This window comes from Stakelama sediminis, assembly GCF_014199335.1.
GTDB classification, from domain to species: domain Bacteria; phylum Pseudomonadota; class Alphaproteobacteria; order Sphingomonadales; family Sphingomonadaceae; genus Sphingomonas; species Sphingomonas sediminis.
This window is the reverse complement of the sequence record NZ_JACIJI010000001.1, coordinates 1181977-1239647: the sequence shown is the minus strand read 5'-3', so window position 1 is coordinate 1239647 and position 57671 is coordinate 1181977. Positions and strand designations below refer to the sequence as shown.

Here is a 57671-nt window from a genome sequence, read left to right as displayed (position 1 = left end):
AGTTCTTCCAGGGCGGTAAACCGGTCACGCGTGAAGCGGAATCGCTGGGTTCGGGCTTCATCATTTCCTCCGACGGCTATGTCGTTACCAACAACCATGTGATCGCGCCGGGCAGCAGCAATGCCGTGGTGCAGTCGATCACGGTAACGCTGAGCAACAACAAGGAATATAAGGCGAAGGTCGTCGGCCATGACGAATCCTCCGACCTTGCGGTGCTGAAGATCGAGGGCACCAATTTGCCTTATGTCACATTCGGCGATTCCAAGGCGGCGCGTGTCGGCGACTGGATCATCGCCATTGGTGAACCCTATGGTCTGGGCGGCACGGTGACGGCGGGTATCGTCTCGGCGGTGCATCGCGTCACCGGTCAGGGCGCCTATGATCGCTTCATCCAGACCGACGCCTCGATCAACCGCGGTAACTCCGGCGGCCCGATGTTCAACATGCAGGGCCAGGTGATCGGCATCAACTCGCAGATACTGTCGCCCACCGGCGGCAATGTCGGCATCGGCTTCGCGATCCCGGCGGATGAGGCCAAGCCGATCATCGAATCGCTGATGAAGGGCCAGAAGATCGAGCGCGGCTATCTGGGCGTCGGCATTCAGCCGGTGACCGACGATATCGCTTCCGCGCTCGGCATTCCGAAGAATCGCGGCGAGCTGATTTCCAGCGTCGAGCCCGACAGTGCGGCGGCGAAGGCCGGGATCAAACAGGGCGACGTCATCATGCAGGTGAACGGTCAGGATGTGACGCCCGACCAGACGCTCAGCTATCTCGTGGCCAATATCAAACCGGGCGAAACGGTTCCGTTCCAGTTGATCCGCGACGGCAAGACGATGACGGTCAAGGCCACGCTGGCGACGCGTCCGCCCGAATCGCAACTCCGTCAGTTCAGCACCGACCAGGACGATAACGGCATGCCGGATGGCAGCGACCAGAGCGCGAAAAACCCTGCCGAATCGTTGGGGGTCAGTGTCATGCCGCTGACGGCGCGTATTGCGCAGCAATTGGGTATACCTTCCAGCGTCCATGGCGTGGTTGTGCTCGGCACCGATCCGTCGAGCGATGCTGCGCAAAAGGGTCTGCAACGCGGCGACGTCATCGTGTCCGCCAATCGTCAACCCGTGACAACCCCCGAAGAACTGGGACGTGCCGTCAAGCAGGCAAAGGCTGCCGGTCGGGATCAGGTGCTGCTCTATGTCCAGCGCCGCAACATAGGGCGCTATGTCGCCATCGGCATCGAAAACAACAGCGACGAGGGGCAGTAACCTGCCTTTTTGCGGCGTATAAAAGCTGACGCGCCGCATATTTCGCGATACAGCTCCTGTCCGACGGGTTCGGGCAGGAGCTTTTTTATGAGCGGCGAAGACGGCGTTTTCATCGGACTGGGTGGCGGCAAGCGGCAGGAACTGGTGCTCAAACGCGCCAACCGCCACGGACTGATCGCGGGTGCCACCGGCACCGGCAAGACCGTGACGCTTCAGGGCATGGCAGAAAGCTTTTCCGATGCCGGGGTGCCGGTGTTCGTGGCGGATGTGAAGGGCGATCTGTCGGGCCTTGCCATGGCGGGGTCGGCGACCGCGAAAACGCACGAACCCTTTGCGAAGCGCGCTGCCGAGATCGGCTATACCGACTGGGCCTATCGCGAATGCCCGGTGCAGTTCTGGGATCTGTTCGGTGAGCAGGGGCATCCCGTACGTGCGACGATTTCCGAAATGGGACCGCTGCTGCTGTCGCGGCTGATGGACCTCAACGATACGCAGGAAGGGGTGATGACCATCGCCTTCCATGTTGCAGATGAACAAAAGCTGCTGCTGCTCGACCTCGACGATTTGCAGGCGATGCTCGTCTATTGCGCCGAACATGCCGACGAACTGTCGACCCGATACGGCAATGTGTCGAAGGCGAGCGTCGGTGCCATCCAGCGGTCGCTGCTCCAGCTTCGCAGCCAGGGCGGTGACCATTTCTTTGGGGAGCCCGCGCTCGATATCCACGACATGATCGCCACCGATGACAAGGGACGCGGCATCGTCAACGTGCTGGCCGCCGACAAGTTGATGGCCAGCCCGCGGCTCTATGGCACGTTCCTGCTGTGGCTGTTGTCCGAACTGTTCGAAACGCTGCCCGAAGTGGGCGATCCCGACAAGCCGAAGCTGGTATTCTTCTTTGACGAAGCGCACCTGTTGTTTGACGACGCGCCCAAGGCGCTGACCGACAAGATCGAACAGGTGGTGCGCCTGATTCGATCCAAAGGGGTTGGCGTCTATTTCGTCACCCAGAACCCGATCGACGTGCCCGACGATGTGTCGGGGCAACTCGGCAACCGCGTGCAGCATGCGCTGCGTGCCTTCACGCCGAAAGAGCAGAAGGCGATTCATGCCGCCGCGCAGACATTCCGCGCCAATCCCGGCGTCGATGTCGAAACCGTCATCACCGAGCTGAAGGTAGGTGAGGCGCTGGTGTCGCTGTTGCAGGCGGATGGTGCGCCGACGCCGGTCGAACGCACGCTGGTCAAACCGCCCGCAAGCCGGGTGGGGCCGGTGACGCCGGACGAACGCGAAACGCTGATCCGTACCGATGCGGTGGGGACCAAATACGATACCGCAATCGACCGGGAGTCGGCCGCCGAACTGCTCGATGCGAAGGCGAAGGAAGCCGCCGCTGCCGCTGTCGCCGCCAAGGCGAAGGACGATGCAGAAAAGGCCGAGGCCGAACGCGCCAAGGTCGAGGCCCGGCAGGCCAAGGAGGCCGAGCGTCAGCGCATTACAGAAGAGCGCAAGGCCGCCAATTCGCCCTGGTCGAAAGCGGCGCAGTCGGCGGTGCGTTCGGCCTCCTCCTCAATCGGGCGACAGGTGGCAAACGAACTGGGGCGGCAGATTTTCGGCACGTCGAGCCGCAGGCGCGGATCGCAGTCGCTGGGCGCGAAGCTGGTGCGCGGTGTGCTCGGCGGCCTGTTCAAAGGCTAAGGCCGGTCGGGACTGCCGCGTCGCTATGCTCCTCGCGGTGACGGCAAGGGGCGGATTCGCGCTTATCAGGCCGCGTGACAGCACCGGAAACGCATGGAAAGTGGCGGCGCGGGCGTTTCCCCGTCGCCCGCGCCGCCGGTCGTCAGCCTGCCATTCCGCCCGCAAGGGCAGCGAGCAGCAGCAGGGCAACGATATTCGTGATCTTGATCATGGGATTAACCGCGGGACCGGCCGTGTCCTTGTACGGATCGCCCACGGTGTCGCCGGTGACGGCGGCCTTGTGCGCTTCCGATCCCTTGCCGCCGTGATTGCCGTCCTCGATATATTTCTTGGCATTGTCCCATGCGCCGCCGCCCGATGTCATCGACAGCGCGACGAACAGGCCGGAGACGATCACGCCCAGCAGCATCGCGCCCAGCGAGGCGAAACCGTTCGCCTGACCCGCCACGGCGGTAATCAGGAAATAGACGATGATCGGCGACAATACCGGCAGCAGCGACGGCACGATCATTTCCTTGATCGCGGCGCGGGTGACGATATCGACCGTGCGGGCATAGTTGGGGCGCGTCGTACCCTTCATGATGCCGTCATCGTCGCGGAACTGGGTGCGGACATCCTCTACGACCGACCCCGCTGCCCGGCCGACTGCGGTCATGCCGAACGCCCCGAACAGATAGGGTAACAGCGCACCCAGCAGCAGGCCGACCACGACATAGGGGTTACTCAGCGAGAAATCGACGCGCAGGTCCGGGAAATATTTGCCCAGATCGGTCGTATAGGCGCCGAACAGCACCAGTGCCGCCAGCCCCGCCGAACCGATGGCATAGCCCTTGGTCACTGCCTTGGTGGTGTTGCCCACGGCGTCGAGCGCATCGGTGCGGTCGCGGACATCTTCGGGCAGGCCCGCCATCTCCGCGATGCCGCCTGCATTATCGGTGACGGGGCCATAGGCATCGAGCGCCACCACCATGCCGGTCAGCGCGATCAGCGCCGATGCGGCAAAGGCGATGCCGATGATCCCGGCAAGCTGGAACGCGGCGACGAATGCGATCAGGATGACGATGGTGGGAAGGGCGGTCGCTTCCAGACTGATCGCCAGCCCCTGAATGACGTTGGTGCCGTGGCCGGTGACGCTGGCGCGGGCAATGGATTTGACCGGGCGATAATTGGTGCCGGTATAATATTCGGTGATCCACACCAGCAGGCCGGTCAGCGCCAGCCCGATCATCATGCAGAAGAACAGATCCCAGCCGGTAAAGCTGTGCGCGGCAATGCCTGCGGTCGCTTCCGGCGTCAGTGCGGACGATCCGGCGTCGAGGAAACCGGCGCCGCCGATCACCGCGCCCATATCGCCCACCGCCCAGCGGGTGACGCCGTATATGGCGGGGACGGCAAGGATGACGGTGGTCCAGAATCCCTTATAGAGCGCGCCCATGATCGAGCCCTTGCCCAGCCGCACCATATAGGTGCCGAGGATCGAGGTGAGGATGCACACGCCCCCGACGATCAGCGGCAGCGCCATCAGCCGCATCAGGTCGGGCGCGGACGCCTGTACCAGCAGCGCGATCGAAACCATGGTCAGGCCGATGGTGACGACATAGGTTTCGAACAGGTCGGCGGCCATGCCCGCACAGTCACCGACATTGTCGCCGACATTGTCCGCGATCACCGCGGGGTTGCGCGGATCGTCCTCCGGAATGCCCGCCTCGACCTTGCCGACCAGATCGGCGCCGACATCGGCGGCCTTGGTAAAGATACCGCCGCCCAGCCGTGCGAAGATGGAAATGAGCGACGCGCCAAAGGCAAGCGCGGTCAGCGCCTCGATCACCTCACGCGAATTGGGGGCATGGCCGGCGGGTCCGGTCAGATACCAGAACACCCCGCAGATCGCGAGCAGCCCCAGCCCCGCCACCAGCATCCCGGTGATCGCGCCGGAGCGAAAGGCGAGCGTCAGGCCGCCCTGCATGCTGGTACGCGCGGCCTCTGCGGTGCGGACATTGGCGCGCACCGATATGTTCATGCCGACGAACCCGGCGGCGCCCGAAAGCACCGCGCCGATCAGGAAACAGATGGTCGAAAGCCAGCCCAGCGTGAAGGCAAGGATGATCGCGACGACGATGCCGACGATGGCGATGGTCATATACTGGCGGGAGAGATAGGCCTTTGCGCCTTCCTGAATCGCGGCGGCGATATCCTGCATCTTCGCATCGCCCGCCGGCTGGCGAAGCACCTGGCCGCTGGTGACAAAACCGTAAATGACGGCGATCAGTCCGCAGACGATCGCACAATAGACAATGGGCATCGTATCGACATCCTTCCCCTTTGGATGCGGTCCGTTCCCGATCGTTTACGCGCCGGAATACTCGACCGCGAAGCAACAGGTATATCGGCCAATCGAACGAGCGCAAGCGGCGCTATGCGGGCGGGCGTCAGCGGCGATGCTCGAAGCCGGTCCGATCGGGAAGCGGGATGGGAGCGCCGCCATCGGTCAGGAGCAGGCCGCTGCCGTGGTTGAAACTGCCAACGCGCGTGGCGGGGACGGACGGGCCGGTTCCGGGCGGCAGGGCGAAGAGCAGTTCATAGTCGTCGCCGGCCGTCACCGCCGCCATCCGGCTATCGCGGTTGTCCTTGCGATGGCCGATCAGAGCATCCGACAGCGGCACGGCATCCAGCGCAATGTCGACGGCCAGCCCGCTGGCGACGGCCATGCGCGATGCGTCGATCAACAGGCCGTCGGATACGTCCATCATCGCATGAACGATGGGCGCGAGTGCGCGGCCTTCGGCAAGCCGCGGGACCGGGCGGCGATAGCGGTCCAGTAATGTGTCCGGGCCGGCTTCGCCCTGTGCAATGGCAAGGCCCGCCCCCGCATCGCCGATCGTGCCGGTCACCCACAGGGCATCGCCCGCCTGCGCTCCGGAACGGGCAGGTGCGCTCTCCGCGCGACCGATGGCGGTCAGCGACAGGGTGCGCGCTCCCGTTGCCGCCACCGTGTCGCCACCCAGCAGGGGGCAGTCGAACCGCCGCATCGCACTGTCCAGCCCGGTCAGGAAGGCCGCGTCCCAGCCATTGTCGCCCAGCATATAGCCGAGCAGCACGCCGACCGGCTCCGCCCCTTTCGCGGCCAGGTCCGACAGGTTCACCGCCAGCAGCTTCCACGCCACATCGCCCGGCGGATCGTCGGGCAGGAAATGCACACCCTCGACAATCATGTCCTTGGTCAGCACCAGCGACCCTGCAGGCGCCAGCACCGCCGTATCATCGCCCAGATCCCGCGCCGCCGGATGCAGCGGCAGGCGCTTCAGCGCGGCAATGAACTCGGCTTCGGTCATGTCGGCGGGTTGTAAGCGCGGGCAATGCACACTGCCAAGCGGGTATCCGGTGAAAGCCATCTTAACCGGCATGCAACCATCTTCACCGGGAACCGGGCCTATGCGGATTCGCTTTGTTTGCGTGCGCCAAAGGCAAAGATTTCTGATGGGCGCATTGCCGGAACATACTACAGCGACAGGCGGGGGAGGGCGCGCGACAGCCCAAAGAGAAATAACGGAGTTGCAGCATGGCGAGAATCATTGTGGCCGAAGATGACACGGCGCTGGCCGAGCGATTGCAATCGGCGCTGATGACGGCGGGGCACGGCGTCGGAGTGCTCGACAATGGGGAGGATGCGCTCAAGGTAATTCGCTCCCGCCATCCAGATCTGGTCATTCTCGATTGTCAGATGCCGAAACTGTCGGGCATTCGCGTGCTGGAGGAAATGCGTAAATCGACCGACCTGTGGGATACGCCGGCGATGATGCTGGCCGAACGGCGCGGAGATAATGACGTTGCCCGCGCACTTTATGCGGGCGCTAACGATTTCGTGAAGAAGCCGGTGGATGCCGATGAGTTGGTGTTTCGCGCGGAGGGGCTGCTGGAGCATTCGGGGCGACGCACGAAACGGGCGCGGGAGGCACTACACGTAGCCTAGGGCTGAATGTCGATCCGTCCTAGTCGTCACTGTCCTGATCGGCGGCGTCGCCCTTGCCGCTCGCGCCTACGGGTACGGCCATCAACTGCGCCAGCTTGGCGCGGAATGCGCGCAGGTCACTGCCGGTCAGGCGTTCGGTCGACGACAGGCTGACCGAACGCGGGTTGATCGGGCGACCGTTCTTGCGCAGTTCGAAATGCAGATGCGGCCCGGTCGACAGTCCCGTCGAACCGACATAGCCGATCACATCGCCGCGCTTTACGCGTTCCCCGGCATGCACGGCGATCTTGCGCATATGGCCATAACCGGTGGAATAGCCGTCGCGATATTTCAGCCGGACGAAATTGCCATAGCCGCTGGCGCGTCCCGCAAAGACGATGGTGCCGTCGGTGGCGGCGTGGATGGGCGTACCGCGCGGGGCGGCGATATCGATACCGTCATGCATCCGCATCACATGCAGAAGCGGATGCATCCGCATCCCGAAGCCGGAGGTGATGCGGCCCTGTACGGGCATCATCATCATGCCCGTGGTCTTGCCGATGCCCTTGCTGGAATACCACCTATCCTTGCCGTCATCCTGCCAGCGCAGCAGGCGGACATCCTTTCCGTCATGATCCAGGCCCGCATAGAGCAACTGACCCAGTTGCACTTCGCCGGTGGCGGCGCGTTGCTGCTGAATGATGATGTCGAATGTGTCGTCGGAATCGACCTGCGTCATCGGCACCTTGGCGGCAATCGCCTTGATATAGGCGGCGACCGCACTGGCAGGCGCACCCGCCGCGCGTGCCGAACGATACAGGCTGGAACCGACCACGCCCTGAATCCGCAGCGGCGTATGGTCGATGGCGATCGGGGTGCGGGTGAGCGACAGGCCGCCTTCGCCGCGCGACACTTCCAGCGCCAGATCGAAACGGGCGCGGAAGGATAGTTTTTCAAGCGGACGCGGCTGCGACTTGTCGGCCCGGCGGCCCAGCGTCAGCGCGATCCGCGTCCCCGCTTTCAGGGCATCGTCGCCCAGCGCGTTGGTCACCAGTTGTGCGGCGGTATCGGCGTCGCCTTTACCCACGCCTGCGCGGCGCAGCACGCTTTCGAAATCGTCGCCTTTGCCGATCAGCGCATTGACGTCGATGATCGGGCGTTCGGGCGTATTGGCGAGAGGAGAAACCAGCCGGGTCGGCGCCATATGCGTGCCGGTGGTCGATCCCAGTGCCAGCGGAGAAAGCGTCTGGCTTCGCGCCGCTTCCCAGTCCGTGCCGTGCAGCGGAGCGGTGGTCATCGTGTCGATCGGGCGCATAATGCCGGGCGAAAGCATCAGCGTGACCGCACATAAACCGGTGCAGGTCGCAAGGCCGCGCCACCATTCGGCACTGCCGATCCGCGACCCGAGATCGGGCGTCAGGTCGAAATCGGGAAACCGGTCCTGAAGGCGGTCGGAAAAACTCTGAGGGCGCCGGGGCGCGAGTGCACGGCTGAAGGAAAGGGCACTGCTGCCCCCGCCCTGATCCAGTCCATGTTCGTTGCGCAAAAACACGGTGCGCCATCCCCCGCGAAACTGTGCCGATTGCCCGTCGGCCGACCGAATTCCTGTGCAACAAAAATGCTAAAGTCAAATTAACTTGGGTCTGGTGCCGCCATCGCTGCGATGAACCGTGCCAACCCTCGGACAAATGCTGCGACTCGCTGGAAAACTAAGGATTTTTACGGAACAAAATGCTCGCGCGCGCAATCTGCGGTTGCGCATTGCATTGGCAGACGCGATCTTGTCCGGTGACATGACTCGCTACGCTGACAGTCCGGTCACGGCGGTACTGGGGCCGACCAATACCGGCAAGACGCATCTCGCCGTCGAACGGCTGTGCGGCCATGCCAGCGGCATGATGGGCTTTCCCCTGCGGCTGCTGGCGCGGGAGGTTTATGACCGGGTGGTGGCCGCCAAGGGCGCCGAACAGGTCGGTCTGATTACCGGCGAGGAAAAGATCCTGCCGCCCAAAGCGCGCTGGCTGTTGTGCACGGCGGAGTCGATGCCGCTCGACCGGGATGCGGCGTTCGTTGCCATCGATGAGGCCCAGCTGGGTGCCGACCCCGAACGCGGGCATGTATTTACCGACCGGTTGCTGCGCGCGCGCGGACGCGACGAAACGATGATTCTCGGTTCGGATGCGCTGCGTCCGATGCTGTCGGCGCTGGTGCCGGAGGCGGAAGTGATCGGGCGCCCGCGTTTCTCGACGCTCAGCTATGCCGGAGCGAAGAAGCTGTCGCGCCTGCCGCGCCGGTCGGCGATCGTCGCCTTCTCCGCCGAGGAGGTTTATGCGGTTGCCGAAACACTGCGGCGGCTGCGCGGCGGCGCAGCGGTGGTGATGGGTGCGCTCAGCCCGCATACCCGCAACGCGCAGGTGGCGATGTTTCAGGCGGGCGAGGTCGATTATCTGGTCGCCACCGATGCGATCGGCATGGGGCTGAACCTCGATGTCACGCATGTCGCCTTTGCCGGTCTGTCGAAGTTCGACGGCAAGCGCAGGCGGCGACTGACCGTCGCCGAAATGGCGCAGATTGCGGGGCGCGCGGGGCGGCATCAGCGCGACGGCACCTTCGGCACGCTGGCGGCGGAGGGGCCGGGGGCGTTCACGCCCGAAGAAGTGCATGCGATCGAGGGGCATCACATGCCGCGCCTCGATTTTCTCTACTGGCGCGACGGGGCGCCGGATCTGTCGAGCGTCGATGCGCTGATCGCGGGGCTGGAAGCGAAGCCCGGTCCCGGCGTGTTGCGTGCGGCGCCGCAGGCGGTCGATCTCGCCGTGCTCAAGCGGCTGGCGGAGGAGGACTGGGTACGCGCGCGGGCGCGGACACCTGCGGGCGTGGCAAGGCTGTGGGCGGCCTGCGGCCTGCCCGATTTCCGCAAGCTGGGGGTCGACCCCCATGCGCGCTTCGTCGGGCGCCTGTTCGCCGACCTGACCGAAGGCAATGGCCATATTCCGGCCCACTGGTTCGCCGGCGAAATTGCAAAGCTCGACAATGTGCAGGGCGATGTGGAGACGGTTGCAGGGCGGATCGCGGCGGTGCGAAGCTGGGCCTATATCGCGCATCGCGCCGACTGGCTGGCCGAACCTGCGCACTGGGCGGAGCGCACCCGCGCGATCGAGGAGCGGCTGTCCGATGCGCTCCACCAGCGGCTGACCCAGCGTTTCGTCGACCGGCGTACCTCCGTCCTGCTGAAACAGATCGGCGCGGGCAGCGGCGACCTACCCGTCGAAATCGGGCCGGAAGGAGAGGTGACGGTCGAGGGGCACGCGCTGGGTACGCTGTCGGGGTTTCATTTCACCGTCGCCCCCGATGCGCGTGCAGGCGACAAGCGGATGCTGCTTGCCGCCGCCGAGAAGCGGCTGGGCGGAGAATTGGCACGACGGGCGAAACTGCTTGCTGAAGCGCCGGACAAGGCAATCACCCTGTCTGCCGACGGCGAAAACCTGATCTGGGAAGGCGGACCAGTGGCGCGGCTGGCGGCGGGGCGTGCACTGATACAGCCTGTGCTGACGCTTGCCCGACCGCTGGCGGCGCTTGATCCGGCGGAACGCGATGCAGTGCAGGCGCGGCTCGACCATTGGCTGGCAAGCGCCGTCGGCCGGCATTGTACGGCGCTCGTCCGACTGGAGGCGCTGACCCGCGATGCGCAGGCGGATGCCCCCTTGCGGGCGGTGGCGGCGATGCTGCTCGACCATGGCGGGATCGTGCCGCGCGACGTGCTGGGCGAATCGATCGACGCGCTGGAGGCCGCGCATCGCAAGCAGTTGCGGCGGGCGGGGATTACCATCGGCACGCTCGATCTGTTCGATCCGCGGCTGTTGAAGCCACAGGCGGCGCGCCTGCGTCATGCGCTGTTTGCAGCGCGCGGCGATCCGGTGGGGGCGGTGCCGCCGACCGGGGCGACGGTGCTGGCGCGCGGTGCGCCGGGTGCGAGCGTGGCGATGGGATTTCGGGGCATCGGTGGACAGGCCGTGCGCATCGACCTGATCGAACGCATTGCCCGCACCGCGCACGACCTGCGCAAGGGACGGCTGCCGTTCGCGCCGGACCCTGCGCTCGCCACCTCGATCGGGATGACGCCGGAAACGCTGGGCAAGCTGATGGCGCGGCTGGGCTTTCGCAGCGTCGAGGCACAGGAAGGCAGGCCGCACTGGGCCTGGCGCGGCCGACCGACACCGCGGCGGCGCAAGACAGTCGAGCGGCCCCAACCCGGCAATGCCTTTGCCGCGCTCGCCGATCTGGACCTCGACCATGGATGACCGGACGACGATGCGGATCGACCGCTATCTGTGGTGGGCGCGGATCGCCAAATCCCGTTCTGCGGCACAGGCGATGGCACATTCGGGACTGGTGCGGCTCGACGGGCGCCGGATCGAACGGTCGCACACCCCGGTACGAACCGGCTCGATCCTGGCTTTTGCGCGGCAGGGGCAGGTACGCGTGATTCGCATCCTTGCGCTGCCGCAACGGCGCGGACCACCGGCGGAGGCGATGCGACTCTACGAAGAACTGCATACCAAATCGCCAAACCCCGTTGACGTGTCGGGGGCTGCCGCATAGCAGGAGGCGTTCATTCGCTAGGAGCCATCTTTGTCATGACCTATGTCGTCACCGACGCCTGCATCCGTTGCAAATATATGGATTGCGTCGAAGTCTGCCCGGTCGACTGTTTCTATGAGGGCGAGAATATGCTCGTCATCAATCCCAGCGAATGCATCGATTGCGGCGTGTGCGAACCCGAATGCCCGGCCGAGGCGATTTTGCCCGATACCGAAAACGGGCTGGAAAAGTGGCTGGAACTCAACACCAAGTTTTCCGCGCAATGGCCCAATGTCACGACCAATGCCGGACAGACGCCCGACGATGCCGACGCGCATAAGGGTGAGGAAGGCAAGTTCGAGAAATATTTCTCGGCCGAACCCGGTAAGGGCGACTAAGCTCTAACGGCGTACCACTTATGAACGTTTGACTCGTGGCGGTTACACTGTCGCGATGCGAGACGCTGTGCGCAATTCATGCCAAAGCGCTGGCAATTTTATTACGAGCGTGTTAAACAGGTACGTGACGGAGGCGTTTTTGTCCTCCGCCCGGAGACTCATGACCCTTGCCCCCGGATTGGCGTGTCCGGGCCCGGTTAGCCGAGCCTGTTTGCATGTGCAATAGCCTGGGGCATCGTTTCACGGAAAGGCTTTCCCTCTATGGCTGCCAAGGCGCTGTCCTTCGACGTCGGCGATTATGTCGTTTACCCCAAGCACGGCGTAGGCCGTGTGATCGAGCTGCAAAAACAGGAAATCGCAGGAATGCAGCTCGAACTCTATGTCCTGCGGTTCGAGAAAGAGAAAATGACCCTGCGCGTTCCGACCAACAAGGCGGAAAGCGTCGGTATGCGCAAGCTGTCGTCGGACAAAACGCTGAAGGAGGCGCTCGACACGCTGAAGGGCAAGCCGAAGGTAAAGCGCACCATGTGGTCGCGCCGTGCGCAGGAATATGAAGCGAAGATCAATTCGGGCGACCTGGTGTCGATCGCCGAAGTGGTGCGCGACCTGTTCCGTGCGGACGACCAGCCCGAACAGAGCTATTCCGAACGCCAGATTTTCGAAGCTGCCGCGTCCCGCCTCGCGCGCGAACTCGCCGCGATGGAGGAAGTGGACGAACCGACCGCGCTGGAGAAGATCCTCGACATTCTGCGCGAAGCGGCACCCAAATATAACAAGGAAAAAGACGCGGCCTGATCCGCGGCATTTTCCCTGTCAGGACGAACGGGGCGGTCATTTCGATGGCCGCCCCATTTGTTTTGTCCGAGCTGTTGCGAATGATCCGCATTCAGTGTATTGCGCAAACAATACACGACAGGGGATGCGACGATGCAAAGGTTCGTGATTTCGACATGTGCATGTCTGATGCTGGCAGCCTGTGGCGGCGGCGCACGGCATAGTACCGGCAACGGGGCACATACGGCGTCTTCATCGCAAAGCCGCAGCTTTGCGGAACGCGATTTCACCGCAGTCAATCTCGGCGGCTCCGACGATGTGCAGGTCTCGACCGGCGGCGATTTCAGCGTGACCGCAAAGGGAACGGCAAAGGCGCTTGACGGCCTCGACCTGTCGGTCCGCAACGGCACGCTGTTCATCACGCGCAAGCCCAATCGCGGCTGGAACTGGACCAGTCATAATGCCACCATCTTCGTGACCATGCCTGCCATGCAGGGGGCTACCCTGTCCGGTTCGGGCGATTTCACCATCGACCGGGTTCAGGATAATTTTGCTGGAAAACTCTCCGGTTCGGGCGCGCTGACCATCGGCATGTTGCAGGGGGGCACGGCGGATCTGTCGGTCAGCGGATCGGGCACCTTGTCCGCTGCGGGTCAGGTGGACATGTTGCAGGCCTCGATCAGCGGGTCGGGCGATATCGATGCCGGTCAGTTGAAAGCCCAATCGGCCAGGGTTTCGGTTGGCGGCTCCGGTGACGTGACCGCGACGGTCAACGGCCCGGCGACCGTGTCGCTGAGTGGTTCCGGCGATGTCGATCTGGGGAAGGACGCGCAGTGTACGACGCATAAATCCGGGTCGGGGGAGGTTCACTGCGGTTAGGAAGGGTCGCCATTCAGCCCTGATGGCCTGCAAATGGCTGCTTTCCCCCCTTCCGGTGCTCACCTACTGAAAGTACGCTGCGCGCCGGGTCACGAAAATCCACCACACCAGGGGCCGGACAACGCTATCGCTTGCGTGGCGCGCGCGGGGGTGCGATGCATGGGAAATGATCCGTCTTTTCGCCGCGCTGCTGTTGCTGATGCCGCTGGCAGCCCATGCCGATTCACGCAACATCATGCTGACCGATTTCAGCAGCATCCGGGTGGATGGCCCGTTCCGCGTCACCGTCGCCACCGGCCTTAGTCAGGGCGCCGAAGTCAGCGGCGACCAGCGCGCGATCGACAGGGTCGATGTCCGGGTGCAGGGCACGACCCTGATTATCTCCGCCAGTCCGAACGCATGGGGCGGCTGGCCGGGCAAGCAACATACGCCCGCAACGATTGCGGTAAAGGCGCGCAGCATACGCGAAGCGGCGGTGCGCGGCGGCGGGGTGCTGACCATCGACAGCACCGACGCGCAGCATGTCAATCTGACCGTCACCGGATCGGGCAGCATGACGGTGGGCGCGGTGCATGCCGACAATCTTGCCGTGACGCTGGTCGGCAGCGGCAGTGTGCGCCTTGCCGGAGAGGCGTTGCAGGCGCGCTTCGCCAATAGCGGAACCGGTCGGATCGATGCCGACGGGCTGGACGTGCATGACCTGAAAGTCGTTTCGGAAGGGCCGGGAGAGAGCCGCTTTCACGCCGATCGCAGCGCCGATGTCACGGCGCTGGGACTGGGCAATATTACCGTAAGCGGCGGCGCGGCCTGCACCGTACGTGGTCCCGGCCCGGTGCAATGCGACCATACACAACCCTGAGAGCGATCAGCTCTCGGGTATTCTGCTGCTCCGTTCGGCGATCAGATGTTCGGGCTTCGGCATCAGAAACCGGACCTGCTGATTGGCGAAGTCGATATCGACGCGGCGGAACACGCGTAATGCGTCCATGCCCAGCAGCAGCGCGGGTTCGTCGGTTATGCCCATTGCCGCGAAGGGCGGTGAGGCTCCGAAGCCGATCGGCAGGTCGCGAAACCGCATAGTCCCGATCCGCAACCGGTCGACCTGCGCATATCGTATTTTCGCAGAATCCCCCAGAACGCTTATCATGCTGATTTCACGTTGCTGCCTGCGATGATCGCGGATCAGGTTCAACAGCGCCTGATTGCCGATACTGACCATCGACCCGGTGTCCAGGAACAGGCGGATGCGCCGACTGCCGAAATAAGCGTCGGTCAGGATCAGCCTGCCGCGCAACCGTTTTGCGCTGACCACGATTTCCCCGTCCTCGCGACGGGTCTGCATCTGCCGGCGCGACGATGGCCGGACGGTCATGCGATGATGTTCGAAATCGATCGAAACCGCATAGCCATCGAGGAAATCGAGGCCGAGCAGGCCCCATGCGCCGATATCCGAAGAATTGAGCACTGGCGCAGCGATATTGTATCGCTCCATAAAGGGCGTCACGCGCAGCGACGGTACGCGATAGGTCGGAACGCGTTGCACGCCGGTGCTGGCTCTCAGCAGCACCGAGCTTCGGCCGGACAGGCTGAGCCGTTCGGCAAGCTGGGTGGCGATGACCGACCGTTCGGCACCGGTATCGATCACAAATCCATAGGGGCCGGACCCGGCAACATAGACGGGCACCGTCATGCGCAGATAGCGGGTCAGAAAGGCCAGCCTGCGTGCGGTTTCAGGGTCCAGCGTCGGAACCGGCGCAGGTGCCGGGCGGATGGATTCCCACAAAGCGCGGGATATCTGCGGGCTCTGCGGCGCGGCAACCGGTGCCGGTCCCTGATGGTTTTGCGCAGCAGAGAGTAAGGGGGCGATCGCCAGCAGAAGGGCAAGTCGCGTCATGCAAGAATAATACACCAAAACTTGATTTCGTGCAATTTATGCAAGCCGCAGATGCAAATTTTCTTCGCAGTCAGGCGGCGAGGGGAAAACGCAGCAGCCGATCCTCCAGCGCGACCAGCGCCTGTGCGCCATCGCCCACGGCGCGCAGGATTTCGGGGTGATGCGCGTCCAGCCCGCCCGTCAGTGCCCCGAAAGCAGGCAGGATCAGCTTGGTCGGCGTCGCGACGAAACAGCGCCGGGCAACATGCCGACCGCGCAGGGTCAGCCGCAGCTTGGGGTGGAAATGGCCCGACGCCTCGGGACGCGGATCACCGGCACCGGCTTCGTGCCGCAGGAGGATGCCGTCGACCTCCGCCTCGGCCACCACCTTGCCCCCGCAATCGCCGGACAGGGCGATATCATGGTTCCCGGTGATCCAGGTCCAGCGGGTCCGCGCGGTAAGCGTGTTGAGCAATGCGCGCGCGTCCTGCGGCAGGCGCGCGGTACCGGCGCTGTCGTGAAAACTGTCGCCCAGACACCAGATTTCGTCTGCGCCGGTTGCCGCCACCGCATCGCGCAGCATCGTCAGCGTCGCCAGCGAGTCATAGGGCGGCAGCATCTGCCCGCCCTGCGCATACCAGCTTGCCTTTTCGAAATGCAGGTCGGCGACCAGCAATGCCCGGCGCGCGGGCCAGTAAAGCGCGCCGTCGGTACGCGCGCGAAACTCCTGTCCTGCGAACGAAAACGGAACCATGCGCCCGGCTATCGCGCCGCGCGGCGATCCGGTCAAGCGCCCTGCAACGCCTTTTGCCGCCGCCGCTGGACCGAACTGCCGATGCCCATCGCCTCGCGATATTTGGCGACGGTGCGCCGGGCGATATCGAATCCCTGATCGTTGAGCAGCTTGACCAGCGTATCGTCGGACAGGATTTTCTTCGGCGCCTCGCCCGCGATCAGCGTGCGGATCGCGTTCTTCACCGCTTCGGCCGATACCGCGTCGCCGCCATCCGCCGACTGAATGGCGGAGGTGAAGAAATATTTGAGTTCATACAGGCCGCGCGCACAGCTCAGATATTTGTTGCTGGTCACACGACTGACGGTCGATTCGTGCATGTCGATGGCGTCCGCCACCTGCCGCAGCGTCATCGGTTTCAGATGCGCGACGCCGTGGAGGAAAAAGGCCTCCTGCTGCTTCACGATCTCGCTCGCGACCCTGATGATCGTCCGCTGGCGCTGGTCGAGCGCCTTGATCAGCCAGTTGGCGCTGGCGAGGCAGTCGGCCAGCCAGCTTTTCGACGCCTTGTCCTGCGGTCCCGCGCTCAGTTCGACATAATAAGCGCGGTTGATCAGCACGCGCGGCAGGGTCGCGCTATTGATCTCGATGGCCCAGCCCTGCTTGCGCCGCGCGACGAACAGGTCGGGGACGACTGCCTGCACCGTCTCGCCGCCGAATTGCAGACCGGGTTTGGGGTTGTAGTCGCGCAACTCGCGGATCATGTCGGCCAGATCCTCGTCATCGACGCGGCAGATGCGTTTCAGCCGGGCAAGATCGCCGCGCGCGACCAGATCGAGATGGTTGAGCAGCGCGGCCATGCACGGATCGTAGCGGTCGGCCTCCTTGGCCTGCAGCGTCAGGCATTCGGCCAGATCGCGGGCACCTACGCCGGTGGGATCAAAGGTCTGGATCATGCCCAGTACCGCTTCGACGCGCGCCAGCGGAACGTTCAGCCGGGTGGCAATGTCGAGCAGCGGGACGGTGAGGTAGCCCGCCTCGTCAATCTGGTCGATCAGATGGGTGGCAATGAACTGATCAGCGCGGTCGATGGCGGTTCCGGCCTGTGCGATCAGATGGTCGGCCAGACTTGTGTCACTGGTCGCCATGCTTTCGAAATCGGGACCATCCTCGCCGAAACCGCCGCTGCCCGTTCCCGCAAGGCCGAGGCCGCCGTCCAGCCCGCCGATATTGTCGCTTGCACTGTCATGGTGAAAGGATTCGCTGGCCAGATCGACGTCCAGTTCGGCCTCGCCGGTGCCTGCGCCGTTTGCCAGTAATTCGTCCGATGGTGCGGGTTCGGATGCGGGCTGAAACTCGTCCGCATCGGGTGCGGTGTCGCGATCGGCGTCGGTACCGCCCTCGTCCGGGCGTGCCTCCAGCAGCGGATTTTTCTCCAGCTCTTCGGCCAGGAACGTCTCCACCTCCAGATTGGACAGCGCCAGCAGACGAATCGCCTGCTGAAGCTGCGGCGTCATCACCAGCGATTGCGTCTGCCTGAGGTCGAGGCGGGGGGCGAGGCTCATGGTGCTATAGCGAGAAGCCCTCACCCAGATAGAGGCGGCGGACATTTTCGTCGGCGACCAGTTCGGCGGGCGAGCCGGTGAACAGCACGCGCCCGTCATAGATGATGTACGCCCGGTCGACGATTTCCAGCGTCTCACGGACATTATGGTCGGTAATCAGCACACCGATATCGCGGTTTTTCAGCTCGGCGACCAGATCGCGAATGTCGGCGATGGAGATCGGGTCGATGCCCGCGAACGGTTCGTCGAGCAGCATGATCTTCGGGTCCGCCGCCAGCGCGCGGGCGATTTCGGCGCGCCGCCGCTCGCCGCCCGACAACGCCATGGCGGCTGATTCGCGCAACCGCGTCAGCCCGAATTCGTCGAGCAACTGGTCGAGCCTGCGTTCGCGCGCCGCCTTGTCCGGTTCGGCGAGTTCGAGCACGGCGAGGATGTTCTTTTCCACCGACAGCCCGCGAAAGATCGAGGTTTCCTGCGGCAGATAGCCCAGACCCAGAATCGCACGGCGATACATGGGCAGGCCGGTAATATCGTCGCCGTCGAGCATGATGCGCCCGGCATCGGGCTTCACCAGCCCCATTACCGAATAGAAGCAGGTGGTCTTGCCCGCGCCGTTGGGGCCGAGCAGGCCGATCACCTCCCCGCGCGCGACCGACAGCGATACGTCGGACAATACGCTGCGCTTGTCATAGGATTTGGCGATCGACACCACCGCCAGCCCGCGTTCCGGCGGGTTTTCCGCGATCGGCTCCATCTCGGCCAGGGTTGTCGGTGTGTCCATTATCACCCCATTGGTGCTCGCATCATTCGGTAAATCTGCGGTTACCGAATTTCAATTGGCAGGATTCGTGCATGATTATGCGCCCCGATGAAAGGGGGCTAACGCAAAGTTTCCGCGAAACAGCGGCTACGGGTTTCGTTTCGGCGCAGAAAACGTGCCCGTTACCCGGCCGTTCTGCTGACGTGTCGTGCCGCTGCCATTGCCGACCGCCGAACCGTCCATCGTGGCGAGGCCGCTATCGAGATTGATATGCGCGCGACCGCCGTTCAGCGTGTTGGAGCCCTGCTGCAACCGGACATTGCCCAACAGGGTCACGACGCGGCTGTTGAGGTCGTACACCGCATATTGCGCGCTTGCCCGCTGGCCGGGGCGGACGACGGTGACGCCCCCGGCCGCGTCGAGTCGCGAAATCTGGGGCGACCCGCCGATAATCTGGCCTGTATAATGCACGGTCATGCGTGCGGCATCGAGCGTCATGTTCGCTTGTTTGACGACGACGTCGCCGGACAGAATGGCCTGCTTCGCCTTGTCCTGCAATTCGATATGCGCGGCGGAAAAGTCAATCGGCGCACCGCTGTCATGCGCCGCTTGCGCGGCCATCGCGCCGGTCAGCGCCACGCCCGTAAGCGACAGGCCAAATGCGATCGGCAACAGGATGCGGGTGCGGGTCATGGTTGCCTATTTGCGCGCTTCGGCACAATGCGCAAGCGGGCATTGCCATTCAGGGTCACGGTATGGTCGGCCAGATTGGCCTGCATATGGTCCGCGCTGAAGGTGCCGAGCGGAGTCGTGCCCTGCACTGCGCCGCCGCTTTCCAGCTTGCGGGTCTTGAGATTGACCACCGCGTTGCGCGTGTCGAGCGAATAGCCGCCTGCGCCGCGAAACTCGACCGGTCCCTGAATCGCGATCTTGTCGCTGTCCATGTCATAGCTGCCGTGGTTGGCACGCAGCGTGGCCGGGCCGTCGGCAAGCGTGATTTTCGCCGCCAGGTCGCGCAGTTGCACGATCGGTACCGTCGAACTTTTTTGTATCGCAGAACCGGCCTGCAACTCGAACGGCTGACCCTTGGCGTCTTCGCCGCGATAGCTTGCCTTGCTGATCCGCAGGCGTTCCTTCGCCACGGCGACCCGGTTCTTGTCGAGGACGAAACTGACATCGCCGACGCGGGTCAGCGGGGCAGTGACCAGAAAGGCGGCGAGCACGCCGGTCGCCACCGGCAGTGCCATCTGCGCAATCGCCACCACCCGGTCGTGCCTGCCGCCGGGGGCAGCCCATTGCTGGCGCCGGGACCGGACCTGACGGGCGATCTCAGACATGGCGAACCGGTTTCGGCAGGTCAGGCATGGGCAAAAATGTCCGTTTCCGGCCAGCCCGCCAGATCCAGCGCCGCACGATGGGGAAGGAAGTCGAAACAGGCCTGGGCCAGTTCGGTGCGCCCTTCGCGTGCCAGTCGCTTGTCGAGTTCGGCTTTCATGCCGTGCAGAAACCGCACATCGGACGCGGCATATTCGCGCTGCGCGTCGGAAAGTTCGGGGCCGCCCCAGTCGGACGATTGCTGCTGCTTGGAAATCTCCGCACCGACCAGCTCGCGTGCCAGATCTTTCAGGCCATGCCGGTCGGTATAGGTCCGCACCAGTTTCGACGCGATCTTGGTGCAGTAAACCGGCGCTGCGACGACGCCCAGATAATGCTGGATCGCCGCCAGGTCGAACCGTGCGAAATGATAGAGTTTCAGACGCGCCGGATCGGCCAGCACCGCCTTCAGATTCGGCGCGGCATAATCGCTGTCGGGCGCGAAACGCACCAGATGCTGATCCGGCCCGCCGTCGGAAATCTGGACGACGCACAGCCGGTCGCGCGGGGTGATGAGGCCCATGGTCTCGGTATCGACGGCAAGGGCACCGGGGCCCAGCGCATCGGCGGGCAAGTCTTCTTCGTGAAAATGAACGGCCATTGCGTCCGGTTAGACGGGAAATGCGCGCCGCTCAATGGGAATCGGCTGCATTGCCTGTGCCGTGCCTGCGCGACCGGGTGCGCCGGGCAAGGATGTTCAGGGTCTCGACACCGGCGGAAAAGGCCATCGCGGTGTAGATATAGCCCTTGGGCACATGTACGCCGAACCCGTCGGCGATCAGCACGACACCGATCATCAGCAGAAACCCCAGCGCCAGCATGACCACCGTCGGATTGCGGCCGATGAAATTGGCCAGCGGATCGGCGGCGATCAGCATGATGCCGACCGCGGTGATCACGGCGATGATCATCACCGGCAGCTCATCGGTCATGCCGACCGCGGTCAGGATCGAATCGATCGAAAACACCATGTCGAGCGCGAGAATCTGTGCGATCGCGGATGCGAAGCTGATGCCGACATGGCCTTTTTTGTCGAGCGCGGCGCCCGATGCTTCCGAATCGACATTGTGATGAATTTCGGTCGTCGCCTTCCACACCAGAAACAATCCGCCGCCGATCAGGATCAGGTCGCGCAGCGAAAAGGCGGTTTCGAATGTGGGTTCGCCATGCGGGCCGGGCGCGCCGCTGATGCCCAGATCGAATACCGGTCTGGTCAGCCCGACCAGCCAGGCAATACCGGTCAGCAACAGCAGCCGAAGCCCCAAAGCCAGCACGATTCCGACCTTTCGCGCCCGCTGTTGCTGATGCGCGGGCAGCTTGTTCGACAGGATCGAAATGAAGATCAGATTGTCGATACCCAGCACGACTTCGAGCACGATCAGCGTGACGAGCGCGGCCCAGATGGCGGGATCGGCGAAGAGCGTGAGCAGGTCGGCCATGCGACAAGCTGTGCCGTTTATGCTACGATTACGCAAGTTTCGTCATTAATTCCGGCAAAAAATGGGCGAATTTGTTCGCGATGTGTAATTTTTTCCGCTATGACGAATCGCGAGCAATTATTGTTCGAATGCTCAGGAACCTTCGTTTCTCGTCCGACGGCAGGGTTTTTTGAAGTCTAAAGGGCGAGCGGGAAGACGAACAGGGCAATGAGTTTCGACAGAGGACGCCGCGGGGATCGCGGCGGGCGCGGCAGAGACAAGCGCGACTTTTTCGGCGAAGAAAGCTATCAGGATTTCGGTCAGAGCGGTAGCGGCGGCGGTTTCGATAACCGGCGCAGCGGCGGCTTTGGCGGCGACAATTTCGGTGGTGGCGCAGGCGGCGGTGGCTTTGGTGGTCCCCGCAGCGGCGGCGGCGGTTTTGGCGGTGGCCAGGGCGGCGGCGGTTTCCGTGGCGGCGCAGGCGGCGGCGGTCGCGGTATGCCTCCGCAGGTCGTTGGCGAAGCCACCGGCGTGGTCAAATTCTTCAACGGACAAAAGGGCTTCGGCTTTATCGTTCGCGATGATGGCGGCGACGATGTGTTCGTGCACATTTCCGCCGTTGAGCGCGCGGGTCTGACCGGCCTTGCCGAAGGGCAGCCGCTGGGCTTCACGCTGGTCGATCGCGGCGGCAAGGTTTCGGCAACCGATCTGCAGATCGACGGCGAACCGATGCCGGTCGAAGATCGCGGTCCGCGTCCTGCGGCCGGCGGACCCGGCGGCGGCGGCGGCGGTGGTCCGCAGCGTCAGCTGACCGGCGAAAAGGCTTCCGGAACGGTCAAGTTCTTCAACGCGATGAAGGGCTTCGGCTTTATTCAGCGCGATGATGGCCAGCCCGATGCATTCGTGCATATTTCCGCGGTTGAGCGGGCAGGGATGCCGACGCTCAACGAAGGCGACCGGCTGGAGTTCGAACTCGAAGTCGATCGGCGCGGTAAATATGCCGCGGTAAATCTGCAGCCCGTCCAGTAACCCGGTCGCGGGTTTCTCGGCGCGTGCCGACAGGATTGCATTTGCGAAGCGCGGTGGTGGCTCTGGCTGCCGCCGCGCTTTGTGCATTGCCCGCCGGTTTTTCGCCATCGCTGGCGCAATCCCCGCCGACCGGTGCCGCCGCAACAACTCTGCCACCTGCACCGCCGGTGGTCCGGGCGCAGGTGCTGGCCCGCTTCCCGCATGATTCGGATGCCTTCACCGAAGGGCTGTTCTATCATGACGGTGCGTTGTTTGAGAGCAGCGGGCTGGTCGGGCGATCCGAAATCCGCAAGGTTGACCTGAAGACCGGTAAGGTGCTGCGCAGCGTCAAGCTGCCACCCTCGCTGTTCGGGGAAGGTATTGTCGACTGGAAGGGTGAGATCGTCAGCGTCACCTGGAAAGCGCGTACGGGCTTTCGCTGGCGGATGCGCGATTTCAAACGATTGTCGAAATTCTCCTATCCCGGTGAAGGTTGGGGAATGACGCATAATGCCACCGATCTGATTCTGTCCGACGGCACGGCGGACCTGCGTTTCCTGAACCCCCAAAGCTTTGCGCTGCGCCATCGCCTGCGGGTGACGTATCGCGGCCGTCCGCTGACTCAGCTCAACGAGCTGGAATGGGTGGACGGATCGATCTTCGCCAATGTCTGGCAGCAGAATGCGATCGTGCGGATCGATCCCAAGACCGGCAAGGTCACGCAGGTGATCGATGTCAGCGCCCTGACGGCAGAGGCGGATGCGCACGGCGAAGACCCGGTGCCCAACGGCATCGCCTGGGACGCCAAACACCACCGGCTGTTCGTCACCGGCAAGAACTGGCCCATCCTGTTTCAGATCGCGCTGCCGCCGGCACCCTGATCGTTACCCATGCGCGGACAAAGAAAACCCCCGCAGCGGCTTCGCTACGGGGGTAATTTCTATCATTGCCGGAAACTGTTCAGGCGGGTTGAGGTGATCCGAAGGGACCCTTGGGACGCCGTGTCTTGGGGATCGAGGTGCCGCCCACCGGCACCGGCTTTTCGCTGGGGCCGATCACGTCGCGACCGATATCCTCACCCGCGATCAGGCGCTTGATCTCATCGCCCGACAGCGTCTCATATTCGAGCAGCGCACCGGCCAGATTGTGCAACTGGTCGATATGTTCGGTCAGCACGTCCTTGGCGCGGTCATAGCCCTGTTCGACGATCCGGCGGATTTCGCTGTCGATCGCCTTTGCGGTCTCGTCGGACATAGAGGAGTTCTGCTGACGCGAATAGCCGAGGAACACTTCCTCTTCGCCTTCCGAATACATCAGCGGCCCCATTTTGTCGGACATGCCCCAGCGCGTGACCATGTCGCGCGCCAGTTTCGTCGCATACTGAATGTCGCCGGAAGCGCCCGACGATACCTTGTCGTACCCGAAGATCACTTCCTCGGCGATACGACCGCCCATCGACACCGCCAGATTGGCGTACATCTTGTCACGATGATAGCTGTAGCTGTCGCGTTCGGGCAGGCGCATGACCATACCCAACGCGCGACCGCGCGGAATGATGGTTGCCTTGTGGATCGGATCGGATGCCGGTTCGTGCAGCGCGACGATGGCATGGCCCGCTTCGTGGTAAGCCGTCATGCGCTTTTCGTCGTCGGTCATCACCATCGACTTACGCTCGGACCCCATCATCACCTTGTCCTTGGCCTCTTCGAACTCGGACATGGCGACCAGCCGCTTGCTGCGGCGTGCGGCGATCAGCGCCGCCTCGTTGACGAGATTGGCGAGGTCGGCGCCCGAAAAGCCGGGCGTGCCGCGCGCAATGACGCGGGGATCGACATCGGGAGCCAGCGGCACTTTCTTCATGTGCACTTCAAGGATCTTGACCCGGCCGTCGATATCCGGGCGCGGGACCACGACCTGCCGGTCGAACCGGCCCGGACGCAGCAGCGCGGGATCAAGCACATCGGGGCGGTTGGTCGCGGCGATGATGATGATGCCTTCATTCGCTTCGAACCCGTCCATCTCGACGAGCAACTGGTTGAGCGTCTGTTCGCGCTCGTCATTGCCGTTGCCCAGCCCTGCGCCGCGATGACGACCGACCGCGTCGATTTCGTCGATAAAGACGATGCACGGTGCCGATTTCTTGGCCTGCTCGAACATGTCGCGCACGCGGCTTGCGCCGACGCCGACGAACATTTCGACGAAATCCGAACCGGAAATGGTGAAGAACGGCACGCCCGCTTCACCTGCGATGGCGCGGGCAAGCAGCGTCTTACCCGTACCCGGCGAGCCGACCAGCAGCGCGCCCTTGGGAATCTTGCCGCCCAGCTTGGCGAACTTGGTCGGGTCCTGCAAAAATTCGACGATTTCCTGCAGTTCCTCGCGCGCTTCGTCGATGCCTGCGACATCGTCGAACGTCACCTTGCCTTCTTTCTGAGTCAGCATCCGCGCGCGGCTCTTGCCGAATCCCATCGCCCCGCCGCCGGAGCCTTTCTGCATCTGGCGCAGCACGAAGAAGGCAAGGCCGAGGATCAGCAGGAAGGGCAGCGAGTTGTAGAGCATGATCAGCCAGATCGACGGCGATTCGGCTGGTTTCGCGGTGATCGTCACCCCGGCCTTGCGCAATTCGTTGATCAGCGACGGATCATTGGGGGAATAGGTGCGGAACCGCTCGCCGGACTTCAGCGTGCCGGTGATATCGTCCTGAGAAACATTGACGCTCTGAACCTGACCGCTTTCGACCTGATTGAGGAATGCGGAATAGGATACCGAATCGCCTGCGGGCTGGCTGGAGCGCCCGTCGATCAGGGTCACGAACAATGCCAGACCGACCAGAATGCCGACCCAGATCAGCAGGCTCTTCATCCAGGGATTGCCGCCCCCGCCGCCATTTTCCGGCCCGTCGGGCCGTTTTTCATTGTCGCTCATGAATATCGGTACCTTTCCTACGATCCTAACATAGGACGGGACAGGTTAATGGCAATGGAACAGCCGTGCGATTATGCCGATCAGTGTGATTGGCGCGGCGGGGCAATACGAAATACCCAGCGCCGCCCCGGTCGCGCCGCAATTCCCGCCAGCGTTCCCGCTTTTTCGGCCTCCAGTCCGCGCACCAGCCGGTCAATCCCCGTCCCGCGCCAGGGATCGCGCAGACCTGCTTCGCGGCGCAGATATTCGATCGCGCGCCCGGCCAGACGGCGACGCAGTTCATGCGGCAGGTCGCCCATGTCCACCGATACCGATTCGTGCCGTTCGATCGCGCTGCGGTTGCGCCATTCCTGTTCGGCGGCCCATTCGAGTGCGCTTTCCGCATCGCGCAGGTTGCGCGCCGACATCGCCAGCCGGTCGGCGGGCAGGTCGCCGCTCTCGGCAATCAGCTTGCGGATGCGCGCGCGGTCATATTTGGGATCGCCGTTGGAAGGATCGTGCATCGGCGTCAGACCGCAATCGCGCACCACCGCTGCCAGTTCGGCGCGCGACCAGTCGAGCAGCGGGCGCAGCAACCATGCCGCACCGCGTTCCGGCCCGATCGCGCGCTGCGCCGCCATCGCCGCCAGCCCGCCGACACCCGCGCCGCGCCGTGCCCGCATCAGAAAACCCTCGGCAACGTCATCCTGCTGATGCGCGATGGCGACCCATTCCACCCGCCGGTCGGCACCGAACCCGGCCCAGCGATTGAGCAGCGCATAGCGGGCTTCACGCGCGCGCTCCTGCAGATTGCCGTCATCGGTAATCGGCGTCGTAATCTTCAATGTCTGGTGTGTGATGCCCAGCGTCGCGCAGATATCGGCGACCGCCGCGGCTTCGGTGGTGGCTTCGGGGCGGAGCCCGTGATCGACCGTCACCGCGCGCAATGCGCCCGGATAGGCGGCGTGTGCGAGCAGCAGCAGTGCCAGACTGTCGCCCCCTCCCGAAACCGCGATACCCAGTTGCGCCTGTGCCGTCGGGGCAATGCCGATCAGCCGTTCCAGATCGCTCCGGAACCGGCTGACATGTTTTGTGTCGGGCGGGCTTATCGGGCCCTCACTGACATTTCGCCTCTTTACGGCCCTGTTCGACCTTGTCCTTCAGCGACGCCGAAATCTTGTCGCCATAGACGTCGAGCAACTGGTTATAGGCCTTGCAGGCGTCATCGGGTTTTTTGAGCTGCATCAGCGACTGGCCGAGGAAATACAGGCTGTCGGGCGCACGCTCGCCATTGGGACGCTGCTTGTAATTGTCGTAAAAGGCGATCGAGGCGAGGCTTGGCTTTCCGTCGTCGAGATAGGACCGGCCGAGCAGATTCTGGGCAAAGCTTGCGCGGCGGCTGTCAGGATAGTCCTTCACCACCGATTTAAGCTGCTTTTCCGCCTGAGGATAGAGTTTCGCGGCCCATAGCCGATATCCGTAAATATAGGCGTCTTCGGGCGCATCGCCGGTATCGGGCTTTTCGACGCCCGCGACTTTTTGCGCCTGCGCATCGGGTTTCGCACTGGTTTTGCCCGTGTCGGACCTGACATCCGACGGAGGCGTGAGCACGCCGTTGCCGTGCGCGACCGGCGCCGCACTGTCGTCGCTATCGTTCCCGGTTGCGGCACCGGCGCTGCCGGTCGCGGGCGCGCTACCCGCTTCCAGCGCCTTCAGCCGCGCATCGGTCGCCTGTTTATAGGCGTCGAAAGCGCTTTGAAGCTGCTGCACCTGATACTGGCTCTTTTCGACCTGATTGGTCAGCGAGGTGATCTGGTTTTCCAGCGTGGTCACCCGCGCATCCAGCGTCACCACCGGATTGGCGACCGGGCTGCCCGGGCTTGGCGTATTCGTCTGCGGTGCGGTGATCTGGGGCTGCAGATAACGACCGGCACCATCGGGAAACACCTTGCGCTGAACCGCCTGCAGTTCCTTTTCGATCCGGTTGACCCGGGCTTCCAGCGGGGTCTGCGCCTCGGCAACCGTGGCCGATCCCAGAATGGCGGCGAGGACTATCGCCGGAACGATCACGCGCATGGTAAAATTCTCCGTTCACATCGCGAAGAAAACATAGGGGGTAATCCCGTCAAAGCGCCAGCCTTCCCTGGTTCAGCCCGCGTTATCGGCAGGGCTGGTGGTGCGCGCCCGCAACGCATCGGCGCTGACCGGCACGTCCTTGATGGCCCGTTCGGGTGGCCCCAGCGGCGCGACTGCGGCACCGTTGATCGTAACCTTCAACATGCCTGGCCGACCGACATTGATCATCGGATTGTCGGCATCCTGCGGCACGTCATAGGTCTCGCCCGCGCTCATCGTCTTCATCATCAGCGTCTTGTCCTGGGCGTCATAGATCCGCACCCAGACCTGACCGGTCGCGGTCAGCACCACCTGACCCCCGCTTTGCGGGACCGCGGCACTGGGGCTTGGCGTCGGGGTCGGCGTGGGAGAGGCCTCGGCGACCGGCGTATCGGCCTGACCGCTGTTGCGGAACCAGTCGGTGCCGTACCAGAGCGCGATGCCCAGCAGCACCAGCACCGCCACCGCAACGCCGGTGAACACCACGCCGCGGCCGGGGCCGCGCGGCGGTTCGGGCACTTCATAGGCAATCGACGGGGCAGGGCGTTCATAGCCTGCATCCAGTTCATTGCGCAGATCATGTGCTATCGCCACTTCGTCCATTCCGACAGCGCGCGCATAGGCTTTGGCAAAGCCGAGGGCATAGGTCGGGGCGGGCAGGCTGGAATAGTCGTCGTTTTCGATCGCTTGCAGATGGCGCAGCGGAATGCGTGTACGTTCGGCAATGTCGTCCAGGGCCAGCCCCTCGCGCTCACGGCCCGCGCGCAGACGCTCACCGATAGTATGCGCGGAGTTTCCGGCTTCCTGATCGGCGTCGTTTTCGTTCATCATGCTCTCCGGCGGGGGTGCGACTGGTTTGATGCCCTGCAACACGGTCTCTAACAGGGGCGGTGCGCTGTCAACGGCAAGTGAACGAAATCGACGGAATTTACGCCAGTTCGACCCCGTGTGCTTCGGCCCAGCGGGTCAGCAGCGGGCGCAGGCTGCGCGGCGGGGTCGCCAGCCAGCCGTTCATCTCCGCCATCAGCGCGTCGCGATCGAGCGAGCGCACCATGGCCTTGATCGATCCGACCGCAGCCGGGGTGATCGACAGCCGCTCGATACCAAGGCCCAGCAGCGCCATCGCCTCCAGCGGGCGCCCGCCCATTTCGCCGCACACCGCGACGGGTACGCCCGCGGCGCCTGCCTGCGTCTGGACGCGGCGAATGAAGCGCAGGATGGCCGGGCTGAGCCAGTCATAGCGCAGCGCCAGCTTGGGGTGCGCGCGGTCGGCGGCGAACAGAAACTGGGTCAGGTCGTTGGTGCCGATCGACAGAAAATCGAGCTTCGGCAGGATCATGTCGAGCGTTTCGGCAAGGGCGGGCACTTCCAGCATCACCCCGAACCGCACCTCGGTCGGCAATTTGCGGCCGCGATCGCTCAGCCAGTTGCGCTGCACCTCGAACAATTCCAGCGCTTCGTCGAACTCCCATGGTTCGGACACCATCGGGAACATGACGTTGAGCACGCGCCCCGCACCCGCTTCCAGCAGCGCGCGCGCCTGCGCCTTCATCAGTGCTTCCCGGTCCAGCGCCAGCCGCAGCGCGCGCCAGCCCATTGCCGGGTTTTCCTCCTCGGAATTTTCGTCATGGTCGAGATAGGGCAGCGCCTTGTCGCCGCCGATATCGACGGTTCGGAACACCACCGGCTTGTCGCCTGCCGCGTCGAGGACATCGCGATACAGGCGTTGCTGGCGTTCGCGCTGGGGCAGGGTGGCGGAAACGAGGAACTGAAATTCGGTGCGGAACAGGCCGATGCCGTCCGCGCCCGTCAACTCGATTGCGGCCACATCGTCGCGCAGCCCGGCATTGACCATCACCGTCATGCGATGGCCGTCCTTTGTAACCGGTTCTGCGCCGCGCAACCGGGCAAAGGCGGCACGACGGCGCTGGGTGACCAGCAGCTTCGCATCGAACGCCTCTTCCATTGCCGTGCTGGGACGGATGGTCAGGGACTCTTCTTCGCTGTCGAGGAGCAGCCGGTCGCCCTCCGCCACCAGTTGCTTGATGTCGCGCACGCGGCCCAGCATCGGCACGCCCATCGCGCGGGCGACGATGGTGACATGCGCGGTCAGCGATCCTTCCTCCAGAATCACGCCCTTCAGCCGCCGGCGATCATATTCCAGCAGTTCGGCCGGACCCAGATTGCGCGCGATCAGGATCGAATCCTGCCGCAGCCCCATCTGCGCCGCCGTGCTGAGCTGGCCGGAAACGATACGGATCAGCCGGTTGGACAGATCCTCCAGATCGTGCATCCGGTCGCGCAGCAACGGATCGTCGATCTCGCGCATCCGCATCCGGGTGCGCTGCTGCACGCGCTCGATTGCGGCTTCGGCGGTCAGGCCGCTGTCGATCGCTTCGTTGATGCGCCGTGCCCAGCCTTCGTCATAGGCGAACATCTTGTAGGTTTCGAGAACCTCCTCATGTTCGCCGCCGACGCCGAATTCGGCCTGGCTCGACATACGGTCGATCTGGTCGCGCATCTTGTCGAACGCGGCATAGACGCGGTGCCGCTCGGCCTCGGTATCCTCCGCCACCGTATGTTCGATATGAATGCGCGGCTGGTGGAATACGGCGGCGCCCGCCGCCATGCCGTCGACCAGCTTGAACCCCGTCACCCGCGCTTCCGCGGTCGATTGCGGGCGTGCGACCGGATCGCTGGTCGGGTCGATCAGTCCGGCATTGGCGATCAGCTCGCTCATCACCATCGCCACCGTCTGCAACGCCTCGATCTCGACATCGGCATAACGGCGCGGTTCGCTGTGCTGCACGGCCAGCACGCCGACCGCACGTTCACGCCGGATGATCGGCACACCGGCAAAGCTGTGAAAGCGGTCCTCCCCGGTTTCGGGGCGATAGGCGAAATCGGGATGGGCGGCGGCTTCGGCCAGGTTCAGCGTCTCGACATTGGCGGCGATGGTGCCGACCAGACCTTCGCCCATGGCGAGCCGGGTGACGTGCACCGCCTCCTGATCCAGCCCGCGCGTCGCGAACAGTTCCAGCAGCCCTTCGCGCAGCAGATAGATGGAGCAGACCTCGCTATCCATCGCCTCGCCGATGACATTGACCACCGAATTGAGCTTCGACTGCGCGGGCGCGCGAGAGGCCATCACGTCGTGCAGACGCGTCAGGATTTCACGGGCAGAGGCGGCGGCCGAAACGGGCATATCCTATCGCTACCAGATTGCGGATCGTTTCGCCAATGTGGATAGGCCAAAATGGTTGAAAAAGCTTATCCTTCGGCAGGTGCGCCTGCGACGACCGCGGCCAGACAGGCAATGCCCACCAGCGCCATGAACCCCTGCCAGGCCAGCCCGCCCTTGCCGCGCATCCGGGCGGAAGCGATTCCGATCACGCATTGAAAGGCATAAAACAGCGCGAAGGCCCGGCTGGCGAGCGCGATCACCTGAAACGCGTCGGTCAGCCAGGTGACGAGCAGCGCCAGTCCGCCTGCCAGCGCATAGCCGCTCGCCATCGTAAACCGGCTGCGCGACAATTCGACGACCAGCCCGGTCGACCCGATCGAGTCCGCCACCGCCGCGCTCAACTGGCTGGCCGCCGCCGTCACCAGCACGAACGCGCCCAGAAACGGTGCCACCGACTGCATCACGTCCAGCACGCCTGCCACGCCCTGCGTATCGGCAGCCTGTCCCAGCCGCGGCGTCAGCAGTATCAGAAACAGGATATAGATGACGGACGATATCCATTGCGCGTGGCGCATCGTGCGGATGCGCGTTTCGCGATCATAGCCGGCACCCATATAGCGGGAGGTTTCGAACCCCTGCACGGTAATCAGCAGGCCAAGCAGCAGGAAGATGCTGCTCCAGTGCAGCCGTATCGGGGGCAGCGCATGGCCGCCCGCCTTGCCGCCGATCCAGTCGAGTGCCAGCGCGGCCAGCATCCCGGCGATCAGCCCGAGCTTCAGCGACACGCTGGCATCCGCCACCCGCTCAACCCGGCGCAGCCCGCCGGTAAAGCCGAGGATGGTCAGGATCACGACGATGACCGTGACGATGATATTGGCGTAAAAGCCCGATTCCGTATGCACTGCGCGTAAAGCAAACAACGCCAGCAGCTTGAGGTAATAGGCGACCGACACCGCATAGGCGGCGGCCAGCACGCCCTGTCCGGTTCGCGCGGTCCAGGCGATCGGGTGATGGGTGCCGACCTCCGCCAGCACGGGTTCGGCCTCGGCAATGTTGAAGCGGATGACCGCGCCGACCGCATAGGACAGCAGCAGCAGGACGGCCATTGCCGGTGCCGCCAGCGCGCCGAACTCGCGCGCCAGCAACGGCCCGCAGATCAGGAAACCGCTGCCGATGATCGATGCAAGCGGCGTTACCGTCGCCAGCCATTGTTCACTGCGCCCGAACCGGGTGAAGGCCAGCGCCGCCGTGACGGCCAGCGCCAGCACCACGGCAGCGGCAAGGATGATGGTGTCGCTCATGCGGTCCTTTGCGGCAGGTGAAATCGGTCGCCGGAAAGGACGACGCGATGCTCAACGTCCGTCGGGCGACAATGCTCCGCCGGGTCGGATAGACCGCTTCCTCCCGTTTACATCGCGCGTTTTTCCAGTGCCGCCGCCGCTTCGTCCATCAGCGATGCGATGATGTCGGCGACCGGCTCTTCCTTCTTCACCATGCCGACCGATTGCCCGGCCATGATCGAGCCATGTTCGATATCGCCGTCGATCACCGCACGGCGCAGCGCACCCGCCCAGTAATGTTCGATCTGCAACTGTGCCTCGGCCATTGCTATCTTGCCTTCGTCCAGCGCCTGCGCGACTTCCCGCTGCTTGGCGGTGAACAGTTCGGTCCCGGCATTTTTAAGCGCGCGCACCGGGATGACCGGCAGGCGCGGATCGACCTGCACGCTGGTAACGGCTTCGCGGGCGGAGGCGCGGATGAAGGCCTTTTTGAAATGGGCGTGCGCGATGCTTTCGGTCGCGCAGACGAAGCGCGTGCCGAGCTGTACGCCCGCCGCACCCATGTCGAGATAGCCCGCAATCGCCTCTCCCCGGCCGATGCCGCCCGCGACGAACACCGGGATGTCGGCGGCGACTTCGGGCAGGATTTCCTGCGCCAGCACGCTGGTCGATACCGGGCCGACATGGCCGCCCGCCTCCATCCCTTCGACCACCAGCGCATCGACGCCGGAGCGCATCAGCTTTTTCGCCAGCGCCATTGCCGGGGCAAAGCAGATCAGCTTCGCGCCGCTTGCCTTGATCGCGTCGATGCTGCCCGCCGGGGGAAGCCCGCCCGCCAGCACGACATGGCCGACTGCATGTTTGCGGCACACGTCGATCAGCGCCGTCAGGTCGGGGTGCATGGTGATCAGGTTGACGCCGAACGGCTTGTCGGTCAGCGCCTTCGTGCCGGCAATCTCCGCATCGAGCAGGTCCGGCGTCATCGCGCCGCAGGCGATCACGCCGAACCCCCCGGCATTGGAAATCGCGGCAACCAGATTACGTTCGGAGACCCAGGACATGGCGCCGCCCAGAATGGCGACGTCGGTGCCGAGAAATTCACAGCCCCGCGCCATACGGCGGGAAAGGCGCGCGGCGCCGGTGGATGCTTGTTCGTTCATGACGCCAGCCCTAGCCTCGCCCGATGCATCAGGGCAAGCGCGATGCGAAAGGAGATACCATGCGTCAGACCAGTGCCATCCTGACCGTTGCCACACCGGGGCAGGGGCTGCACGAATGCACCGATCAGGTGGCGGCTTTTGTGGCGGATAGCGGCATGGCCGAAGGGCTGCTGACGCTGTTCGTCCGCCATACATCGGCCTCGCTGCTGATTCAGGAAAATGCCGCGCCCGCCGCGCGCCGCGATCTGGAGCGCTATTTCGCGCGCATCGCCCCGGAAAGCGCCCAGTATGAACATGACGATGAAGGGCCGGACGACATGCCCGCCCATCTGCGCTCGGCACTGACCGCGACCAGCCTGTCGATCCCGGTGATGGGCGGCCGCATGGCGCTGGGCACCTGGCAGGGGATTTACCTGTTCGAACATCGCCATCACGGCCATCGGCGCCGGATTGCCGCGCATCTGATCGGCGAATAGGCGGATGCTGTGCGTCAGCGACAATCATGATTTCCAATAGCGCAAGTAATCCGGGCTTTCCTTCCGCGCGATACTACGCCACTGGCGGGCAATGCGGCGATTCCTGAATGAAAATGCGCGGTTCGTCCGTGACAATGGCCGCTGGATCGGCGGCGGCTTTCTGCTCACCATGTTTTCGTCGTTCGGTCAGACCTTTTTCGTCGGGCTGTCGGGAAACGACCTGCGCACCCAATTCGATCTGTCGGGCGGGGAGTTCGGCGGCCTTTATATGCTCGCCACGCTGGGAAGCGCGCTGACGCTGCCATGGCTGGGGCGCACGCTGGATTTCATGCCGGGGTGGAAGGTGGCACGCTTCGCGCTGCCCGCGCTTGCGCTCGCCTGCCTGCTGGTCGGCACCGCGCCGCATGTCGTGGTGCTGTGTTTCGCGCTCTATCTGCTGCGCCTGTTCGGGCAGGGGATGATGACGGAGATCGCCTATACCGAGATCGGGCGCTGGTTCGCCGCCAACCGCGGGCGCGCGATGGCGCTGGTCGCGCCGGGAATGCAGGCAGGCTATGCGCTGCTGCCGCCGATTTTCGTACTCGTGCATGGCTGGCTGGGCTGGCGCGGCGCGTGGATCGCGTCGGCCGGGCTGGTGCTGCTGATCGGGTTTCCGGCGATTACCGGGCTGCTCAGCGTCGAGCGCGTGCCCCATTCGGCTGAGGCGGGGTATCGCGATCCGCGCACCGCGCGCGACTGGACACGGGCGCAGGTGGTCCGCGATCCGATGCTCTATCTGCTGCTGATCGGCATCCTGGCGCCGCCGTTCATCGGCACGGTGATCTTTTTCCATCAGGGCTATCTGATCGCACTGCGTGGCTATGACCCGCTGGTGTTCGCCGGGGCCTTTCCGGTGATGGCGGTGACCAATGTGGTGTTCGGGCTGGTCTGCGGTCATCTGGTCGACCGCTATGGAGCGCTGCGTCTGTTGCCCTTCTTCCTGATCCCGCTGGCCGTCGCCTCGCTGGCGGTCGGGCTGATTACCCCGGTCTGGGGCGTCTATCTGTTCATGTTCCTGCTCGGCATCAGCAACGGCTTTACCCAGACGCTGCTCGGCGCGCTGTGGCCGGAAGTCTATGGCACCGCCAATCTGGGTGGCATCCGTGCGATCATCGTATCGGTGACGGTGCTGTCGACCGCGATCGGCCCCGGCATTACCGGCGCGCTGATCGATCAGGGCGTCGCACTGCCGACACAGATGCTGGGCTTTGCCGTATGGTGCGTGCTGGCGTCCTTCGCGCTCGCCTTTGCCGCGAACCGCGTGCGCCGTCGCAATGCTGCCGCGGCATAGGCCCTATCGCCGTCCGATCCGGCCCACCATGGTCACGAAGAAGGCGGTGGACCAGCCGAGCAGCAACACACCGTTGATCCCCTCGATCGCCGCCACCAGCCGCCAGGCAATGGCCAGCCCCTGATCGTCATAGCCGATCGTCGCATAGGTGATGGTCGAGAAATAGACGGCATGTTCCAGATCGCCGAGCGCGCCGCCGAACAGATATAGTGCGGCATAGAGCCATATCTCGACGCCGTGCAGCGTGAACAGGCCGAGCACCAGCGCCAGCGTGACGATGAAGCCGCGCGCCGATACATGCATCGCACCCTGGGCGATTTCCTGATGTTCTTCGCGCACTTCCCGGCGCATCAGCCGGGTCAGCACCAGCAACCCCGCACCGTGGATCGCCACGGTCAGCAGCACCATGAGGGTGGCGATGGTCAGTTGCGCGAACATCGCGTGCGATCATTCGCGGACGCAACGATCCGGTCAAGTAGCTTAGAGCACACAGTGCTCCTTAGTCGGCGGGGACAAATTCCGACCCAAATGGAGGGCCGCTGTTAGAAAGCACCGCGAGCATGGCGAACGACAGGAAAGTCGGGGGTTAGTGGACGCTTTATGCGTGCGCTGATCGCCACCATGTTCTGGCGGTTACTCCGCCTGCGAGCACCCCGAGGATGCACATCCAAAATCCGGCAGTTGCATCGATTGCCAGCAACCCAATCAGCGTTACGAGAAACCCAACTGTGGCTCCGATCGATTGGTAGGTGATTGCGCTTTCGGCGCTAAGTAACTTCAAAATCGCGGCAGCAGGCAAGCCGACAAATACGCTAGAAAGGAACACCAATCCGAAAGCCATCAGTAGTGGCAATGTGGCGAGGTATATTGAGCCGAAGATGTCGAGATGTCCGGTTAGCGGCCAGATGAGGTTAACTGCCGCGAGTGGCACAGTGACGATCATGGGTAATGCCGCACCTGCTATCGTCCCTGCCAAAACCGATTTCGCAAATCTCCACATGGGCAGATCTTCGCTGACCTATACCGTTTGCGCAAGGTCAGCCTTGTCGGCGGCTCCGGAAAGTCCGTTTCTGAGGAAAGTTGGCGGATGGCTGACGCTCCCGCCAGGGCGGAATTTATCCACACCGCCTAGGCGATATCGTCGCACGCGCTTCCATGCCCGCATCCGGCAATGGCACTGGAAATGTAGGATTTCCGGTGCTTTATACTGGCGAATGCAACAGGCACGCCTTTCCCCGACCGATCCTTTTCGAACGGCACAGGAAGGAAAGCGAGGGGGGACGTACCCTCAACTTCCTGAACTTTGGAACCGGCGGCATGTCCGGCTCGCAACCGAATCAGGCCGCGTCGTCTTCCGCGTCGAGGCCATAGGCGGTGTGGAGCACGCGCACCGCCAGTTCGCTATAATCCTCTTCGATCAGCACGCTGACCTTGATCTCGCTGGTGGTGATGGCAAGGATATTGATGCCGCGCGCGCCCAGCGTCGTGAACATCTGCGCTGCGACACCGGCATGACTGCGCATGCCGACACCGACGACCGAGATTTTGGCGACACGCGGATCGTGGATCAGCCTGGAATAGCCGATATCGCCGCGCGCTTTGTCGAGCACGTCGAGTGCGCGGGGCAGTTCGGCACGCGGTACCGTGAAGGTGACGTCGGTCGATCCGGTGGTGTGCGCGATATTCTGCACGATCATGTCGACATTGATGTTCGCTTCGGCGAGCGGGCCAAAGATTGCCGCCACCGCGCCGGGACGGTCGGGCACTTCGGCCAGCGTGACCTTCGCCTCGCTCTTGTCATAGGCGACGCCGGTGATGAGCTGTCGTTCCATATCGTCAATCTCCTCCTCGCCGACGATCAGCGTGCCGGGTTCGGGATCGTCGCCGGCTTCGACGAAGGAGGAGAGCACCTGCACGCGCACCCCTTCCTTCATTGCCAGCCCGACCGAACGCGTTTGCAGCACTTTCGCGCCGACGCTCGCCAGTTCGAGCATTTCTTCATAAGTGACGCGCTTCAGCTTGCGGGCACGCGGCACGATGCGCGGGTCGGTGGTATAGACGCCGTCGACATCGGTATAGATGTCGCAGCGGTCGGCCTTCATCGCGGCCGCCATCGCCACCGCGCTGGTATCCGATCCGCCGCGGCCCAGTGTCGCCACCCGCTCGCCCAGCGCCATGCCCTGAAAGCCGGGGATGACGGCGACCTGCCGGTCGGCCAGGCTGGCGTTGAGCGCGGTCGTGTCGATTGCCTCGATCCGGGCCGAACCATGTCCGTCCGACGTGCGGATCGGCAATTGCCAGCCGAGCCAGCTGCGCGCGGGCACGCCGATCGCCTGCAGCGTGATGGCGAGCAGGCCGGAGGTGATCTGCTCGCCCGACGACACCACCACGTCATATTCGCGCGGATCGTAGAGCGCGGACGCTTCCCGGCAGAAATTGACCAGCCGATCGGTCTCGCCCGCCATCGCGGAAACCACCACGGCGACCTCGTTACCCGCTTCCCATTCGTGTTTGACGCGTTCCGCCACAATACGGATGCGTTCGATCCCGGCCATGGAGGTGCCGCCGAACTTCATCACGATACGTGCCATAGCGTCTCAGTCTTTCAATAGCGCTTGGGAGCAACGGGGCGTCCTGATAGGAAGGGGGCATGGCAATGGCAAGCACTACCGTACCGGCGGATCGTTCCGCATCGTCAACCATCGACCCGGCGGAAGCCGCGCATTTCGGCACCCTTGCCGCCGACTGGTGGAATCCGAAAGGGTCGTCGGCGATGCTGCATCGGCTCAATCCGCCGCGGCTGGCCTATCTGCGGCAACGGATCGACGCGCATTGGGACGGCGATCCCGACGGATTTACCCCGCTGGCCGGGAAGACCGCGCTCGATATGGGGTGCGGCGCCGGACTGCTCGCCGAACCGCTGGCGCGGCTGGGGGCAAGCGTGACCGGCGTCGATGCAGCGCCTGAAAATATCGGCGCGGCGCGCGCCCATGCCGAAGCGGGCGGGCTGGCCATCGAGTATCTGCACGGCGGTGTCGAGGCGGTGGCGGGTCGCACATTCGATCTCGTCACCTCGATGGAAGTGGTCGAGCATGTCGTCGATCCGGAAGCCTTTGTAACCGGTCTGGTCGATCTGCTGGCCGAGGACGGATTGCTGGTGCTCTCCACCCCCAATCGTACCGCGCTGTCGCGGCTGGCGATGATTACCATCGGCGAAGGCACCGGCGCGGTGCCGAAGGGCACGCATGACTGGAGCAAGTTCCTGACGCCGGACGAACTGACCGAACTGGTGGAAAAGGCGGGGCTGAAAGTGATCGATATACGCGGCCTGCATTTTTCGCCGGGGGCCGGTTTCGCGCTCTCCGACGATACCAGGCTGGATTATTTCCTGACCGCGTGCCGATAAAAGCGCGGGCGCCGATCACCCAAGAAGAAATTTTCCGATCGGATCGGGCGGCCATATTTCAGGATTGCTACCTATTATTAGGTATGAATAGGAAGAATTTCCGACAAAGTGTTTCGCGACGGGGCGGATTCGATACGAATTAACCCGTATATTGGGATATTCCCTGAACGGTCTTGTTTTAATTACTTAAAATGTACATTTTTCTGTTTTATACCCGCCATCGCAGATGTTGATGACTGAGTTGTTTTAGCATGGGGAGTCCCCGCTTCCCCAGACTCTCGCGGTGAATCCGACGAGGAAAATTCAGGCACGGCAATCTTTGCGCAGATGTTCGGCTCCGGACCGGTCGGAAGAACTGGTCGGACGATCTGGGAGAGGATGCGATGGCGTTGCAGGCGCAGCTTGCACAGAGCAGGGGCGATGAAAATGCGTCCCATATTACTGCGGCCGCATTGAACTGGCTTGCGTGCGAAGAAAACGCGCGGATGTTGGTATCGGGCGCGTTGAAGATAGTATGGGCCAACCCCTGTGCGCTCGACCTGCTTGACGGCAGAACGGGCGTGGAAGACCGCGAGGGGTTCCTGTTTTTCGAGCAGGCGTCGGTACAGCGCGCGTTGCTGACCTTTGCCAGGGGGACGGACAACCCGACGGCGACAATGGTTGCGCAACTGGATGGCGGGAATCTGGTGCTGCATGCCCGCCGGCTGACTGTGGGCGACGGGCAAGTCGTCGGGCTGACCATGATGCATGACAATGGGGGCTTTGTTCCCCGCTATGTCGCACTCGATATAGTGTTCGGGCTGACACCGGCGGAACATGATGTGTTGCAGTCTATCGTGGTCGGCAAGACGGTGGCGACCATCGCCGATGAAGGCGGCATCGCACCGGGCACCGTGCGCAGCCATATCCGCCAGATCTATGCGAAACTGGATGTGTCGTCGCGCGAACAGTTGCTGTTCCGGTTAAGCCCCTATCGCCTGCCCTGACCCTGCCGGTTTGATGCCGCCCCCGCGAGGGATGCTTGCGAAACATCGACCAGCCGGTACAGTCGCGCGCCACAGGGAAAGCGCCGAACGATAAAGGGGTTTCGCAACCATGCGCCATCGCGTCCGATCCACATTTCTTGCCGCCGCCACGCTCGCACTGGTGGGAGCCGCTCCCGTGCCGCAGGAGAGCGCAAAGCAGCTCGCCGCCCAGGTCACACCCGATATGGTGCAGACGGGCACCGACATTCCCGCCGACTGGCAGCAGCCGGAAGATAATTTCGATTATATCAAGAAGGATGTGATGATCCCGATGCGCGACGGGGTGAAGCTGCACACCGTCATCATGATTCCAAAGGGTGCGCACGACCTGCCGATGCTGCTGGAACGCACGCCCTATGACGCCAGCGGATTTGCGCCCAATGACAGCCCGCATATGAAGGATGCGGTGTGGTCTGGCGACCGCGACTGGGCGGACGGCAGCTATATTCTGGTCTGGCAGGATATTCGCGGCAAATACGGTTCCGAAGGCAAGTACGTCATGACCCGCCCGCCGCGCGGGCCGCTCAATCCGACCAGGACCGACGACACCACCGATGCCTGGGACACGATCGACTGGCTGGTGAAGAATGTCAGCCAGTCGAACGGCAAGGTGGGCATGATCGGTTCCTCCTATGACGGCTGGACGGTGGCGATGGCGCTGCTCGACCCGCATCCTGCGTTGAAGGTTGCCGCTCCAGAAAGCCCGATGGTCGATGGCTGGATGGGCGACGACTGGTTCCATTACGGCGCCTTCCGCATCGGCAATCTCGATTATTTCACCGGCCAGATGACGCAGCGCGGCAGCGGTCCGGCCGTGCCGCGCGAAGGCTATGACGATTACAGCAATTTCCTGCATGCGGGCGCCATCGGCACCTTTGCTGAAAAACATGGGTTCAAGCAGCTTCCCTGGTGGAACCGGTTGTCGGCGCACCCTGCCTATGACGCTTTCTGGCAGTTGCAGGCGGTGGACAGGATGGTTGCCGCCCACCCGTCGAACGTTCCGACCATCTGGTTGCAGGGGCTATGGGATCAGGAGGATATCTATGGCGCGGTGCATAGCTGGGAGGCGCTGAAGAAAGCAGGCCATGTCGCCAACAACCATCTGGTGATCGGCCCGTGGTGGCACAGCCAGATCAATCGGGCGGGCTGGAATCTGGGGCCGCTCAAATGGAATGGCGATACCGCCGCCGATTTCCGGCAGAATACGCTCATTCCCTTCTTCAATCACTATCTGCGCGACACACCGATGGCGCAGCCGATGCCGCAGGCGATGATCTATAACCCGGTGGAAAATCACTGGGATCGCTTCGCCGACTGGAAGGTGGCGAGCAATCAGGTGCTGACGCCGATCTATCTGCAGGCGGACAAGGGACTGGGCTTTGAAAAGGCAGCGACGGGATCGGACAGCTATGTTTCTGATCCCGCGCATCCGGTGCCCTATATGCAGCGCCCGATTCCGGCCAGTAACGAGGATCGCTGGCGGACATGGCTGGTGCAGGATCAGCGCTTCGTGTCCGACCGCAAGGATGTTCTGTCCTATCAGACTCCGGTGCTGACGAAGACCGTACGGCTGGAAGGCGCGCCGATCGCCGATATTTTCGCGAAAACGACCGGCACCGACGGCGATTTCGTGGTGAAGGTGATCGATGTCTATCCTTCAACCGACCCGGCCGATCCGAAAATGGGCGGCTATGAACTGCCGATCGCGATGGACATTTTCCGCGGCCGCTATCGCAAGAGCTTCTCAAAACCCTCAGCGATTCCGGCGAACACGGTACAGGAATATAAATTCCGCCTGCCGACGGTGAATTACGAATTCAAGCCGGGCCATCGGATCATGGTGCAGATTCAATCCACCCTGTTCCCGGTCTATGACCGCAACCCGCAGAAATACGTGAAGAATATCTTCTTCGCCCAGCCGTCCGATTATCAGAAGGCGACGATCAGCATCGAACATGGCGGCGCGAACGCCAGTTCGGTGCTGCTGCCCGTGGTCGCGCATTCGACGGCGGAGAAATAAAGATTCGTCCGGCGGGGGCGGCGCGCCGGACGTGCTGTTTCCGCCGAATTCAATCCTGTTCGACGCGCTTGCGCTTGCGGCCGTCGAGCGCGGACAGCACGCCGCGCAGGGTGCGGACTTCCTGCGCGCTCCATCCCGGTTTGGTGAGCAGCGTGCGCAGCGTCCGCCGGGTGGTCGGCGCGCGATCGGGCGGGAAGAAGAAACCGGCTGCTTCCAGCATCCCGTCGAGCTGACCCAGCATCCCGTCCAGCTCGCCCTGCGGCGCGGGCGGGTCGAGATCGGTTTCGGGCGGCGAAGCGAGCGCCTCTCCCTTCGACCATTCGTAGGCGATCAGGATTACTGCCTGAGCAAGGTTCAGGCTGCCGAATTCGGGATTGATCGGCACGGTGACGATCGAGCGGGCAACCGCCACGTCGTCGGTTTCCAGACCGGATCGCTCAGGCCCGAACAGCACCGCCGACTTGCCCGTCTGACCATGGATTTCGCGGCTGGCTTCTGCAGGGTGCAGCACCGGTTTCGTAACGCCGCGCTTGCGCACCGTGGTTGCATAAACGTGCGAACAATCGGCCACGGCGTCGGCCACGCTGGCATAGACTTTCGCCTGTTCGAGCACGATGTCGGCACCGCTCGCCGCAGGTCCCGCTGACGGGTTGGGCCAGCCGTCACGCGGCGCCACCAACCGCATTTCGGTCAGCCCGAAATTCAGCATCGCACGGGCCGCCTTGCCGATATTCTCCCCAAGCTGCGGACGGACCAGAATGATTGCGGGCCGTTCGCCGCGTGAGGGAGATGCCATCGATCAGATATCCATTTGTTTCAGGGCCGCGTTCCAGTTCCGGATGTTGCTGCGCGCTTCCTGCACAAAGGCGGAGCGTTTCGCCATGTTCAGGAAGAAGTCGGCAAACGCCTTGCCCGGATTGCGCAGCGGGCGTTCGAACTGGATCAGCAATACCACGCGTGTTCCCTCGGTGTCGTTCCACACCTCATGGTCATAGGTGTCGTCGAACACAAGCGTTTCGCCCTCCGCCCAGCGCAGGATGCGGTCATCGACGCGCATCCGGACATCGCCGTCGCGCGGCACGATCAGGCCGAGATGACAGGTAATCAGCCCCTTGGTCACGCCCCGATGTGCCGGGATATGCGTGCCCGGCGCAAGGATCGAAAAGAACGCGGTGTTCAGACCGGGAATCTGTTCGACCAGCTTCGCCGTTTGCGGGCACCGGGCGATATTCTCTTCAATCCCGTAGCCATAGCCCCACAGGAAGAAGGAGCGCCATTTATTGACTTCCGCAATCGCACGATGGTCGGGGGAGATGGTGGCGAGCGAGGGTGCGGCATTGCCGACCATCGCGACCCGCCGGGCTTCGTCGCGGATCGTTTGCCAATTGTCGCGCAACACGGTCGTCCATGCGAACTGGCGCATATCGAGCACCGGATCGTTGGGCACCAGTGAGGATCGGCTGATGATGCGGTCGAAGACACCGCGAAGATGCTTGCCGACACGGATGATGAGCGGGCGCTTTCCCGGAGCGGGCTCCGGTTCCCCGGTGCTTTCGCCGGGTGCCCCGGAAACCATCGACAGGCTTGGAAGCTGCACGGCATCCTGGGCGGCGATGGCGGGCTTTTCCGCCTGTTTATCCCTGATCGCTAAACGCACATTATACCTCCTGCCGTGCATCGTCTGTCGGCGTGTTGCGGACAGGACGTGATATTGGTTTCATTTGCGAACCGGTTTGCCGGGTGCCCCTAGAGTTGGGTGCCGCAGCTTAATTTCAAGACCGTATCGTTCACAAATTCATTTGCTGCGCCTGCTAATGCTGCTTTGGGGCCGTAAAATGGCATTTTGGCGGATAGCGTTGCCGCAGTTGGGGCGAACGGTTGGCGCTGGTCGGAAGGCGTTGAAACCGCTAGATTGGCCGGATGCGTATATCGTTTCATGGCGCACGCGCCGCATTGATGCTTGTCACCGGCCTGGTGCTGGCGACCCCCGCTTTCCCGCAGGATAGTACGGCCCCCGCCGGCGATGCAGCGGCGACGATCACCCCCAATACCGCCCCTGATTCGCAAAAGCCCTGGCTGTTCAAGGGCAGCGATATTCCGCCTTATGCGGCATGGCATTTCGGGACGCTGCCCAATGGCGTGCGTTATGCGGTGCGTCGCAACGGCGTGCCGCCGGGGCAGGTGTCGATCCGGGTGCGGATCGGTGTCGGATCGCTGATGGAAAATCCGTCGCAACGTGGCTTTGCGCATCTGCTCGAACATCTGTCGTTCCGCGGATCGGCGGTGGCGGGCGATATGGAATCGAAACGCATCTGGCAGCGGTTGGGTGTGACGTTCGGTTCCGACAGCAACGCGGAAACGACCTTTACCCAGACGGTCTACAAGCTCGACCTGCCCAGTGCGACGACTGCCTCTCTGGATGAAAGCATGCACATCCTTGCCGGGATGATGGAACAGCCCGACCTTGATCAGAAGGCGCTCGATGCAGAACGCCCCGCGGTGCTGGCCGAACGGCGCGAACAACCCGGCCCGCAGGTGAAGATGGCGAATGCTACGCGCGAACTCTATTTCGCCGGACAGCCGCTCGCCGACCGCTCGCCGATCGGCGATGTCAAGGCGCTGGAGGCGGCGACGCCTGCCAGTGTCCGGGCATTCCACGATAAATGGTATCGCCCCGAACGCGCGGTGGTGGTGGTCGCGGGCGACCTCGACCCTGCTCTGTTAGAACAGGCGATTACCAAATATTTCGGGGCGTGGAAGGGGGACGGCGCTTCACCGCAGACCCCTGATTTCGGCCGACCGCAAAAGGATGAGCCGCGCGTCGCGACGATTGCCGAACCGGATTTCCCGCCGGTGGTCTCGATGGCCTATATCCGGCCGTGGACGGTGCGTAACGATACGATCCTGTTCAACCAGCGGCGGATGATCGACATGATCGCAATCCGGCTGGTCAATCGCAGGCTGGAGCGAAAGGCGCGTTCGGGCGGCAGCTTTTTGCAGGCGGGCGTCGACCTGGACGATGTATCGCGCTCGGCCAATGTTACCGGCATTTCAATCGTGCCCGCGGGCAAGGACTGGCAAGCGGCGCTGAAGGATGTGCGCGCGGTGATCGAGGACGCTAAAACTAGTCCGCCAAGCCAGGCCGAAATCGACCGTGAAGTGAGCGAAGTGCTGGCGGGCATGAAGAATTCGGTTGCGACTTCAACGGTGGAGCCCGGCTCGTCGCAGGCGGACATGATGGTGCAGGCGGTCGATATTCACGAAACCGTGGCCTCACCGCAGGTTTCCCTCGCCATTTTTCAGCAGGCGATCGCGAAGAAATTCTTCACTCCCGCCAATGTGCTCGCTGCCTCTAAAAAGGTGTTCGACGGGGTGGCATTGCGGGCTATCGTCAATACCCAGCACCCGGATGCCAAGGCGCCCGCACAGTTGCTCGCCGATCTGGACGCCAATGTGTCGGGGCTGGCGGGCAAGCGCACGGCGCTGGGTAAGGTCAGCTTCGACGACCTGCCGAAACTGGGACCGGCGGGCAAAGTCACCGGCCGTTCGGTCGTGCTGACCAACCCCGAAATCACGAAGGTGGCGTTTGCCAATGGCGTCAACCTGCTGATGTTCCCTAATGCCTCGGAAAAGGGGAAGGTCTATGTGCGGGTGCGCTTCGGCCACGGCTATAACGCCATTCCCGCCGATCATGTCACGCCGGCCTGGGCCGGATCGATCGCGCTGGTGCCGAGCGGTGTAGGCACGCTGAATCAGGAACAACTCGACCAGCTTACCGGCGACCGCCAGATCGGTATGGACTTCGGCATCGACGACGATGCTTTCGAACTGTCGGCTGCCACCACGGCAGGCGATCTGGACGATCAGCTACGCCTGCTCGCGACCAAACTGGCCGATCCGGGCTGGGACCCTAATCCGGTCAAGCGTGCCCGCGCGGTTGCACTGGCGGCTTATGATACGCTGTCCTCCTCGCCGCGCGGCGTGCTGACCCGCGATCTTGACGGGTTATTGCGCGACGGCGACCCCCGCTGGGCGACACCCAGCAAGGCTGAGGTGGAGAAACTGACCCCGCAAGGGTTCCGCGACTTCTGGGCGCCGATCCTCGCCAGCGGGCCGATCGAGGTGCAGGTGTTCGGCGACGCCACCGCCGATCAGATCGTGTCTGCCGTGGGAAAGTCCTTTGGTGCCTTGAAACCGCGTCCGGCCGAAAAGACGGTCGACGCACCGATCCGTTTTCCAACGCACGATACGACGCCGGTGGTGCTGCATCATAATGGTAAGCCGGATCAGGCCGCGGCGTTGATCGCCTGGCCCACCGGCGGCGGGGTGGCCGGTATTGCCCAGGGGCGCGGTCTCGACGTGCTGGCGGCGATCTTTCAGGACCGGCTGTTCGACCAGCTTCGGTCGCAGGCAGGTGCAAGCTATTCGCCCAGCGTCAGCAGCGATTGGCCGGAAGGGCTGCCGACCGGCGGCAAGATCATGGCGGTCGGCATGGTTGCCCCCGACAAGACCGATCTGTTCTTCCGCCTGTCGCGCAAGATCGCGGCGGACCTTGTCGCAACCCCGGTCAGCGATGACGAGCTGCGCCGCGCGGTGGCACCGATCGGCCAGTATCTGATGCGCGCATCGTCGGGCAATCCGTTTTGGATGGAGCAGAGCAAGGGCGGGTCGTTCGATCCTGCGCGGATAGCCGCCATCGATACCATGCCCGATGACTATATGAAGCTGACTCCGGCGGACGTTCAGGCGTTGGCGAAACGCTATCTGGTGCCGTCGAAGGACTGGACGATGGTCATATTGCCACAGAGTCAGGCGAAGGCCGGGAAATAGGGGAGGCTGTCCGCCAGCGCCGCCAATATGGGCTTGCCGCAATCCTGCTTTTCGGGATTGAGGTGGCGATTGCGCTGTTCGTGCATGACCGCTTTGTCCGGCCCTTTCTGGGCGATGTGCTGGCGGTGATGCTGGTTTATGCCGCTGCGCTGACGCTGTTACGACTGCGCCCGGTGATTACGGCGGGAGCCGCGTTCGCCTTTGCTTGTGCCATCGAGATCGGTCAGTATTTTGGGCTGGTCTATCGGCTGGGTCTGGGCGATGTCGCGATTGCGCGCATCGTGCTGGGCACCAGCTTCTCGCCCGGCGACTTTCCGGCCTATGGCGCGGGCGCGGTGCTGGCGCTGGCGGCGGACCGCTACCTGCCCCTGCGCGCGATCTAGCTCTTGTAGAGCGCGCCGAGCCGCTCGCCATAAACTTCGCGCAGCACATGGCGGCGGATTTTCAGCGACGGCGTCAACTGCTGGTTCTCGATGGTGAACGGTTCATCGGCGAGGATGAAGCGGCGCACCTTTTCCGTGACCGACAGGTCGCGATTGACCCGTTCCACCGCCGCACTCAGCGCCGCACGATAGGTGGGGTGTTCAGGCAGTTCTACGGGCGGCACGTCCGGTGCGTTGATCGCGCGCCATTCGGTGGTCCATTCAGGGTCGGGAACGAGGACGGCGACCATATAGGGTCGCTTGTCGCCCGCGATCATCGCCTGCATGATTTCGGGTTGCAGGGTCAACATTCCCTCCACCTTTTGCGGCGCGACATTATCGCCCTTGTCGTTGACGATAATGTCCTTCTTGCGATCGGTGATGCGGATGCGTCCGGCGGCGTCGATCTCCCCGATATCGCCGGTGTGCAGCCAGCCGTCTTTCAGCACGCGTGCGGTTTCGGGTTCGTTGCGCCAATAGCCGTGCATGACCAGTTCGCCGCGTACCAGGATTTCGCCGTCCCCGGCGATCCGCACCTCGGTATTGGCGAGCGGCGGGCCGACCGTGTCCATTTTCAATCCAGCGGATGGCCGGTTACAGGCGATGACGGGGGCGGCCTCGGTCTGACCATAACCCTGCAGGAATGTCAGCCCCAATGCCTGAAAGAAATTGCCTACTTCCGGATTGAGCGGTGCGCCGCCCGACACCATCGCCTTGATCCGCCCGCCGAAACGCTGATCGACCTTCTTGCGCAATGTAGCGTTGACCAGCGCCATCATCGGCCGGTCGGACAGCCGGACCTTCCCGTTACGGCTGCGCTGGGTGATCGTCACCGCCTTGTCGAGCAGCCAGGCCGGAACCTTACCCTGTTTTTCGATGCCTTTGCTGATGCGGGTGCGCAGCACCTCGAACAGGCGCGGCACCACCACCATAATGGTGGGGCGCACCTCCTCGATATTCGACGCCAGCTTGTCGAGGCCTTCGGAATAGTAAATCTGCGCACCCAGCGCGATCGGGAAATGCTGGCCACCGGTATGTTCATAGGCATGGCTGAGCGGCAGGAAGGACAGGAAAATCTCATCGTCCCAGCCGAAATCTTCGGCGATGATCGTCACGCAGCCCGCGCAATTATGCAGGATCGCGCCGTGATGTTGCATGACGCCGCGCGGTGCGCCGCCGGTGCCGCTGGTATAAATGATACACGCGGTATCGTCGCGACCGAAGGAGGCGGCCGCAGCCTCCATATCGGCCGGACTGGCCGGATGATCGGCGATCATTTGGTGCCAGTCATAGAGTTCATAGCCACCCGGCTGGCTGGCGCGGACATCGTCGATACCGATGACGATCTGCGGGATGCTGGCGCGTAAAATCGCGGGCAACAGGGTCTTTGCGAGTTTCGCGGTAGAGACGACCACCGCGCAGGCGCCGGAATTTTCAATGATATGCTGGTGGTCGCGCTCGGTATTGGTGATGTAGGTCGGCACCGTCACGCACCCTGCCGCCATGATCGCCAGGTCGCTGATGCACCATTCGGGACGGTTTTCGCTGACCAGCATCACCCGGTCGCCGGGTTTCAGCCCCTTTGCCTTCAGCGCGGTGGCAAGCGCTGCGACCTGACGCGCAGCATCGGCCCAGCTGAGCGGCCGCCATGCGCCGTCTTCCTTGTGCCATAGAAACGGCGCGTCGCCCTTTTCGCGGGCACGGACAAAGAACATTGAGACCAGATTGGGGAAATGTTCGAGCGTGCGCATCCTCATCCTCAAAGCTTTGCATGGATCGGGCATCTACGCGCCCGTCCGGTATATGGTTGCACTGCTGTGTCGCAGGCGCCGTAGCGTCAGCAGTAGGCGGAGCCGGAACAAACGGCAACGGTCGGGAGTGTGGGACTGAGTTCAGAGCTTTTTTCAGCTATACTGAATCGGCACCGGCCCGCTCCCCCTCCCGGCCACCCAACGGCAGTTTCATATGGGTGGCCGGGAGGGGGAGGGGGCCGGTGCCGTCACTGAAAGCCTAAACCCTGTACGATACGGCGGACAAGGCCGGGCCCCTGAAAGACCAGAGCGGAATAAAGCTGGATCAGGCTCGCACCCGCATCCAGCCGCCGCTGCGCCTCTTGAGGGCTGTCGATACCGCCGACCGAAATCAGGGGCAGCTGACCGCCGGTTTCGGCATGGGCTTCGGCCAGCTTGGTGCGGGCAAGATCGCGCAGGGGGGCACCCGACAGGCCTCCGGTTTGCGCGGCATGGCGTGACCGCAGCGTAGCGGGGCGGCTGATGGTGGTGTTGTTGACGATCAGCGCATCGACTTTGCCGTCGATGGCGGTGCGGACGATGGCGGCAATCTCGCTTCGGTCGAGATCGGGGGCGATCTTCAGGAACAGCGGGCAACGCCGATGCTCGACATGGCGTGCCGCGTTGCAGGCGGCGAGCAGTTCAGCGAGTGCTGCGGGATCCTGAAGGTCGCGCAACCCCGGCGTGTTGGGCGAACTGATATTGATCGTAACGTAATCGGCCAGTTCCGCCGCCTTGGTCACGCTGCCTGCATAATCGGCAATCCGGTCGGTCGAATCCTTGTTTGCGCCGACATTGATGCCCAGCACGCCCGCGCGCTTCGCCCTGCGAACCCGCGCCAATGCCGCGTCGATGCCGCCATTGTTGAAGCCCATGCGGTTGATGATCGCGGCGTCTTCGCTCAGCCGGAACAGACGCGGGCGCGAATTGCCCGGTTGCGGGCGCAGCGTCAGCGTGCCGACCTCCACCGCGCCGAAACCCAGCGCGAACAGCCCGTCGATTGCCTGTGCGTCCTTGTCGAGACCCGCCGCCAGCCCGACCGGATTGGGAAAGGTCAGCCCCGCGATTTCCACCGGATGGCGATGGACGATACCGCCGAGCGGGCCGCCGACGACTCCCCAGCTTTTCAACAATGTAATACCGCCGCTATGGGCAGTTTCAGGATCAAGCGCGAACAGCGCGCGATGAAGCGGCAAGGGCATGAAGGTGCAATGACAGGCAAAGGGTAGCAAGTCAAAACGTAAGTTAGTGACTCAAATGCGTCAGTAAAGTGTCGAATCCATCCAAGACTTTGTCGAAACGAATCGCTAGTAATTTCCATGCGACCCACGGCTCCGGAGAATCGGAGTCGAACTTACGGCCCGACCTTATGGTCGGGCCGCTTTTACTTTAACCATTTGGTCCCTATATTGTTGGCGTGCGGGTCTGGGGGCCGTCACCATGTTGGATAAACTGCAGCTCGAATATCATCTGCCGTCGGACGACCTCACAGGTCATGTCACCGTTTTTTACCATTTCAATGCCCAGCTTCCCCGGTTTGATGATACTGAAAGGGCCGACCATGCCCAGCTTCGTTTCAGACTGACTGCAGGCGGCGGAACCTACCGTTTTCCCGATGGTACGACGCAGGATGCCGGCGATATTCATATTATTGGACCGACCAGCGGTGCGGTTCAGGTCAGCGCTCCCGGCCCGGTCGAACTGATCGGCTGCGGTATCACGCCGGTCGGCTGGGCAGCGATGATTGGAAGTGATGCATCGGCCATGCTGAACCGTGTTCTGGATGGCGAGTCGCTTTTTGGTCCATTGGCGAGACAGACCCTGCAGGCGCTTAAATCGGTCGAAAGCTTTGGCGAAAAGGTAGTAATACTTGAAGATATGATTCGCCGGATAGAAGTTGCGAAGCCGCGCGATCTCGATTTTGCTCGCGTGGTCGATGACTGGCTCGCCGGAACGACGTCTCCGGAAATCGATGTTTTGGTAGAAGCTACCAGTCTGTCGCCGCGCCAGCTTGAACGGCGCTGCAAGGCGTTATACGGCCTGCCTCCAAAAATGCTGGCGCGTAAATACCGTGCCTTGCGGGCGGCAGTGGCTATGATGACGCATGGCGATACGCCGGGTGATGCCGTCGAGCGCGGATTTTACGATCAGTCGCACCTGATCCGTGAAGTGAAGCATTTCACCGGACTGACTCCGGGAAAAATCCGCGAATCGCCGGGCCTGCTCGCGCAACTGACGATTGCCGAGCGCTATGGTCTGGGCGGCAGCGTGCATCGCATCGTCAGCGATACCTGAATCGTGCCTTGACCTCGGCGGCGTGCGGGACCACATGGCAATCGGATTAAATTAGTCTGATTGGAACGGATTCGTGCGGCTGACCGCGCAGGCAGATTATGCAGTGGTGATGCTGACCGCCGCCGCGCGACATTGCGGGGCGACGGGACGGCTCAACGCGCGCCTGCTGGCCGATGAAACCGCGCTGCCCCTGCCGACGGTGCAAAAGCTCATCAGCCGCTTGTCGGCGGCCGGGCTGATCGAATCGGCACGCGGTACCGGCGGCGGCTTTCGACTGTCGCGCCCGCCCGCCGCAATCAGCCTTGCCGATATCGTCGAGGCGATCGAGGGGCCGATTGCGATGACCGCCTGTGTCGATGCCGAACGCCATGACTGCGCCGTGGAGGCGACGTGTCAGGTGAAGCCGCACTGGAATGCGGTCAACGGTGCGGTAAAGGGCGCGCTGGCCGGGGTCACGCTCGCCAGCCTGACAGCAACTATACAGGATGAAGGCCGTATTGCGGCGAAGGGTTAGATATGGCCACGAAGAATGCAGAGGCGCTTGCCGCCGCCAACAAGAAATATGAATGGGGCTTCTCTTCCGAGGTCGAGCAGGACTTTGCGCCCAAGGGCTTGAGCGAAGACACGGTTCGCTTCATCTCCGCTAAAAAGGGCGAGCCGGAATGGATGCTCGACTGGCGGCTGAAGGCGTTTCGCCTTTGGCAGACGATGGAAGCGCCCGACTGGGCAAAGCTCGATATCCCGCCGATCGATTATCAGGACGCCTATTATTACGCGGAGCCGAAGAAGAAGCCGGAGCTGAAAAGCCTCGACGAACTCGATCCCGAAATTCGCCGCACCTATGCAAAGCTGGGCATCCCGATCGAGGAGCAGAAGGTGCTTGCCGGCGTTGAAGGCGCGCGCAAGGTCGCGGTCGATGCGGTGTTCGACAGCGTTTCCGTCGCCACCACTTTCCGCAAGGAACTGGAAGAGGCGGGCGTCATCTTCCTGTCGATCAGCGAGGCGATCAAACAGCATCCCGATCTGGTGAAGAAATGGCTGGGCAAGGTGGTGCCCCAGCGCGACAATTATTTCGCGACGCTCAACTGTGCGGTCTTTTCCGACGGGACGTTCGTGTACGTGCCCAAGGGCGTGCGTTGCCCGATGGAGCTTTCCACCTATTTCCGCATCAATGCCGAAAATACCGGCCAGTTCGAACGTACGCTGATCGTCGCCGACGAAGGTGCGTATGTTTCTTACCTCGAAGGCTGCACCGCGCCGATGCGCGATGAGAACCAGCTTCATGCCGCAGTGGTCGAACTGGTCGCGCTCGACGATGCCGAGATCAAATATTCGACCGTCCAGAACTGGTATCCCGGTGATGAGAACGGCAAGGGCGGCATCTATAATTTCGTGACCAAGCGCGCGCTGTGTCAGGGCAGAAACAGCAAGGTCAGCTGGACACAGGTCGAAACCGGCAGCGCGATCACCTGGAAGTATCCGTCGTGTGTGCTGAACGGCGAAAACAGTGTCGGTGAATTTTATTCGGTCGCGGTCACGAACAATCGCCAACAGGCCGACACCGGCACCAAGATGATCCATAACGGCAAGAACAGCCGCTCGACGATCATTTCCAAGGGCATTTCGGCGGGGCGCAGCGACAATACCTATCGCGGGCTGGTTCGCGTCGGCCCGAATGCGGAGAATGTCCGCAACTTCACCCAGTGCGACAGCCTGTTGCTCGGTGACCGGTGCGGCGCGCATACCGTGCCCTATATCGAGGTGAAGAACCCGTCGGCGCAGATCGAGCATGAGGCGACGACCAGTAAGATCAGCGACGACCAGCTTTTCTACGCGATGCAGCGCGGTCTGGATCAGGAAGCGGCGGTGGCGCTGATCGTCAACGGCTTTGCCAAGGAAGTGCTGAAAGAACTGCCGATGGAATTCGCGGTCGAAGCGCAGAAGCTGCTCGCTATCTCGCTAGAGGGGAGCGTGGGGTGATGCTGCTTGCTGCCCTTCTGCTTGTATCGCAGGCTGCGCCGGTTGCCGCACCTGTTTCGGCTGATCCCGGCGATCTGGTCGTTATGGGTGAAAAGCTGCGGCGGCTGCGGATGAATATCGCGATGGACGGGCCACGCACGATGAAGAGCTGCGCCGTCACGATGTCGAGTGGCGATCCGGCGATCGACAAACAGGCGTGCAGCAGCGCAAGCTATTGCGCGAGCGAGGGGCGCGACCATGACGAGACGATGGCCGATTGCATCGACAATGCGTTGAAGGATTTCGTGCGCCAGCAGAATGATCCCGATATGCCGCCGACGCAGGGAGGCGCGACGCGGTGACGCCGGCGGTGCTCCCCTTGCTGCTGATGGCGCAGGCGGCTCCCGCCGCGACCCCGGTGCCTGTGCAGGAGCCGACCGCGGCGGATGCGGCGCAGGCCGACGATATCGTCGTGCGTGCAAAGGTGGGGCATGTCGTGCTGGTGTTCGACAAGGGCGATGACGGCAGGCTGCATAATTGCCGGGTGTTCCGCTCCAGCGGCGTCGACAAGATCGATGCCAAAGCATGCCGCGATCTGCCCGATTGCGTGACCAGCGAAAAAGGCAGGCAGTTTTGCGGGGATGCGGTGCCGGAAAAGCCGGTGCTGGCGTCGATTTCCGCACCCAGGCCCGAAAAACCCGACCTGTCGATTGGCAAGCTGATCAAGCCTGAAAAACCGAAAACGCCTGCTGTCGGTCCGGTCGGGCAGGTGGCGGTGAATGACGGATCGGACGCACCGCTCGTCAAGCTGCCGCCCTTGCCCAAGGATACGACGCATTCCGCGCCGATCGTCCTTACCGGCGCGGCGCAGAACCAGTCGGACTCCGATACCGATAACGTGCTGCACCGAAATGACGGACCTGATTTTTAAGACCATCGGCCACGCCTTCAAGCGCATGGCCCAGCCAGAAAAAGAAATGGTACTAAATTGATGCTGAAGATTGAAAACCTCCACGCCGAAATCGACGGCAAGGAAATCCTTAAAGGCCTGAGCCTGGAAGTGAACGCAGGTGAGGTCCATGCGATCATGGGACCGAATGGCGCGGGTAAATCGACGCTTGGCTATGTGCTGGGCGGGCGTCCCGGCTATGAAGTGACGGCGGGCAGCGTGACCTTTGCGGGCAAAGACCTGCTCGACATGGAAGCGGACGAACGTGCCGCCGCCGGATTGTTCCTCGGCTTTCAGTACCCGGTCGAAATTCCCGGCATTTCCAACGTGCAGTTTCTGCGCGAGGCGCTGAACGCGCAGCGCAAGGCGCGGGGCGAAGGGCCGGTTTCGGGGGCGGATTTCCTGAAACTCGCGCGTAGTCAGGCCGATCTGCTCGGCATGAATCAGGAGATGCTGAAACGCCCGGTCAATGTCGGCTTTTCGGGCGGTGAGAAGAAGCGCAACGAAATGGTGCAGATGGGCATTCTCGGCCCCAAATTCGCGATCCTCGACGAAACCGATTCCGGCCTCGACATCGACGCGCTGAAGGCGGTGGGGGAAGGGATCAACCGCATCATGCGCGCGCCCGACAAGGCGGTGTTGCTGATCACCCATTATCAGCGCCTGCTCGACTATGTGCAGCCGGACAAGGTGCATGTGCTGGCCGACGGCAGGATCGTGAAGTCGGGCGGGCCCGAACTGGCGGTCGACCTCGAACGCGAAGGCTATGCCGAGGTGGCGGCGTGAGCGAAGTGCTCGACCTTCCCACGACCCGGCAGGAGGGGTGGCGCTGGGCCGATATGGCCACGCTGGAGGCGGCGGCGACATCTGCACCGGCGAGCCCGGCTATCGATCCCAAAACGCTGTTTCTCGATACGCTCGACGGCCCGCGCCTGACCTTTATCGACGGCATATTCGAACCCGCGCACAGCCGCCCCGGCCCTGTTCAGGTGACCGCCATCGGCGAAGCGACGGAGCATCCGCTGGGCAGGCGCGCGGCGGGCGAAGGCTGGCTGCTGTCGCTCGATAAGGGCGCGGCGGTGCCCGGTATCCAGATCGTGCATGTCGGTTCGGGCGGCGAAAACCACGTTCCCGCACGTATCGAACTGGGCGAGGATGCAACCGCAAGCGTCACCGAAACCTTCGCCGGGTCCGGCTGGGCCAATCGCCTGACCCAGATCGTGCTGGCGCGCGGGAGCAGATTGATGCGCTCGGTCCGGTTGCTGCAGACCGACGGCTTCGTCTCGATCCGCGACGAAGCGACGGTGGCGCAGGCGGCAAGCCTTGTATCGGTGTTTCTCGGCGCGGGCGGGATGGGCAGCCGTATCGACGGCGAAATCCGGCTGGCGGGTGAGGGCGCCTATGGCGAGATGGGCGGCGCGCTGCTGACACGCGGCAGTCAGAAACAGGAAGCGGCGGTGGTGCTGCGCCATGCCGAACCCGACGGCACCAGCCGCCAGGTCTGGCGCGCGGTTGCCGCGGATATGTCGACGGCTAGCCTTGCCGCACGTGCCGAAGTCGCCCGCGATGCGCAGCGCACCGATGGCGAACAGTCGCTGCGCGGCCTGTTGCTCAACCGCAGCGCGACGGTGAATCTCAAGCCTGAACTGGAAATCTTCGCCGATGACGTGAAGTGCGCGCATGGCGCGACGGTGGGCGAACTCGATGAGCGCGCGCTCTTTTACCTGCAAAGCCGCGGACTGCCACCAGCGCGTGCGCGTGCGCTGCTCACCCATGCCTTTGTCGGTGACGCGCTCGATCGGATCGGGGAAGAGGCGGTGCGCGAAGCGTTTGCCGCCGACGCCGATACCTGGCTGGAGGAGGCGTTATGACCGTCGCAACCGATACCCGCGCACTCGACGTGCTGGCCGACTTTCCCGCGATTCCCGAAGGCTGGGCCTATCTCGACACCGCGGCGACGGCGCAGAAGCCGAAGCCGGTGCTCGATGTGATCGCCCGTGCCTATGGCGAAACCTATGCCACCGTGCATCGTGGTGTGTATCAGCGCTCGGCCGACATGACGCTGGCCTATGAAGCCGCGCGTCGGCGGGTGGCCGACTTTATCGGCGCCGCATCGCCCGACGAATGCGTATTCGTGCGCGGCGCGACCGAGGGGATCAATCTGGTCGCGCAATGCTGGGCGGGGACGCAGCTTCGCGCAGGCGACCGCATCCTGCTCTCCGCGCTCGAACATCATTCCAACATCGTGCCCTGGCAGATGGTGGCCGAACGCATCGGCGCGCATATCGACGTCGTGCCGCTGACCGACGATCAGTGCATCGATCTCGATGCGATGGCAGCGATGCTGACGGATCAGCACAAGCTGGTGGCGCTTGCCCATGTTTCCAACGTGCTGGGATCGGTGCTGGACGTAAAGCGCGCGGCGCAACTGGCGCACGGCGTCGGTGCGAAAATCCTGATCGACGGCTGTCAGGCGGTGCCGCGTATGGCGGTCGATGTGCGCGATCTCGATTGCGACTTTTACGTTTTTTCGGGGCATAAGCTTTACGGTCCCACCGGCATCGGCGTGCTGTGGGCGCGTGGCGACCTGCTCGACGCGATGCCGCCCTATCAGGGGGGCGGGTCGATGATCGACCGGGTGACGTTCGAAAAGACGAGCTATGCCCCCCCGCCGGGACGGTTCGAGGCGGGAACGCCGCATATCGTCGGTGCGCTGGGGCTTCATGCTGCGATCGATTATGTCGCCGAAATCGGCCTCGACCGCATCCATGCGCATGAAACGGCGCTGGTCGCACAGGCGCGCGAGGCACTGTCGCAGATCAACAGCGTGCGGCTGTACGGACCGGAAGATTCGGCCGGGATCGTCAGTTTTTCGATACAGGGGGTGCATCCCCACGATATCGGCACCATCTTGGATGAAGAGCAGGTCGCGATCCGCGCTGGCCATCATTGCGCTCAGCCGTTGATGGACCTGCTGGACATTCCGGCCACCGCGCGCGCGAGCTTCGGCGTCTATAACAACGCCGCCGATGTCGCCGCGCTGGTCCGGGGAATTGAACGGGTAACGAGGATCTTCGGATGAACGAAGAACGCAATACGATCAGGGTCGAAGAAGTGGACGCGGTGGACAGCCCGCCCAGGGCACGCGTCGAGGACGCGGGACCGCGCGAAACGTTCGAGCGCAAACGCGACTATCTGGAGGGTTTTCTTCAGCAGAAACCGGCGGCGCAGGCCGCGGGTGCTCCGGGCGGAGAACTGTATGAGGCGGTCGTCGATGCGCTGAAGGAAATTTACGACCCCGAAATTCCGGTCAATATCTATGATCTCGGCCTGATCTACGGCGTCGATGTTACGGAAGACGCGCATGTCGCGGTGACGATGACGCTGACGACCCCGCATTGCCCGGTGGCGGAATCGATGCCGGGTGAGGTCGAACTGCGTGTCGGATCGGTGCCGGGCGTCGGCGCGGCGGAGGTCAACCTCGTCTGGGACCCGCCCTGGGACCCGCAGAAAATGTCCGACGAGGCGAAGCTCGAACTGGGAATGCTATAGGCGGTTTCGGCCAAAATATTACTTTGGCCGAGGAAGGAAGACGATCATGGAGACGAAAACTCGCGAACGCCCTGCTGCGGTCAGGCTGACCGAGCGTGCCGAGGCGCGTATCGCAGCGCTGATGGCAAAGGCGCCTGAAGGTGCGATCGGCGTGAAGCTGTCGACGCCGCGCCGCGGTTGTTCCGGCCTTGCCTATTCGGTCGATTATGTGACTGAAGCGAACCCGATGGACGAACGGATCGAAACGCCCGGCGGCATTTTTTTCGTCGATGGCGCCTCGGTGCTCTATCTGATCGGTTCGACGATGGACTGGCGCGAGGACGATTTCACCGCCGGCTTCGTGTTCGAAAACCCCAATGCGACGGGCGCCTGCGGGTGCGGGGAGAGTTTCACCGTCTGATCCACGCGGGGGCGGACCCCGTGTAACAAACACTCCATCTTACTGTCATCGGTCTGTCACACCCGGGCAATGGGCGAGTCATGCGTACTCCCTAGGGGCGGTTGCTGAACGGGGCGAGGGGGCACACCGACTCGCGGCCGCTTCACCGTATCGACGGTCCGGGTCGACGGACCATCCGAGAGATGGAGACTGAACAGCATGCTTAATCGTACTCTGCGCCGCCTGTTGGTGGCGGGTGCTTCACTGGCCGCGCTCAGCGCGTGTAACGGTGCCAACGACGTTGCCTCGCCGGGCAA

54 protein-coding genes (2 of these 54 only partly in view) are annotated in these 57671 nt (G+C 63.3%); 29 read left to right on the top strand and 25 right to left on the bottom strand.

The genetic code is table 11. The annotated features are described in order from the left end of the window. Together FHR23_RS06285 and FHR23_RS06280 are read left to right on the top strand one after the other, a co-directional pair. Positions 1-1268: the 3' portion of a Do family serine endopeptidase gene (locus FHR23_RS06285; protein ID WP_184001999.1), read on the top strand. The gene continues 253 nt to the left of window position 1, outside the view; 1268 of the gene's 1521 nt are visible here — the last part of the coding sequence; the start codon falls outside the window, past its left edge; its stop codon occupies positions 1266-1268. An 87-nt stretch (positions 1269-1355) separates the two neighbouring features. Further along, positions 1356-2966 carry a helicase HerA-like domain-containing protein gene (locus FHR23_RS06280; protein ID WP_184001998.1) on the top strand — a complete coding sequence of 537 codons (1611 nt, stop codon included), beginning with the start codon at positions 1356-1358 and terminating at the stop codon, positions 2964-2966. A 142-nt stretch (positions 2967-3108) separates the two neighbouring features. On the opposite strand, the gene FHR23_RS06275 is transcribed toward FHR23_RS06280, so the two are convergent. Together FHR23_RS06275 and thiL are read right to left on the bottom strand one after the other, a co-directional pair. Then, positions 3109-5268, bottom strand: a complete 2160-nt coding sequence (locus FHR23_RS06275; protein WP_184001997.1) for a sodium-translocating pyrophosphatase — start codon at positions 5266-5268, stop codon at positions 3109-3111. 127 nt (positions 5269-5395) lie between these two features. Continuing rightward, a complete protein-coding gene (gene thiL / locus FHR23_RS06270; RefSeq protein ID WP_184001996.1) occupies positions 5396-6298 on the bottom strand; it encodes a thiamine-phosphate kinase in 903 nt (300 codons plus the stop codon). A gap of 227 nt (positions 6299-6525) precedes the next feature. Between thiL and FHR23_RS06265 the strand changes: the two genes are divergently transcribed. Then, positions 6526-6936: a response regulator transcription factor gene (locus FHR23_RS06265; RefSeq protein ID WP_184001995.1), complete on the top strand. Its 411-nt coding sequence runs from the start codon at positions 6526-6528 to the stop codon at positions 6934-6936. Positions 6937-6955: 19 nt separating this feature from the next. On the opposite strand, the gene FHR23_RS06260 is transcribed toward FHR23_RS06265, so the two are convergent. Next, positions 6956-8467, bottom strand: coding sequence for a peptidoglycan DD-metalloendopeptidase family protein (locus FHR23_RS06260; RefSeq protein ID WP_184001994.1), 1512 nt, complete (start codon positions 8465-8467; stop codon positions 6956-6958). A 241-nt stretch (positions 8468-8708) separates the two neighbouring features. Between FHR23_RS06260 and FHR23_RS06255 the strand changes: the two genes are divergently transcribed. The 6 genes from FHR23_RS06255 (at position 8709) to FHR23_RS06230 (ending at position 14406) form a co-directional block, all read left to right on the top strand. Next, positions 8709-11216 (top strand): helicase-related protein, encoded by a 2508-nt coding sequence (locus FHR23_RS06255; RefSeq protein ID WP_184001993.1) that lies wholly within the window; start codon positions 8709-8711, stop codon positions 11214-11216. Beyond that, positions 11209-11517 (top strand): S4 domain-containing protein, encoded by a 309-nt coding sequence (locus tag FHR23_RS06250; protein WP_184001992.1) that lies wholly within the window; start codon positions 11209-11211, stop codon positions 11515-11517. Before FHR23_RS06255 ends, FHR23_RS06250 begins: the two co-directional genes overlap by 8 nt. 35 nt (positions 11518-11552) lie before the next feature. Then, entirely contained in the window at positions 11553-11894 is a 342-nt protein-coding gene (fdxA, locus tag FHR23_RS06245) for a ferredoxin FdxA (protein ID WP_184001991.1), read from the top strand. Positions 11895-12155: 261 nt separating this feature from the next. After that, on the top strand, positions 12156-12689 hold the full coding sequence (locus FHR23_RS06240) for a CarD family transcriptional regulator (RefSeq protein WP_184001990.1): 534 nt from the start codon (positions 12156-12158) through the stop codon (positions 12687-12689). Positions 12690-12821: 132 nt separating this feature from the next. Beyond that, positions 12822-13547 carry a head GIN domain-containing protein gene (locus FHR23_RS06235; protein ID WP_184001989.1) on the top strand — a complete coding sequence of 242 codons (726 nt, stop codon included), beginning with the start codon at positions 12822-12824 and terminating at the stop codon, positions 13545-13547. Positions 13548-13713: 166 nt separating this feature from the next. Then, entirely contained in the window at positions 13714-14406 is a 693-nt protein-coding gene (locus tag FHR23_RS06230) for a head GIN domain-containing protein (RefSeq protein ID WP_184001988.1), read from the top strand. A gap of 6 nt (positions 14407-14412) precedes the next feature. On the opposite strand, the gene FHR23_RS06225 is transcribed toward FHR23_RS06230, so the two are convergent. The 8 genes from FHR23_RS06225 to FHR23_RS06190 form a co-directional block, all read right to left on the bottom strand. Next, positions 14413-15441 carry an aspartyl protease family protein gene (locus FHR23_RS06225; protein ID WP_184001987.1) on the bottom strand — a complete coding sequence of 343 codons (1029 nt, stop codon included), beginning with the start codon at positions 15439-15441 and terminating at the stop codon, positions 14413-14415. Positions 15442-15511: 70 nt separating this feature from the next. Beyond that, a complete protein-coding gene (gene pdeM / locus FHR23_RS06220; protein ID WP_184002221.1) occupies positions 15512-16174 on the bottom strand; it encodes a ligase-associated DNA damage response endonuclease PdeM in 663 nt (220 codons plus the stop codon). 32 nt (positions 16175-16206) lie between these two features. After that, positions 16207-17718, bottom strand: coding sequence for an RNA polymerase factor sigma-54 (gene rpoN, locus FHR23_RS06215; RefSeq protein ID WP_184001986.1), 1512 nt, complete (start codon positions 17716-17718; stop codon positions 16207-16209). A gap of 4 nt (positions 17719-17722) precedes the next feature. After that, positions 17723-18499: an LPS export ABC transporter ATP-binding protein gene (lptB, locus tag FHR23_RS06210; RefSeq protein WP_184001985.1), complete on the bottom strand. Its 777-nt coding sequence runs from the start codon at positions 18497-18499 to the stop codon at positions 17723-17725. A gap of 126 nt (positions 18500-18625) precedes the next feature. After that, positions 18626-19171 (bottom strand): LptA/OstA family protein, encoded by a 546-nt coding sequence (locus FHR23_RS06205; RefSeq protein WP_184001984.1) that lies wholly within the window; start codon positions 19169-19171, stop codon positions 18626-18628. Continuing rightward, complete coding sequence (gene lptC, locus FHR23_RS06200; protein WP_184001983.1) at positions 19168-19815, bottom strand: LPS export ABC transporter periplasmic protein LptC; 648 nt, start codon at positions 19813-19815, stop codon at positions 19168-19170. Before lptC ends, FHR23_RS06205 begins: the two co-directional genes overlap by 4 nt. 20 nt (positions 19816-19835) lie before the next feature. Next, positions 19836-20453, bottom strand: a complete 618-nt coding sequence (locus FHR23_RS06195; RefSeq protein ID WP_184001982.1) for a ribonuclease D — start codon at positions 20451-20453, stop codon at positions 19836-19838. Positions 20454-20484: 31 nt separating this feature from the next. Next, complete coding sequence (locus FHR23_RS06190) at positions 20485-21291, bottom strand: TerC family protein (protein WP_184001981.1); 807 nt, start codon at positions 21289-21291, stop codon at positions 20485-20487. A gap of 207 nt (positions 21292-21498) precedes the next feature. Between FHR23_RS06190 and FHR23_RS16685 the strand changes: the two genes are divergently transcribed. Continuing rightward, on the top strand, positions 21499-22299 hold the full coding sequence (locus FHR23_RS16685; protein ID WP_184001980.1) for a cold-shock protein: 801 nt from the start codon (positions 21499-21501) through the stop codon (positions 22297-22299). A 41-nt stretch (positions 22300-22340) separates the two neighbouring features. Then, a complete protein-coding gene (locus FHR23_RS06180; protein WP_246359693.1) occupies positions 22341-23159 on the top strand; it encodes a glutaminyl-peptide cyclotransferase in 819 nt (272 codons plus the stop codon). A gap of 79 nt (positions 23160-23238) precedes the next feature. On the opposite strand, the gene ftsH is transcribed toward FHR23_RS06180, so the two are convergent. The 7 genes from ftsH to FHR23_RS06145 form a co-directional block, all read right to left on the bottom strand. Continuing rightward, a complete protein-coding gene (gene ftsH, locus FHR23_RS06175; protein WP_184001979.1) occupies positions 23239-25203 on the bottom strand; it encodes an ATP-dependent zinc metalloprotease FtsH in 1965 nt (654 codons plus the stop codon). An 80-nt stretch (positions 25204-25283) separates the two neighbouring features. Beyond that, positions 25284-26237, bottom strand: a complete 954-nt coding sequence (gene tilS / locus FHR23_RS06170; RefSeq protein ID WP_246359755.1) for a tRNA lysidine(34) synthetase TilS — start codon at positions 26235-26237, stop codon at positions 25284-25286. Positions 26238-26298: 61 nt separating this feature from the next. After that, complete coding sequence (locus FHR23_RS06165) at positions 26299-27258, bottom strand: tol-pal system YbgF family protein (protein WP_184001978.1); 960 nt, start codon at positions 27256-27258, stop codon at positions 26299-26301. A 72-nt stretch (positions 27259-27330) separates the two neighbouring features. After that, positions 27331-28128 carry a helix-turn-helix domain-containing protein gene (locus tag FHR23_RS06160; protein WP_184001977.1) on the bottom strand — a complete coding sequence of 266 codons (798 nt, stop codon included), beginning with the start codon at positions 28126-28128 and terminating at the stop codon, positions 27331-27333. 97 nt (positions 28129-28225) lie between these two features. After that, positions 28226-30502 (bottom strand): phosphoenolpyruvate--protein phosphotransferase, encoded by a 2277-nt coding sequence (ptsP, locus tag FHR23_RS06155; RefSeq protein ID WP_184001976.1) that lies wholly within the window; start codon positions 30500-30502, stop codon positions 28226-28228. Between the two features lie 65 nt (positions 30503-30567). Continuing rightward, positions 30568-31782 carry a hypothetical protein gene (locus FHR23_RS06150; protein WP_184001975.1) on the bottom strand — a complete coding sequence of 405 codons (1215 nt, stop codon included), beginning with the start codon at positions 31780-31782 and terminating at the stop codon, positions 30568-30570. Positions 31783-31889: 107 nt separating this feature from the next. Continuing rightward, complete coding sequence (locus tag FHR23_RS06145; protein WP_184001974.1) at positions 31890-32921, bottom strand: NAD(P)H-dependent flavin oxidoreductase; 1032 nt, start codon at positions 32919-32921, stop codon at positions 31890-31892. 59 nt (positions 32922-32980) lie between these two features. Here FHR23_RS06145 and FHR23_RS06140 point away from each other — a divergent pair, with 59 nt between their 5' ends. Continuing rightward, positions 32981-33397, top strand: coding sequence for a secondary thiamine-phosphate synthase enzyme YjbQ (locus FHR23_RS06140; RefSeq protein WP_184001973.1), 417 nt, complete (start codon positions 32981-32983; stop codon positions 33395-33397). Positions 33398-33488: 91 nt separating this feature from the next. After that, positions 33489-34727 (top strand): MFS transporter, encoded by a 1239-nt coding sequence (locus FHR23_RS06135; RefSeq protein WP_184001972.1) that lies wholly within the window; start codon positions 33489-33491, stop codon positions 34725-34727. Between the two features lie 3 nt (positions 34728-34730). On the opposite strand, the gene FHR23_RS06130 is transcribed toward FHR23_RS06135, so the two are convergent. The 3 genes from FHR23_RS06130 to FHR23_RS06120 all read right to left on the bottom strand — a co-directional run bounded on the left by FHR23_RS06130 (position 34731) and on the right by FHR23_RS06120 (position 37318). After that, complete coding sequence (locus FHR23_RS06130; RefSeq protein WP_184001971.1) at positions 34731-35165, bottom strand: ion channel; 435 nt, start codon at positions 35163-35165, stop codon at positions 34731-34733. 160 nt (positions 35166-35325) lie between these two features. Beyond that, entirely contained in the window at positions 35326-35727 is a 402-nt protein-coding gene (locus tag FHR23_RS06125) for a hypothetical protein (RefSeq protein ID WP_184001970.1), read from the bottom strand. Between the two features lie 337 nt (positions 35728-36064). Beyond that, positions 36065-37318, bottom strand: coding sequence for an aspartate kinase (locus tag FHR23_RS06120; protein WP_184001969.1), 1254 nt, complete (start codon positions 37316-37318; stop codon positions 36065-36067). A gap of 59 nt (positions 37319-37377) precedes the next feature. On the opposite strand from FHR23_RS06120, the gene ubiG reads away from it, so the two are divergent. The 3 genes from ubiG to FHR23_RS06105 all read left to right on the top strand — a co-directional run bounded on the left by ubiG (position 37378) and on the right by FHR23_RS06105 (position 41178). Then, positions 37378-38133: a bifunctional 2-polyprenyl-6-hydroxyphenol methylase/3-demethylubiquinol 3-O-methyltransferase UbiG gene (gene ubiG, locus FHR23_RS06115; RefSeq protein WP_184001968.1), complete on the top strand. Its 756-nt coding sequence runs from the start codon at positions 37378-37380 to the stop codon at positions 38131-38133. A gap of 383 nt (positions 38134-38516) precedes the next feature. Continuing rightward, a complete protein-coding gene (locus FHR23_RS06110) occupies positions 38517-39119 on the top strand; it encodes a helix-turn-helix transcriptional regulator (RefSeq protein ID WP_184001967.1) in 603 nt (200 codons plus the stop codon). Positions 39120-39228: 109 nt separating this feature from the next. After that, the gene (locus FHR23_RS06105; protein WP_184001966.1) at positions 39229-41178 is read left to right on the top strand and encodes a CocE/NonD family hydrolase; all 1950 of its coding nucleotides are present in this window, start codon (positions 39229-39231) and stop codon (positions 41176-41178) included. Between the two features lie 49 nt (positions 41179-41227). Here the strand turns inward: FHR23_RS06105 and FHR23_RS06100 are convergent, their stop codons facing one another. Next, positions 41228-41974 carry an RNA methyltransferase gene (locus tag FHR23_RS06100; RefSeq protein WP_184001965.1) on the bottom strand — a complete coding sequence of 249 codons (747 nt, stop codon included), beginning with the start codon at positions 41972-41974 and terminating at the stop codon, positions 41228-41230. A gap of 3 nt (positions 41975-41977) precedes the next feature. Further along, entirely contained in the window at positions 41978-42835 is an 858-nt protein-coding gene (locus FHR23_RS06095) for an aspartyl/asparaginyl beta-hydroxylase domain-containing protein (protein WP_343043022.1), read from the bottom strand. A 263-nt stretch (positions 42836-43098) separates the two neighbouring features. Between FHR23_RS06095 and FHR23_RS06090 the strand changes: the two genes are divergently transcribed. Beyond that, a complete protein-coding gene (locus FHR23_RS06090; protein WP_184001964.1) occupies positions 43099-46008 on the top strand; it encodes a M16 family metallopeptidase in 2910 nt (969 codons plus the stop codon). Positions 46009-46088: 80 nt separating this feature from the next. After that, the gene (locus tag FHR23_RS06085) at positions 46089-46391 is read left to right on the top strand and encodes a DUF2809 domain-containing protein (protein ID WP_221227354.1); all 303 of its coding nucleotides are present in this window, start codon (positions 46089-46091) and stop codon (positions 46389-46391) included. Here the strand turns inward: FHR23_RS06085 and FHR23_RS06080 are convergent. Then, positions 46388-48181 carry an AMP-dependent synthetase/ligase gene (locus FHR23_RS06080; protein WP_184001963.1) on the bottom strand — a complete coding sequence of 598 codons (1794 nt, stop codon included), beginning with the start codon at positions 48179-48181 and terminating at the stop codon, positions 46388-46390. The genes FHR23_RS06085 and FHR23_RS06080 overlap by 4 nt on opposite strands. A 248-nt stretch (positions 48182-48429) precedes the next feature. Further along, positions 48430-49422: a quinone-dependent dihydroorotate dehydrogenase gene (locus FHR23_RS06075; protein WP_184001962.1), complete on the bottom strand. Its 993-nt coding sequence runs from the start codon at positions 49420-49422 to the stop codon at positions 48430-48432. A gap of 238 nt (positions 49423-49660) precedes the next feature. On the opposite strand from FHR23_RS06075, the gene FHR23_RS06070 reads away from it, so the two are divergent. From FHR23_RS06070 to FHR23_RS06020, 11 genes are all read left to right on the top strand, one after another. Continuing rightward, positions 49661-50515 (top strand): AraC family transcriptional regulator, encoded by an 855-nt coding sequence (locus tag FHR23_RS06070; protein WP_246359692.1) that lies wholly within the window; start codon positions 49661-49663, stop codon positions 50513-50515. Positions 50516-50588: 73 nt separating this feature from the next. Continuing rightward, the gene (locus FHR23_RS06065; protein WP_184001961.1) at positions 50589-51029 is read left to right on the top strand and encodes an SUF system Fe-S cluster assembly regulator; all 441 of its coding nucleotides are present in this window, start codon (positions 50589-50591) and stop codon (positions 51027-51029) included. A 2-nt stretch (positions 51030-51031) separates the two neighbouring features. Beyond that, a complete protein-coding gene (gene sufB, locus FHR23_RS06060; RefSeq protein WP_184001960.1) occupies positions 51032-52495 on the top strand; it encodes a Fe-S cluster assembly protein SufB in 1464 nt (487 codons plus the stop codon). Next, positions 52492-52836 carry a hypothetical protein gene (locus FHR23_RS06055; RefSeq protein WP_184001959.1) on the top strand — a complete coding sequence of 115 codons (345 nt, stop codon included), beginning with the start codon at positions 52492-52494 and terminating at the stop codon, positions 52834-52836. Before sufB ends, FHR23_RS06055 begins: the two co-directional genes overlap by 4 nt. Next, the gene (locus FHR23_RS06050; protein ID WP_184001958.1) at positions 52833-53405 is read left to right on the top strand and encodes a hypothetical protein; all 573 of its coding nucleotides are present in this window, start codon (positions 52833-52835) and stop codon (positions 53403-53405) included. The genes FHR23_RS06055 and FHR23_RS06050 overlap by 4 nt, the downstream gene beginning before the upstream one ends. 60 nt (positions 53406-53465) lie before the next feature. Further along, positions 53466-54209 carry a Fe-S cluster assembly ATPase SufC gene (sufC, locus tag FHR23_RS06045; RefSeq protein ID WP_184001957.1) on the top strand — a complete coding sequence of 248 codons (744 nt, stop codon included), beginning with the start codon at positions 53466-53468 and terminating at the stop codon, positions 54207-54209. Then, positions 54206-55294, top strand: coding sequence for a SufB/SufD family protein (locus FHR23_RS06040; RefSeq protein WP_343043021.1), 1089 nt, complete (start codon positions 54206-54208; stop codon positions 55292-55294). Before sufC ends, FHR23_RS06040 begins: the two co-directional genes overlap by 4 nt. Next, complete coding sequence (locus FHR23_RS06035; protein WP_184001956.1) at positions 55291-56505, top strand: cysteine desulfurase; 1215 nt, start codon at positions 55291-55293, stop codon at positions 56503-56505. The genes FHR23_RS06040 and FHR23_RS06035 overlap by 4 nt, the downstream gene beginning before the upstream one ends. Beyond that, the gene (locus FHR23_RS06030; RefSeq protein ID WP_184001955.1) at positions 56502-56975 is read left to right on the top strand and encodes an SUF system Fe-S cluster assembly protein; all 474 of its coding nucleotides are present in this window, start codon (positions 56502-56504) and stop codon (positions 56973-56975) included. Before FHR23_RS06035 ends, FHR23_RS06030 begins: the two co-directional genes overlap by 4 nt. Before the next feature lie 46 nt (positions 56976-57021). Further along, on the top strand, positions 57022-57375 hold the full coding sequence (locus FHR23_RS06025) for a HesB/IscA family protein (protein ID WP_184001954.1): 354 nt from the start codon (positions 57022-57024) through the stop codon (positions 57373-57375). 198 nt (positions 57376-57573) lie between these two features. Further along, positions 57574-57671 carry the 5' portion of a hypothetical protein gene (locus tag FHR23_RS06020; protein WP_184001953.1) on the top strand. 1510 nt of this gene lie beyond the right edge of the window, so the window shows 98 of its 1608 coding nt (coding positions 1-98); the start codon lies at positions 57574-57576; its stop codon lies beyond the right edge, outside the window.

Coding starts and splice junctions, on each gene's coding strand:
- FHR23_RS06160 (WP_184001977.1), bottom strand. CDS start 28,128: ATGATGAACGAAAACGACGCCGATCAGGAAGCCGGAAACTCCGCGCAT.
- FHR23_RS06145 (WP_184001974.1), bottom strand. CDS start 32,921: ATGAACGAACAAGCATCCACCGGCGCCGCGCGCCTTTCCCGCCGTATG.
- FHR23_RS06265 (WP_184001995.1), top strand. CDS start 6,526: ATGGCGAGAATCATTGTGGCCGAAGATGACACGGCGCTGGCCGAGCGA.
- FHR23_RS06250 (WP_184001992.1), top strand. CDS start 11,209: ATGGATGACCGGACGACGATGCGGATCGACCGCTATCTGTGGTGGGCG.
- FHR23_RS06035 (WP_184001956.1), top strand. CDS start 55,291: ATGACCGTCGCAACCGATACCCGCGCACTCGACGTGCTGGCCGACTTT.
- FHR23_RS06070 (WP_246359692.1), top strand. CDS start 49,661: ATGTTGGATAAACTGCAGCTCGAATATCATCTGCCGTCGGACGACCTC.
- lptB (WP_184001985.1), bottom strand. CDS start 18,499: ATGGACACACCGACAACCCTGGCCGAGATGGAGCCGATCGCGGAAAAC.
- FHR23_RS06165 (WP_184001978.1), bottom strand. CDS start 27,258: ATGCGCGTGATCGTTCCGGCGATAGTCCTCGCCGCCATTCTGGGATCG.
- FHR23_RS06230 (WP_184001988.1), top strand. CDS start 13,714: ATGATCCGTCTTTTCGCCGCGCTGCTGTTGCTGATGCCGCTGGCAGCC.
- FHR23_RS06195 (WP_184001982.1), bottom strand. CDS start 20,453: ATGGCCGTTCATTTTCACGAAGAAGACTTGCCCGCCGATGCGCTGGGC.
- FHR23_RS06205 (WP_184001984.1), bottom strand. CDS start 19,171: ATGACCCGCACCCGCATCCTGTTGCCGATCGCATTTGGCCTGTCGCTT.
- ptsP (WP_184001976.1), bottom strand. CDS start 30,502: ATGCCCGTTTCGGCCGCCGCCTCTGCCCGTGAAATCCTGACGCGTCTG.
- FHR23_RS16685 (WP_184001980.1), top strand. CDS start 21,499: ATGAGTTTCGACAGAGGACGCCGCGGGGATCGCGGCGGGCGCGGCAGA.
- FHR23_RS06275 (WP_184001997.1), bottom strand. CDS start 5,268: ATGCCCATTGTCTATTGTGCGATCGTCTGCGGACTGATCGCCGTCATT.
- ubiG (WP_184001968.1), top strand. CDS start 37,378: ATGGCAATGGCAAGCACTACCGTACCGGCGGATCGTTCCGCATCGTCA.
- FHR23_RS06140 (WP_184001973.1), top strand. CDS start 32,981: ATGCGTCAGACCAGTGCCATCCTGACCGTTGCCACACCGGGGCAGGGG.
- sufB (WP_184001960.1), top strand. CDS start 51,032: ATGGCCACGAAGAATGCAGAGGCGCTTGCCGCCGCCAACAAGAAATAT.
- FHR23_RS06190 (WP_184001981.1), bottom strand. CDS start 21,291: ATGGCCGACCTGCTCACGCTCTTCGCCGATCCCGCCATCTGGGCCGCG.
- FHR23_RS06030 (WP_184001955.1), top strand. CDS start 56,502: ATGAACGAAGAACGCAATACGATCAGGGTCGAAGAAGTGGACGCGGTG.
- FHR23_RS06125 (WP_184001970.1), bottom strand. CDS start 35,727: ATGTGGAGATTTGCGAAATCGGTTTTGGCAGGGACGATAGCAGGTGCG.
- FHR23_RS06025 (WP_184001954.1), top strand. CDS start 57,022: ATGGAGACGAAAACTCGCGAACGCCCTGCTGCGGTCAGGCTGACCGAG.
- FHR23_RS06135 (WP_184001972.1), top strand. CDS start 33,489: ATGCGGCGATTCCTGAATGAAAATGCGCGGTTCGTCCGTGACAATGGC.
- thiL (WP_184001996.1), bottom strand. CDS start 6,298: ATGACCGAAGCCGAGTTCATTGCCGCGCTGAAGCGCCTGCCGCTGCAT.
- lptC (WP_184001983.1), bottom strand. CDS start 19,815: ATGTCTGAGATCGCCCGTCAGGTCCGGTCCCGGCGCCAGCAATGGGCT.
- FHR23_RS06235 (WP_184001989.1), top strand. CDS start 12,822: ATGCAAAGGTTCGTGATTTCGACATGTGCATGTCTGATGCTGGCAGCC.
- FHR23_RS06120 (WP_184001969.1), bottom strand. CDS start 37,318: ATGGCACGTATCGTGATGAAGTTCGGCGGCACCTCCATGGCCGGGATC.
- FHR23_RS06280 (WP_184001998.1), top strand. CDS start 1,356: ATGAGCGGCGAAGACGGCGTTTTCATCGGACTGGGTGGCGGCAAGCGG.
- FHR23_RS06090 (WP_184001964.1), top strand. CDS start 43,099: ATGCGTATATCGTTTCATGGCGCACGCGCCGCATTGATGCTTGTCACC.
- FHR23_RS06105 (WP_184001966.1), top strand. CDS start 39,229: ATGCGCCATCGCGTCCGATCCACATTTCTTGCCGCCGCCACGCTCGCA.
- FHR23_RS06130 (WP_184001971.1), bottom strand. CDS start 35,165: ATGTTCGCGCAACTGACCATCGCCACCCTCATGGTGCTGCTGACCGTG.
- FHR23_RS06100 (WP_184001965.1), bottom strand. CDS start 41,974: ATGGCATCTCCCTCACGCGGCGAACGGCCCGCAATCATTCTGGTCCGT.
- sufC (WP_184001957.1), top strand. CDS start 53,466: ATGCTGAAGATTGAAAACCTCCACGCCGAAATCGACGGCAAGGAAATC.
- FHR23_RS06225 (WP_184001987.1), bottom strand. CDS start 15,441: ATGACGCGACTTGCCCTTCTGCTGGCGATCGCCCCCTTACTCTCTGCT.
- FHR23_RS06240 (WP_184001990.1), top strand. CDS start 12,156: ATGGCTGCCAAGGCGCTGTCCTTCGACGTCGGCGATTATGTCGTTTAC.
- FHR23_RS06110 (WP_184001967.1), top strand. CDS start 38,517: ATGGCGTTGCAGGCGCAGCTTGCACAGAGCAGGGGCGATGAAAATGCG.
- rpoN (WP_184001986.1), bottom strand. CDS start 17,718: ATGAGCCTCGCCCCCCGCCTCGACCTCAGGCAGACGCAATCGCTGGTG.
- pdeM (WP_184002221.1), bottom strand. CDS start 16,174: ATGGTTCCGTTTTCGTTCGCAGGACAGGAGTTTCGCGCGCGTACCGAC.
- fdxA (WP_184001991.1), top strand. CDS start 11,553: ATGACCTATGTCGTCACCGACGCCTGCATCCGTTGCAAATATATGGAT.
- FHR23_RS06080 (WP_184001963.1), bottom strand. CDS start 48,181: ATGCGCACGCTCGAACATTTCCCCAATCTGGTCTCAATGTTCTTTGTC.
- FHR23_RS06255 (WP_184001993.1), top strand. CDS start 8,709: ATGACTCGCTACGCTGACAGTCCGGTCACGGCGGTACTGGGGCCGACC.
- FHR23_RS06150 (WP_184001975.1), bottom strand. CDS start 31,782: ATGAGCGACACCATCATCCTTGCCGCTGCCGTGGTGCTGGCGCTGGCC.
- FHR23_RS06075 (WP_184001962.1), bottom strand. CDS start 49,422: ATGCCCTTGCCGCTTCATCGCGCGCTGTTCGCGCTTGATCCTGAAACT.
- ftsH (WP_184001979.1), bottom strand. CDS start 25,203: ATGAGCGACAATGAAAAACGGCCCGACGGGCCGGAAAATGGCGGCGGG.